General features: G+C 51.6%; 54 protein-coding genes (2 of these 54 running past the window's edge). 28 read left to right on the forward strand and 26 right to left on the reverse strand.

All coding sequences use genetic code 11. The features are described from left to right. Both hldE and ACFOE0_RS03530 read left to right on the forward strand, forming a co-directional pair. Positions 1-1350, forward strand: the 3' portion of a protein-coding gene (gene hldE, locus ACFOE0_RS03525; protein WP_248935428.1) for a bifunctional D-glycero-beta-D-manno-heptose-7-phosphate kinase/D-glycero-beta-D-manno-heptose 1-phosphate adenylyltransferase HldE. The gene continues 81 nt to the left of window position 1, outside the view; 1350 of the gene's 1431 nt are visible here — the last part of the coding sequence; its start codon lies beyond the left edge, outside the window; the stop codon is at positions 1348-1350. Continuing rightward, positions 1350-2237 (forward strand): hypothetical protein, encoded by an 888-nt coding sequence (locus ACFOE0_RS03530; protein WP_248935427.1) that lies wholly within the window; start codon positions 1350-1352, stop codon positions 2235-2237. The genes hldE and ACFOE0_RS03530 overlap by 1 nt, the downstream gene beginning before the upstream one ends. On the opposite strand, the gene ACFOE0_RS03535 is transcribed toward ACFOE0_RS03530, so the two are convergent. The 4 genes from ACFOE0_RS03535 to ACFOE0_RS03550 all read right to left on the reverse strand — a co-directional run bounded on the left by ACFOE0_RS03535 (position 2208) and on the right by ACFOE0_RS03550 (position 5900). Continuing rightward, complete coding sequence (locus ACFOE0_RS03535) at positions 2208-2477, reverse strand: hypothetical protein (protein WP_248935426.1); 270 nt, start codon at positions 2475-2477, stop codon at positions 2208-2210. The genes ACFOE0_RS03530 and ACFOE0_RS03535 overlap by 30 nt on opposite strands. 538 nt (positions 2478-3015) lie before the next feature. Further along, entirely contained in the window at positions 3016-4398 is a 1383-nt protein-coding gene (locus tag ACFOE0_RS03540) for an NAD(P)(+) transhydrogenase (Re/Si-specific) subunit beta (RefSeq protein WP_115136211.1), read from the reverse strand. A gap of 6 nt (positions 4399-4404) precedes the next feature. After that, positions 4405-4680 carry a proton-translocating transhydrogenase family protein gene (locus ACFOE0_RS03545; protein WP_205407303.1) on the reverse strand — a complete coding sequence of 92 codons (276 nt, stop codon included), beginning with the start codon at positions 4678-4680 and terminating at the stop codon, positions 4405-4407. A gap of 8 nt (positions 4681-4688) precedes the next feature. After that, on the reverse strand, positions 4689-5900 hold the full coding sequence (locus ACFOE0_RS03550; protein WP_248935424.1) for a Re/Si-specific NAD(P)(+) transhydrogenase subunit alpha: 1212 nt from the start codon (positions 5898-5900) through the stop codon (positions 4689-4691). Positions 5901-6174: 274 nt separating this feature from the next. Between ACFOE0_RS03550 and ACFOE0_RS03555 the strand changes: the two genes are divergently transcribed. The 6 genes from ACFOE0_RS03555 (at position 6175) to ACFOE0_RS03580 (ending at position 14983) form a co-directional block, all read left to right on the forward strand. Next, a complete protein-coding gene (locus tag ACFOE0_RS03555; protein WP_248935423.1) occupies positions 6175-7956 on the forward strand; it encodes an assimilatory sulfite reductase (NADPH) flavoprotein subunit in 1782 nt (593 codons plus the stop codon). A gap of 71 nt (positions 7957-8027) precedes the next feature. Then, positions 8028-9719 (forward strand): assimilatory sulfite reductase (NADPH) hemoprotein subunit, encoded by a 1692-nt coding sequence (cysI, locus tag ACFOE0_RS03560; RefSeq protein ID WP_248935422.1) that lies wholly within the window; start codon positions 8028-8030, stop codon positions 9717-9719. Beyond that, entirely contained in the window at positions 9712-10476 is a 765-nt protein-coding gene (locus tag ACFOE0_RS03565) for a phosphoadenylyl-sulfate reductase (RefSeq protein ID WP_248935421.1), read from the forward strand. Before cysI ends, ACFOE0_RS03565 begins: the two co-directional genes overlap by 8 nt. Before the next feature lie 854 nt (positions 10477-11330). Then, positions 11331-12929: an AMP-binding protein gene (locus ACFOE0_RS03570; protein ID WP_248935420.1), complete on the forward strand. Its 1599-nt coding sequence runs from the start codon at positions 11331-11333 to the stop codon at positions 12927-12929. A 488-nt stretch (positions 12930-13417) separates the two neighbouring features. After that, entirely contained in the window at positions 13418-14653 is a 1236-nt protein-coding gene (locus tag ACFOE0_RS03575; protein WP_248935419.1) for a GGDEF domain-containing protein, read from the forward strand. 105 nt (positions 14654-14758) lie between these two features. Next, a complete protein-coding gene (locus ACFOE0_RS03580) occupies positions 14759-14983 on the forward strand; it encodes a hypothetical protein (protein WP_248935418.1) in 225 nt (74 codons plus the stop codon). A gap of 71 nt (positions 14984-15054) precedes the next feature. Here ACFOE0_RS03580 and ACFOE0_RS03585 read toward each other — a convergent pair whose 3' ends face one another. After that, the gene (locus ACFOE0_RS03585) at positions 15055-17124 is read right to left on the reverse strand and encodes a bifunctional 2',3'-cyclic-nucleotide 2'-phosphodiesterase/3'-nucleotidase (protein ID WP_283106386.1); all 2070 of its coding nucleotides are present in this window, start codon (positions 17122-17124) and stop codon (positions 15055-15057) included. Between the two features lie 81 nt (positions 17125-17205). Further along, entirely contained in the window at positions 17206-17835 is a 630-nt protein-coding gene (locus ACFOE0_RS03590; protein ID WP_248935417.1) for a hypothetical protein, read from the reverse strand. A gap of 268 nt (positions 17836-18103) precedes the next feature. Between ACFOE0_RS03590 and ACFOE0_RS03595 the strand changes: the two genes are divergently transcribed. From ACFOE0_RS03595 to ACFOE0_RS03610, 4 genes are read left to right on the forward strand one after another with little or no spacing between them, the layout of a single operon-like run. Next, complete coding sequence (locus tag ACFOE0_RS03595) at positions 18104-18487, forward strand: BlaI/MecI/CopY family transcriptional regulator (RefSeq protein WP_248935416.1); 384 nt, start codon at positions 18104-18106, stop codon at positions 18485-18487. Continuing rightward, positions 18484-19686, forward strand: a complete 1203-nt coding sequence (locus tag ACFOE0_RS03600) for a M56 family metallopeptidase (protein WP_248935415.1) — start codon at positions 18484-18486, stop codon at positions 19684-19686. Before ACFOE0_RS03595 ends, ACFOE0_RS03600 begins: the two co-directional genes overlap by 4 nt. Before the next feature lie 6 nt (positions 19687-19692). Next, positions 19693-20349 (forward strand): hypothetical protein, encoded by a 657-nt coding sequence (locus ACFOE0_RS03605; RefSeq protein WP_248935414.1) that lies wholly within the window; start codon positions 19693-19695, stop codon positions 20347-20349. Positions 20350-20365: 16 nt separating this feature from the next. Then, positions 20366-20971 (forward strand): class I SAM-dependent methyltransferase, encoded by a 606-nt coding sequence (locus ACFOE0_RS03610; RefSeq protein ID WP_248935413.1) that lies wholly within the window; start codon positions 20366-20368, stop codon positions 20969-20971. Positions 20972-21077: 106 nt separating this feature from the next. On the opposite strand, the gene ACFOE0_RS03615 is transcribed toward ACFOE0_RS03610, so the two are convergent. The 5 genes from ACFOE0_RS03615 to ACFOE0_RS03635 form a co-directional block, all read right to left on the reverse strand. Then, the gene (locus ACFOE0_RS03615) at positions 21078-21635 is read right to left on the reverse strand and encodes a type II secretion system protein (protein WP_283106385.1); all 558 of its coding nucleotides are present in this window, start codon (positions 21633-21635) and stop codon (positions 21078-21080) included. A 65-nt stretch (positions 21636-21700) separates the two neighbouring features. After that, positions 21701-23521 carry an ABC transporter transmembrane domain-containing protein gene (locus ACFOE0_RS03620; protein ID WP_380711412.1) on the reverse strand — a complete coding sequence of 607 codons (1821 nt, stop codon included), beginning with the start codon at positions 23519-23521 and terminating at the stop codon, positions 21701-21703. Positions 23522-23643: 122 nt separating this feature from the next. Beyond that, a complete protein-coding gene (gene hutZ / locus ACFOE0_RS03625) occupies positions 23644-24207 on the reverse strand; it encodes a heme utilization protein HutZ (protein WP_248935412.1) in 564 nt (187 codons plus the stop codon). 32 nt (positions 24208-24239) lie between these two features. Next, complete coding sequence (gene hutX, locus ACFOE0_RS03630) at positions 24240-24752, reverse strand: heme utilization cystosolic carrier protein HutX (RefSeq protein ID WP_248935411.1); 513 nt, start codon at positions 24750-24752, stop codon at positions 24240-24242. 23 nt (positions 24753-24775) lie between these two features. Beyond that, positions 24776-26812: a TonB-dependent hemoglobin/transferrin/lactoferrin family receptor gene (locus ACFOE0_RS03635; protein ID WP_248935554.1), complete on the reverse strand. Its 2037-nt coding sequence runs from the start codon at positions 26810-26812 to the stop codon at positions 24776-24778. A 318-nt stretch (positions 26813-27130) separates the two neighbouring features. On the opposite strand from ACFOE0_RS03635, the gene ACFOE0_RS03640 reads away from it, so the two are divergent. The 6 genes from ACFOE0_RS03640 to ACFOE0_RS03665 are packed head-to-tail and all read left to right on the forward strand — an operon-like array spanning position 27131 to position 31799. Next, a complete protein-coding gene (locus ACFOE0_RS03640) occupies positions 27131-27856 on the forward strand; it encodes an energy transducer TonB (RefSeq protein WP_248935410.1) in 726 nt (241 codons plus the stop codon). A 29-nt stretch (positions 27857-27885) separates the two neighbouring features. Beyond that, entirely contained in the window at positions 27886-28578 is a 693-nt protein-coding gene (locus tag ACFOE0_RS03645) for a MotA/TolQ/ExbB proton channel family protein (RefSeq protein WP_248935409.1), read from the forward strand. Further along, complete coding sequence (locus ACFOE0_RS03650) at positions 28578-28991, forward strand: ExbD/TolR family protein (RefSeq protein ID WP_248935408.1); 414 nt, start codon at positions 28578-28580, stop codon at positions 28989-28991. The genes ACFOE0_RS03645 and ACFOE0_RS03650 overlap by 1 nt, the downstream gene beginning before the upstream one ends. Before the next feature lie 29 nt (positions 28992-29020). Then, positions 29021-29899 carry a heme/hemin ABC transporter substrate-binding protein gene (locus tag ACFOE0_RS03655; protein WP_248935407.1) on the forward strand — a complete coding sequence of 293 codons (879 nt, stop codon included), beginning with the start codon at positions 29021-29023 and terminating at the stop codon, positions 29897-29899. 60 nt (positions 29900-29959) lie between these two features. Continuing rightward, positions 29960-31006 carry a FecCD family ABC transporter permease gene (locus tag ACFOE0_RS03660; protein WP_248935406.1) on the forward strand — a complete coding sequence of 349 codons (1047 nt, stop codon included), beginning with the start codon at positions 29960-29962 and terminating at the stop codon, positions 31004-31006. Between the two features lie 22 nt (positions 31007-31028). Further along, positions 31029-31799, forward strand: coding sequence for a heme ABC transporter ATP-binding protein (locus tag ACFOE0_RS03665; RefSeq protein ID WP_248935405.1), 771 nt, complete (start codon positions 31029-31031; stop codon positions 31797-31799). Positions 31800-31810: 11 nt separating this feature from the next. Here the strand turns inward: ACFOE0_RS03665 and ACFOE0_RS03670 are convergent, their stop codons facing one another. Continuing rightward, positions 31811-32422 carry a pilus assembly FimT family protein gene (locus ACFOE0_RS03670; protein ID WP_283106384.1) on the reverse strand — a complete coding sequence of 204 codons (612 nt, stop codon included), beginning with the start codon at positions 32420-32422 and terminating at the stop codon, positions 31811-31813. A 161-nt stretch (positions 32423-32583) separates the two neighbouring features. Between ACFOE0_RS03670 and ung the strand changes: the two genes are divergently transcribed. Then, positions 32584-33252, forward strand: a complete 669-nt coding sequence (ung, locus tag ACFOE0_RS03675) for a uracil-DNA glycosylase (RefSeq protein ID WP_248935404.1) — start codon at positions 32584-32586, stop codon at positions 33250-33252. 57 nt (positions 33253-33309) lie between these two features. Here the strand turns inward: ung and ACFOE0_RS03680 are convergent, their stop codons facing one another. Both ACFOE0_RS03680 and ispB read right to left on the reverse strand, forming a co-directional pair. After that, positions 33310-33864: a type II secretion system protein gene (locus ACFOE0_RS03680; protein ID WP_380711694.1), complete on the reverse strand. Its 555-nt coding sequence runs from the start codon at positions 33862-33864 to the stop codon at positions 33310-33312. 137 nt (positions 33865-34001) lie between these two features. After that, positions 34002-34973 carry an octaprenyl diphosphate synthase gene (ispB, locus tag ACFOE0_RS03685; RefSeq protein ID WP_248935403.1) on the reverse strand — a complete coding sequence of 324 codons (972 nt, stop codon included), beginning with the start codon at positions 34971-34973 and terminating at the stop codon, positions 34002-34004. A gap of 278 nt (positions 34974-35251) precedes the next feature. Here ispB and rplU point away from each other — a divergent pair, with 278 nt between their 5' ends. From rplU to ACFOE0_RS03710, 5 genes are all read left to right on the forward strand, one after another. Next, entirely contained in the window at positions 35252-35563 is a 312-nt protein-coding gene (rplU, locus tag ACFOE0_RS03690) for a 50S ribosomal protein L21 (protein WP_115136185.1), read from the forward strand. A gap of 15 nt (positions 35564-35578) precedes the next feature. Beyond that, positions 35579-35833 (forward strand): 50S ribosomal protein L27, encoded by a 255-nt coding sequence (gene rpmA, locus ACFOE0_RS03695; protein ID WP_115136184.1) that lies wholly within the window; start codon positions 35579-35581, stop codon positions 35831-35833. 159 nt (positions 35834-35992) lie between these two features. Then, positions 35993-37159, forward strand: coding sequence for an Obg family GTPase CgtA (gene cgtA, locus ACFOE0_RS03700; RefSeq protein ID WP_248935402.1), 1167 nt, complete (start codon positions 35993-35995; stop codon positions 37157-37159). A 122-nt stretch (positions 37160-37281) separates the two neighbouring features. Beyond that, positions 37282-37764: a type 3 dihydrofolate reductase gene (gene folA / locus ACFOE0_RS03705; RefSeq protein ID WP_248935401.1), complete on the forward strand. Its 483-nt coding sequence runs from the start codon at positions 37282-37284 to the stop codon at positions 37762-37764. A gap of 151 nt (positions 37765-37915) precedes the next feature. After that, positions 37916-38299 (forward strand): DUF3718 domain-containing protein, encoded by a 384-nt coding sequence (locus ACFOE0_RS03710; RefSeq protein ID WP_248935400.1) that lies wholly within the window; start codon positions 37916-37918, stop codon positions 38297-38299. 78 nt (positions 38300-38377) lie between these two features. On the opposite strand, the gene ACFOE0_RS03715 is transcribed toward ACFOE0_RS03710, so the two are convergent. The 7 genes from ACFOE0_RS03715 to lptD form a co-directional block, all read right to left on the reverse strand. Then, positions 38378-40402, reverse strand: a complete 2025-nt coding sequence (locus ACFOE0_RS03715; RefSeq protein ID WP_248935399.1) for a methyl-accepting chemotaxis protein — start codon at positions 40400-40402, stop codon at positions 38378-38380. Between the two features lie 205 nt (positions 40403-40607). Continuing rightward, positions 40608-41432 (reverse strand): symmetrical bis(5'-nucleosyl)-tetraphosphatase, encoded by an 825-nt coding sequence (locus ACFOE0_RS03720; RefSeq protein ID WP_248935398.1) that lies wholly within the window; start codon positions 41430-41432, stop codon positions 40608-40610. A gap of 15 nt (positions 41433-41447) precedes the next feature. Further along, on the reverse strand, positions 41448-41828 hold the full coding sequence (gene apaG / locus ACFOE0_RS03725; RefSeq protein ID WP_115136178.1) for a Co2+/Mg2+ efflux protein ApaG: 381 nt from the start codon (positions 41826-41828) through the stop codon (positions 41448-41450). A 46-nt stretch (positions 41829-41874) separates the two neighbouring features. After that, positions 41875-42681, reverse strand: a complete 807-nt coding sequence (gene rsmA / locus ACFOE0_RS03730; RefSeq protein WP_248935397.1) for a 16S rRNA (adenine(1518)-N(6)/adenine(1519)-N(6))-dimethyltransferase RsmA — start codon at positions 42679-42681, stop codon at positions 41875-41877. A gap of 11 nt (positions 42682-42692) precedes the next feature. Then, positions 42693-43676: a 4-hydroxythreonine-4-phosphate dehydrogenase PdxA gene (gene pdxA / locus ACFOE0_RS03735; RefSeq protein ID WP_248935551.1), complete on the reverse strand. Its 984-nt coding sequence runs from the start codon at positions 43674-43676 to the stop codon at positions 42693-42695. A gap of 4 nt (positions 43677-43680) precedes the next feature. Continuing rightward, the gene (gene surA / locus ACFOE0_RS03740; protein ID WP_248935396.1) at positions 43681-44979 is read right to left on the reverse strand and encodes a peptidylprolyl isomerase SurA; all 1299 of its coding nucleotides are present in this window, start codon (positions 44977-44979) and stop codon (positions 43681-43683) included. Between the two features lie 139 nt (positions 44980-45118). Then, entirely contained in the window at positions 45119-47431 is a 2313-nt protein-coding gene (gene lptD / locus ACFOE0_RS03745; protein ID WP_248935550.1) for an LPS assembly protein LptD, read from the reverse strand. Positions 47432-47551: 120 nt separating this feature from the next. On the opposite strand from lptD, the gene ACFOE0_RS03750 reads away from it, so the two are divergent. The 3 genes from ACFOE0_RS03750 to djlA are packed head-to-tail and all read left to right on the forward strand — an operon-like array spanning position 47552 to position 50086. Continuing rightward, the gene (locus ACFOE0_RS03750; RefSeq protein WP_248935395.1) at positions 47552-48598 is read left to right on the forward strand and encodes an aminoglycoside phosphotransferase family protein; all 1047 of its coding nucleotides are present in this window, start codon (positions 47552-47554) and stop codon (positions 48596-48598) included. A gap of 3 nt (positions 48599-48601) precedes the next feature. After that, entirely contained in the window at positions 48602-49276 is a 675-nt protein-coding gene (gene murU / locus ACFOE0_RS03755; protein ID WP_248935394.1) for an N-acetylmuramate alpha-1-phosphate uridylyltransferase MurU, read from the forward strand. 30 nt (positions 49277-49306) lie between these two features. Then, positions 49307-50086: a co-chaperone DjlA gene (djlA, locus tag ACFOE0_RS03760; RefSeq protein ID WP_248935393.1), complete on the forward strand. Its 780-nt coding sequence runs from the start codon at positions 49307-49309 to the stop codon at positions 50084-50086. A 310-nt stretch (positions 50087-50396) separates the two neighbouring features. Here the strand turns inward: djlA and ACFOE0_RS03765 are convergent, their stop codons facing one another. The 4 genes from ACFOE0_RS03765 to ACFOE0_RS03780 all read right to left on the reverse strand — a co-directional run bounded on the left by ACFOE0_RS03765 (position 50397) and on the right by ACFOE0_RS03780 (position 56529). Next, complete coding sequence (locus ACFOE0_RS03765; RefSeq protein ID WP_115136172.1) at positions 50397-50753, reverse strand: DUF4870 family protein; 357 nt, start codon at positions 50751-50753, stop codon at positions 50397-50399. Positions 50754-50853: 100 nt separating this feature from the next. Continuing rightward, a complete protein-coding gene (locus tag ACFOE0_RS03770) occupies positions 50854-52335 on the reverse strand; it encodes an FMN-binding glutamate synthase family protein (protein ID WP_248935391.1) in 1482 nt (493 codons plus the stop codon). Positions 52336-52623: 288 nt separating this feature from the next. Beyond that, positions 52624-53667 carry a GMP reductase gene (locus ACFOE0_RS03775; RefSeq protein WP_248935390.1) on the reverse strand — a complete coding sequence of 348 codons (1044 nt, stop codon included), beginning with the start codon at positions 53665-53667 and terminating at the stop codon, positions 52624-52626. Between the two features lie 570 nt (positions 53668-54237). Continuing rightward, positions 54238-56529 (reverse strand): penicillin acylase family protein, encoded by a 2292-nt coding sequence (locus ACFOE0_RS03780; protein WP_248935389.1) that lies wholly within the window; start codon positions 56527-56529, stop codon positions 54238-54240. 122 nt (positions 56530-56651) lie between these two features. Here ACFOE0_RS03780 and nudB point away from each other — a divergent pair, with 122 nt between their 5' ends. Further along, positions 56652-57104 (forward strand): dihydroneopterin triphosphate diphosphatase, encoded by a 453-nt coding sequence (gene nudB / locus ACFOE0_RS03785; protein WP_248935388.1) that lies wholly within the window; start codon positions 56652-56654, stop codon positions 57102-57104. Between the two features lie 62 nt (positions 57105-57166). On the opposite strand, the gene ACFOE0_RS03790 is transcribed toward nudB, so the two are convergent. Further along, on the reverse strand, positions 57167-57671 hold the end of the coding sequence (locus ACFOE0_RS03790) for a DEAD/DEAH box helicase (protein ID WP_248935387.1). It continues 719 nt past the right edge of the window; the window shows 505 of its 1224 coding nt (coding positions 720-1224); its start codon lies off the right edge, out of view; it ends in the stop codon at positions 57167-57169.

Genomic DNA, 57671 nt, shown 5'->3' on the forward strand with positions numbered 1-57671 from the left:
CCAACCGGACGAATTTCCCCTGAAGCCCCGGTGCCTGTGGTGCAGATCAATCAGATTGAAGACAGACCCGGCGGTGCGGCCAACGTGGCGCTGAATATTGCCACTCTGGGTGGCCAGGTTCAGCTTGCAGGTCTGGTAGGGCAGGATGATACGGCTCAGGCGCTGACCCGTGGCATTGAAGCGCTGGGCGTGTCTCCACGCTGGCATGCAGTGGATGATAAGCCAACCATTACCAAGCTGAGAGTCTTGTCCCGTAATCAGCAGCTTATCCGTCTGGATTTTGAAGAAGCCTTCGCCCGTGCTGACAGTGACGCTTTGCTTGAGCAGAGTGAAGCCCTGCTCGACAGTGTTGATGTAGTCGTGCTGTCCGATTATGCCAAAGGTGCCATTGCTGACCCACGTGCCTTTATCGCCGGCGCCAATGCCAAAAACGTGAAAGTGTTGGTGGACCCAAAAGGTTCAGACTTCAGCCGTTATCATGGCGCTTTCCTGCTGACGCCAAACATGAGCGAGTTTGAGGCGGTTGTCGGTAAGGTAGAGTCTGAAGCTGATTTGGTTGCCAGGGGCCATGAACTGCTTGAGAAACACCAACTGGGCGCACTGCTGGTGACCCGCTCTGAAAAGGGGATGACGCTGATTACCCGTGATATGCCTGAGCTGCATATTCCTACTGTTGCCCGTGAGGTCTACGATGTGACAGGTGCTGGTGACACAGTGATTTCTGCATTGGCGACTGCTATCGCAGCAGGTGCATCATTGCCACAGGCTTGCGCGATAGCCAACACTGCAGCCGGTGTAGTCGTGGGCAAGCTCGGTACCTCTACCGTGTCCCGTATTGAGCTGATCGAAGCCCTGAACCTGACTCAGGGTGAGTCAGGTTTCGGTGTCGTCAGTGAAGATCAGCTGGTTTATGCACTGGAGCAGGCCAAACTGCGTGGTGAGAAGGTGGTGATGACCAATGGCTGTTTCGACATTTTGCATGCCGGTCATGTCAGTTACCTGAAAGAGGCACGTAAGCTGGGCGATCGCCTGATAGTTGCGGTGAACGATGATGAGTCTGTGCGTCGTCTTAAAGGCGATGGCCGTCCGGTAAACCCTGTGGATCGCAGAATGGCTGTACTGGCCGGTCTTGCTGCCGTGGATTGGGTAGTGCCGTTTGCCGAAGATACACCGCAGCGGGTGATCTCGCGTCTGCTGCCCGACCTGCTGGTGAAAGGCGGTGACTACCGGGTAGAAGAGATTGCCGGTGGCGCTGAAGTTATGGCCGCAGGTGGCGAGGTTAAAGTGCTTAACTTTGAAGATGGCATCTCCACCACCGCCATTATTCAAAACATTATGTCCCGGCAGTAATGCTAAGTGCCGGGCTGCTGATCTCCAGTCTTTGGGTTAATCTGCAGGGGCAGGCAATTGACCCGCAAGTCGACACACCGGTGGCGCTGGTGTGTCAGGCATCAGCTCTCGCGCCCTGTTTGACCCTGCTGCCTCCCGCGGTTTACACGAGTTTGCCCAATGCCGACAGACTGTTGGCTTCCCTTGGGCATCGCGGGGCAATGGCAGTTCCAATCCAGTCCGGCTCTCTGGCCGGTCTGGTGCTGATGGCTCCGGAGCGACTTCCTGCTCAGATCCAAACCATAGTTGGTGGTCAGTCCCACAGGCTTGAATTACCCCGCCAGCAGCAATTAACGCTCTGGCATGAGCTTGGGCATCTGCATATCTCATCACTTCCCGGGTCAACGTCCTATTCGGCCTGGCAGCATGAAGTACTGGCCGACCTGTATCTGCTTTGGCTTGCTGCCCGGAACGAAGGTGATCTTCAGGGAGGTTGGCAGCAGTACCACAGAAGAAACCTACAACTGCTTAATGATATCGGGCATTTGAGTCATTGGAGCGTGCCAGTGCTCTTCACCGCCTTGCAAACCTTCACTCTGCAGCAGTTGTTGGCCATGTCCGATTTTAATGACCTGATAGCTCAACTGGCATTGTTTCCGGGTGGTAGTGGCTGGCCAGAACCGGATGACCTTAAAGAGTACGCCAGTTTGACCAAACGCCTGTTTGGCACGGGTTCGGTGCAGGCTTTACCGGGCTATTTGTACTGGAGAAGGGAGCGGTTGGGGGACTGGGTGGCGCCAAGCTTACAGGTATTAATGGGAGAGCAGGGCGCTGCGCAGCTCATGAAAGAGCACGCCCTGGGGTCTGAAAATGCAGCTTCAGTGGGTGCGCAACGTAACGTCTGGTGAGAAGTTAATCTCTCCGTCTGCGTCTATGGTCGCCAGTTGCTCGTTCAACCTGGCGATAGCGACAGCCTCGGTTGAAAAACTGTTTCTGACGAACAAAAGCTCGTACCCAAGTTTCACCAGACCATAGAAAGCGAATCTCTGTACCGCATTCAGTCGCTCCCAGTGATCTACCGGCTCTGAGGCCATAGATCGACGGTCTTCAACGTTCAATTGATGGCAGTTAGCTGCTACCGATTGCATATTCCCTCCTGAAAGGGTGGCCCTGTGCGGGAGAGCCACATTTTGTTGCCACTAAGCTACTATGAGCTGAAGTAAATGATTTTGCTGATTTTATTATTATTTTAGTTGTTATATTTATGTGAATATATAAGCAGTGGATCACATAATGTTCAAGTGAAATCGCGTCATATTTGATATGAAAAAGCTATGAGTGAACTGAACCTCCTGTAAACACGGAGGTTTAGGCAATAGGGTCTGTTGACCTTTGAAGATGGTTTTTGCAGCTTTTTGTCGTTGTTTTATACAAAGCAACGCGATTGAAGTGTAGTTGTTCTACATAAATGAGCGTTAATGCAGTAGAAAGCGACGACAAACGCTGCCCGAAGGGCTCGGCTATACGCGCTTTACTCTTTGTTGCAAGATATTTGCTTAGGCCCACTAGGCGGCACACCTTGCGTCGCGATTAAAGCGCGTCTATCTCGAGCAAAATTCAACCATGAAAGGTCAATAGACCCTAAAGCCGGCGATGCCGGCTTTAATTTTTGCTCATGGTTTGGCGTCAATCTGCTTCTTTCAGATTTTGTGTCAGCTCTACAATGGCTTTTTTGCCATCGCCGAACAACATAAGGGAGTTGTCCATAGCAAACAATGGGTTAGGCAGACCGGCAAAGCCTGGACTGAGTGAGCGCTTAACCACCACCACAGTACGGGCCTTATCCACGTTCAGAATTGGCATGCCGTAAATTGGGCTGCCTTTGTCTTCGCGGGCCATAGGGTTGGTTACGTCGTTGGCGCCGATCACAATAGCCACATCAGTCTGTTCAAACTGAGGGTTGATCTCGTCCATCTCCACCAGTTGCTCATATGGGACTTCAGCTTCAGCCAGCAGCACGTTCATATGGCCTGGCATACGACCGGCGACCGGGTGAATTGCGTACTTCACATCTGTGCCGCGACCTTCCAGTATGCTGGCCAAGTCACGTACAGCGTGCTGGGCCTGAGCCATTGCCAGACCATAACCTGGCACAATCACTACCCGCTCAGCAGTTTCCAGCAGCATGGCGACCTCTTCAGGAGAGGAGGACTTCACCTTACCGGCATAGACTTCATCAGCATCCACTGTCTCACCGCCTTCGGCCATCACACCGAAGAGTACGTTGAACAGAGAGCGATTCATCGCCTTACACATAATCTGAGTCAGAATAATGCCTGACGCGCCGACCAGAGAGCCGGAAACAATCAGCACTGTGTTGCCTGTGATAAAGCCTGTGGTTGCCGCTGCAATACCTGAGTAGGAGTTCAGCAGGGCAATAACGACCGGCATATCTGCGCCACCAATTGGCACTACCAGGAAGATACCCAGCGCCAGAGCTACCGCAACCAGAATATAAACATTGGTCAGGTTGTGAGGCTCGGCCACCAACATGCCGCCAAGTACCAGCGCAGCGACCAGCAGTACGGCATTAATCACCTTGTTGCCCGGAACCCGGATAGGATTACCTGAGATGAGCTCCTGCAGCTTACCGAAGGCGATAAACGAGCCTGACAAAGTCACACCACCAATCAACACTGTCGCGGCGATAGATACCAGCGCCACTGTGTGGGTTGCAGACTCAGGGTCAATAAAGTTGGCCAGGGCGATAAAGAGTGATGCACCACCACCGAAACCGTTCAGCAGCGCGACCATTTGCGGCATGGCTGTGACCTGGATCTTTACGGCCATAATGCCGCCAATCACAGAGCCCACCAGAATACCGGCGATAATCCACTCATAGCTGAGGATGTTTTTGTCAAACAGGGTTACCACCACCGCAATAAACATACCCAGAGCAGACAACTGGTTGCCACGCACCGCAGTGCGAGGCTTGGTCATGCCTTTTATCCCCAAAATAAACAGACTGGCTGCAATCAAATAAGCCAGATAGATAATTGTTGTACTCATGTCGGCTTATTTCCTCTTGAACATGGCGAGCATGCGGTTGGTAACCAGATAGCCGCCTACCACGTTAATGGTTGCCAGCACGACGGCGATAAAGCCCAGCAGATTCACCCACCATCCGGCGCCGCTGCCGGCGGCCAACAGAGCCCCCACCAGAGAGATACCGGAAATCGCGTTGGAGCCAGACATCAGAGGTGTATGCAGAGTTGGTGGAACTTTGGTAATCAGCTCAACCCCGAGGAATACCGCGACCACAAACAGGGTCAGCAGAAGTAGCAGTGATATTGATTCCATTATTCTGTCTCCGTCCCAGCGTTGGTTTCAGTTGATGCCGCTTCGGCTTCAGGTTTGGCAAGCTCTGGCATACCGGCCAGTTCTCTCAATCTGGCGTTAACCAGCGCGCCACCGTGACTCACGACAGTGTCTTTTACTATTTCATCTTCAAAATCCAGCTGCAGTTGACCCTGGTCATCCAACAGCAACTTCAGCAGATTCTCCAGGTTGGTGCCATACATCTGGCTGGCATGGGTAGCAGCCGTACCGGCGATATTTTTCGGGCCCAGAATGGTCACACCATTGTGAACTACCTCTTCACCAGCCTGGGTCAGCTCACAGTTGCCGCCGGTTTCAGCAGCCAGATCCACAATCACGGAACCAGGCTTCATGGCTTCCACCATAGCTTTAGTCACCAGCACAGGCGCTTTACGACCCGGGATAGCCGCTGTGGTAATCACCACATCCTGCTGCGCCAGCACATTGGCCATTGCCTGCTGTTGACGGCGGATAAAGTCATCACTCTGCTCTGTGGCGTAACCGCCTTTGGTCTCTGTGTTCTCGGCTTCGATATCCAGTTCCACAGGCTTGGCACCAACAGACAGGATCTGTTCGCGGGCCGCCGGGCGAATATCATAGGCTTCCACTACAGCCCCCAGACGCTTGGCGGTGGCACAGGCTTGCAGACCGGCAACGCCAACCCCCATCACAAAGGCGCGGCAGGGCTTAAGCGTACCTGCTGCTGTCATCATCATGGGGAACAGGCGGGGAGCATACTGCGCCGCCTGAATCACGGCTTTATAACCTGCGATAGTGGCCATGGAGGAGAGCACGTCCATGCTCTGAGCCCGGGTGATACGGGGGATCAGCTCAAGCGCAACTGCTGTCATACCAGATTCGGCTGCGTCAGCCAGGGTCTGGTATTGCACCAGGGGATCCATCATACCGATAACCAGCTGACCCTCTCGGGTATGGGCCCTTAGCTCATCCAGTTGTTCGTCTTTGGCATTCACCACAGTGATGATATCGGCATCACGAAGCAGGGCTGCGCGATCTGTGATCAGGGTCGCACCTGCATCCACATACTCTTGATCCGGATATCCGGCGGCAACACCGGCACCGGCTTCCACAAGCACCTGTATTGGTTTTTTCATCAATCGGGAAATATTGGCCGGAGTTAATGCAACTCGGGTCTCCTGATTGGTGGTTTCTTTTGGCAGACCTATCTTCAACGGGATAACCTCGCTTCTCAGAATTCGGGATATTGGTCACGGAAAGGTTCAGTATTGTGGCAAGCCTTTCTTTTTCCACAAGCATTACCCAACAACCTTGGCAGAAATTCACCCACGAAGAATGATTTGTTTGCACTAGGTCACAAATTTTGTAGCGCAAAAAAGCATCAATGCATATACCAAACAGTAATAAAAGATTAAATTTTATTCTTTTTGCTTATCTTTAACGGGGCTAAGCTGACGCCTACATAAAGTCACAGGGCCGCAATCAACCATGTCGTTAAAGGAACTATCTCAATTCAGCGCTTTGCTGTCTGCCCCCCAATTGGACCAATTAACCCGGCTAACGGCCGATATGTCACCTCTGCAATTGGCCTGGGTCAGTGGTTATCTGGCAGCTTCGGCTTCCGAGCCGGGACAAAGTCAGGCTCAATCCGGTGAGCAGGCCCAGCAGCTGACAGTGCTCTACGGCAGCCAAACCGGCAACAGCCGTGGTGTGGCAGAAGCGCTGGCGCAGCGAGCAGCCGAGGCCGGATGGCAGGTCAATCTGACCTCTATGGGAGATCTGAAGCCAAAGCAGATTAAGGATGAATCATTACTGGCATTGGTGGTGTCTACCCATGGTGAAGGTGAAGCACCGGATGATGCTATTGAATTGCATCAGTTTTTGGCCTCGAAGCGAGCGCCCAAACTAGATGGACTGAAATATTCAGTGCTGGCACTGGGAGATTCCAGCTATGAGTTCTTCTGCCAGACGGGCAAGGACTTTGATGAGCGGCTGGCTAACCTTGGGGCCGAAGCTTTGCTGCCCCGGGTGGACTGTGATGTGGATTTTGAAGATGCCGCCGAGCAGTGGCAAGTTCAGCTGCTGGAAGCACTGGCACCTCATCAGCAGGCAAGGGCTCAAACACATACCTCTGCCGTTGTGGGGGGATTCTCGGTAAGCGACTACAGCAAGCAGAAGCCCTACAGTGCTGAACTGCTGGTGAGCCAGAAGATTACCGGCCGCGATTCCGACAAAGATATCCGTCATGTGGAGATAGATCTGGGTGAGTCAGGTTTGAACTACCAACCCGGTGATGCCCTTGGCGTTTGGTTCAGTAATCATGGCGCCTTGGTGGAAGAGCTTGTATCGCTACTCAAACTTGATGGCGATGCACAGGTCAGTATTAAAGATCAGACACTAAGCCTGCAACAGGCACTACTGGAAAAGCGCGAGTTGACTCAGCTCAGTCCTGCGCAGGTGCAAGCTTGGGCAGAGTTAAGCGGCGATGCGGAGCTGCAGGCGATCGCTTCCGACAAGGATGCGCTGCGAGGTTTTATTCATCGGCATCAGCTTGCTGACCTGGCAAAACGCTGGCCTGTGTCTGTAGAGCCACAACAGCTGGTGGATCTGCTCAGACCTATTACGCCAAGACTCTACTCCATTGCCTCCAGCCAGGCCGAAGTGGATGAAGAGGTTCATCTTACTGTGGCTTTGGTGGCTGACGAGCATTATGGCGATACCCGTTTTGGTGGCGCCTCCCATTTTCTGGCTGCGGCTGAAGAGGGGCAAACAGTCAGGGTTTATGTGGAGCCCAATAAGCATTTCCGTCTGCCGGACAACCCGGAAACCCCTGTAGTCATGATAGGTCCGGGCACGGGGGTAGCACCGTTTCGAGCCTTTATGCAGCAGCGTGAAGCCGATGGCATCAATGGCAACGCCTGGCTGTTTTTCGGTAACCCACATTTCGAGCAGGACTTCCTGTACCAAACCGAGTGGCAGCAGTATCTCAAATCCGGAGTGCTGGAGCGTTTGGATGTGGCTTTCTCCAGAGATCAGGCTCACAAGGTGTATGTGCAGCACAGAATAAAAGAGCAGGGTGAGGCGTTGTGGCAGTGGCTTGAGCGTGGGGCGCACCTCTATATCTGTGGCGATGCGGACCGTATGGCAAAGGATGTCCATCAGGCATTGCTGGATGTCATCGCTGACCATGGCGGTAAAACCCGGGAGCAGGCTGAAGCCTATCTTGAGAGTCTGAGAGCCGACAGGCGTTACCAGAAAGACGTGTATTAAGCAGGATTAAAGGTATACAGCACTGGGCTGTATCTACCTGAGTAACAGATAAAAGTGCAGGGGCATCAGCCATGAGTGAGCAGAAGTTAGCAATCAATGAATACCTGAAAACCGACAGTGACTACTTGCGAGGCACCATTAAAGAGGGACTGGACAGTCAGGTAACAGGTGCCTTCAGTGATGGTGATCAGCAGTTGATCAAGTTTCACGGTTTTTATCAGCAGGATGACAGGGATCTGCGTAACGAGCGTAAGGCGCAGAAGCTGGAGCCACTTTACTCCTTTATGCTCAGAGCCCGGGTTCCAGGTGGTGTGTGTACCCCGGAGCAGTGGCTGGGGGTGGATAAGATTGCCACCGAGCTGACCAGCTCCAACTCGATTCGTTTGACCACACGGCAGACGTTTCAGTACCACGGTATTCCCAAGCGTAATCTGAAAACCATTATTCAAGGGCTGGACAGAGAAGCGCTGGACTCGATTGCTGCCTGTGGTGATGTGAACCGCAACGTGATGTGTAATCCAAACCCGGTGGAGTCCAGGCTTCATGCCCAGGCGTTTGAATGGGCCAAGAAGCTGTCGGATCATCTGCTGCCCCACACACAGGCTTATGCTGAAATCTGGTTGGATAAAGAGAAGCTGCTGACTACGGAAGATGAAGTGGAGCCCGTCTACGGCAAAACCTATCTGCCCCGTAAGTTCAAAATGGCTGTGGCTGTGCCGCCGGATAACGATGTGGATGTGTACACCAATGATTTGGGCTTTATTGCTGTGGCTGATAATGGCGAGCTGGTGGGCTTTAACCTGGTGGCCGGTGGCGGTATGGGGTCCACCCATGGCGAGGTGGAAACCTTCCCCCGTTTAGCGGATGACTTTGGCTTTATTAAACCAGAAGACACCATGAAGTTTGCCGAGGCAGTAATGACAGTGCAGCGGGACTGGGGAAACAGGGTTAACCGTAAACGTTCCCGCCTTAAGTACACCATAGTCGATCATGGTTTCGACGCCTTTAAGGCCGAGGTAGAAAAGCGTGCCGGGGTTAAATTTGAAGCGCCAAGGGACGTAACCATAGGTGACAGAGGCGACAGATACGGCTGGGTAAAAGGTGTCGATGAGAAATGGCATCTGACCCTGTTTATTGAAGGTGGCCGGATTATCGATTATCCGGGCAAGCCATTGCAAACAGGTATGCGTGAGTTGGCGAAAATCCATAAAGGGGATTTTCGTATGACATCAAACCAGAACATTATCATTGCCGGTGTGGCCGAGGCGGATAAATCACAGATAGAGCAGATTGCTGCCAATCACGGCCTGCTGGTGGATGTCAGTCCCAGTCGGGGACACTCCATCGCCTGTGTGGCTTTGCCTACCTGCCCCCTCGCGATGGCCGAAGCTGAGCGTTATTTCCCTGAGTTTATGGACAAAGTAGATGCGCTGCAGGCCAGACATGGTATTGCCGAACAAGCTATCGTGGTGCGTATGACAGGATGCCCCAATGGCTGTGCCAGACCTTTTGCCGCAGAAATAGGTTTAGTTGGTAAGGCTCCCGGTCGATATAACCTGTATCTGGGCGCTAACTTTGAAGGCACCCGATTGAATAAACTCTACCGGGAGAACATTCAGGAAGCAGAAATTCTGGCAGAGTTGGATGCCCTGTTTGAAGGGTATGCCGGCCATCGTCTTACTGATGAAACTTTTGGTAATTACTGTGTCCGTTCTGAGGTGATTAAACCTGTTATTGATGCAGCGAGGGATTTCCATGGCTGATTCCAATCACTATCCTGCCAGCCCTTATTCGAAGGCGCAGCTGGAGGAAGTCTTGCGGGGGGGCGAACACTCAGGGGTATTGACTGAAGTGAATGCCTGGCTGGAAGCTTTGACCCCGGTGCAAAGAGTGGCATGGGCGTTGGATTACTTGCCCGGAAACCAGGTGTTGTCTTCCAGCTTTGGTATTCAGGGCGCGCTGATGTTGCATCTGGTCACCCGGGTGCGCCCCGATATCCCTGTGGTGCTGACTGACACTGGATATCTGTTTGCTGAAACCTATCAATTTATTGAGCAGTTAACCCAGAGGCTGAACCTGAATCTCAAGGTATATCGCTCGTCACTGACTCCGGCATGGCAGGAGGCCAAGTTTGGCAAGCTGTGGGAGCAGGGATTGGATGGTCTGGAGCGTTATAACCGCATCAATAAGCTCGAGCCCATGCAAAGGGCGCTGGAAGAACTTGAAGTAAGCACCTGGTTTGCAGGTCTGCGTCGCAGCCAGTCTTCTACCCGGGAGTCACTGCCTGTTCTGGGCGTGCAGGCGGGACGTTTTAAGTTCTTGCCTGTGATTGACTGGAGCAACAAACAGGTTCATGAGTATCTGGTAGAAAATGATCTGCCCTATCACCCGCTGTGGGATCAGGGATATGTATCGGTTGGTGATACTCACTCAAGCAAGCCGCTGGAGCTGGGAATGACCGAAGAGCAGACCCGGTTCAATGGCTTAAAGCGGGAGTGTGGTCTGCACTTTGATATCTAATATGATGATGGCGACAGAGCAGATTTAATCCTGTGAGCCTGTAGGAAGATGCTGATTATCGGGAGCTTCTGATTAATCTCCCGATATCTAGCTCTATATGAATAGGTAAAAAGTCTATTTTGGTGGCAAATATGCTCAGGTTTCCCTTCTTTCGGAGCCCCTTATTTGCTTGTGGATAAGATCTAAAGTTCATCATTATACCTATTAGGTGGTGCTGAACCCTTGATGTAGTGGAGTTTTGGCTAGGGTTTGGTGAGTGGTGTTCATACTTTTGTACATTTTTACTAACAAGGTTATGCACAGATTTTAACTTTGTTATATAGTCAAGTCTCCCGTAGATGGTTTTTTGAACAAAAGCCGGGCAATCAGGTGAGTGTTCTCGCTGGCGCATGGCCCAAGGAGGCTTCCGACCTGTTTTAGGTTACCGTTTTGGTTCCAACAGGTTCTCCTCCGGATTCAAGGACGAATCCTGCAGATGTTCAAATTAACCAAAGGCTGCATTTTGCAGCTTCTTGATTGGTTGACTTGCTGGCGCATGTTGAACTAATCAGTGTAGCTCCCCCGGACAGTGCTCGTCACCACTGTCCGGGGAGGCGCAAAAGATCCCTTCTATATATTCCTATCTATAAGTTTTTAATGGTTTTAATCAGGTTTTTGGTTATTGACCAGGGCTCGCCATTACTAATACTCTGAGTACCTCCATCACGATACCAGTTTGCGTGGAAGTCGAGCGACCCAGCGAAAATACGCAGTGCTGAATTTGTCCGGAAAAGGCAAAGAGGAAACTGTGCGTTGAACTCCCGCTGTGTCAGGGCTTTTGCGCAGATTGATGATAATAGCAACGGAAGGTAAAGATGGTATTTGATACAGAGTCAACACTGGACACAGGGCGTTATCAAACTCTGCCGCAACTGATTGAAACTGCTGTGGCTAAATTTGGTGATAAGCCTGCCTACGCCTGCCTGGGTAAAAGCCTGACGTTCAACGAGATAGATACCTATTCCAAAGAGTTTGCCGGATATCTGCAACAGTCGGGACTTCAGGTGGGAGACAGGGTCGCGATTCAACTGCCCAACCTGACTCAATTTGTGATTGCTGCCTATGGGGTATTGCGCGCAGGTATGGTGCTGGTTAATACCAATCCACTTTATACCGAGCGTGAGCTTATCCATCAGTTTAATGACAGTGGCGCCAAGGCGTTGGTGGTGCTGTCGGATCTGTTGCCGATTCTGGCGAAAGTGGTCAATGAGACTCAGCTTGAACTGGTGATCTCTACCCATGCCATGGACTTAATTGATCCTCAGCCTCAACCCAGTACGGGCCTGAAAAATGTGGCATTTGTTGAAGCTCTGAGGATAGGGCGTGAACATGGCTACCAGCCGGTGTCGGTAGGCAGTGATGCGTTGGCAGCATTGCAATATACAGGGGGAACGACCGGTCTCTCCAAAGGTGCCATGCTGAGCCATGCCAACCTGATTGCCAATGCCTTGCAGTGTAAATCACGTCTTGGCAATAAACTGGTGGAAGGGGAAGAGGTGTTTGTTGCTCCTTTGCCAATCTACCATATCTATGCCTTCCTGGTGAATTTGGTGCTCTACTTTGAGTGTGGTGGCTGCTCTGTGCTGATCCCCAACCCAAGAGATATTCCTGGCATGATCAAAACTCTGTCTGAATATCCCTTTACCGGATTTGCCGGGCTGAACACCCTGTTTATAGGTCTCTGCTACCAGGAGAGTTTCCAGCAGCTGGATTTCAGTCATCTTAAAGTGACCATCTCTGGCGGCACGGCATTAACCGAGGCGGCTTCAGATCTCTGGCGTGACACAACGGGTTGTACCATCAGCGAAGGTTATGGTTTGTCTGAGACCTCTCCGGTAGTGTCCCTTAATTGCCCTGGCAAGGAGATGTTGGGCACCATAGGTAAACCTGTACTGGCAACAGAAGTCAGAATTATTGATGACGAAGATAATGAATTGCCCGTCGGCCAGGTGGGCGAGTTGGCGGTTCGGGGCCCTCAGGTGATGTCTGGCTATTGGCAAAAACCTGATGAAACTCAGGCTGTGTTTACTGCTGACGGATTCTTCAAAACCGGTGACATCGCCATGGCGCTGGAAAACGGAATGCACACTATTGTGGATCGCAAGAAAGACATGGTGAATGTGTCCGGCTTTAACGTGTACCCCAATGAAGTGGAAAACGTGCTCGCCAATTATGAAGCCGTAATGGAGTGTGCTGTCATCGGTGTGGCAGATGAACGAACCGGTGAAGCGGTGAAGGCTGTGATTGTATTGACTCAGGATGCCACCGCCGGAGAGCAAACCCGACAGGCAATCGAAGAACATTGCCGTTCGCAGTTAACAGCTTATAAGGTTCCAAAATATATAGAGTTTGTTGAGCAACTGCCGAAGAGTACCGTGGGCAAAATTTTGCGCAGAGAGCTGAGAAACCAATAGCCTGTAACAATAAAACAGCGGGTCATCCCGCTGTTTTTCTATCTGCTGTTTTGGTTTGCCGAGACTTGGGTCGCTTTATGATACCAACTTCATTAATAGTCTGATCAATTCAGAGCGTGTCAGGGATTCTGATTCAAGGCGCATTGATTGACTAAGGGTGGCTCCCTTTAAGAGCAATGCAACACAGAAGCAGGATGCCTGACAAGCTCACGCAGTGCGGGTTTCAATGCACATGATACTGCGTTGAGTCGTCTTGACATAGAACCACTATGACTTCGCCGACTCGCAAGCCACAAGGATGTGGTGAATGTGATTAACGCAGGAGCGGTTAATGACCTTGTCTCAAGCGCATTGAACTCCCGCTGAAACAGATCAACTATTAAATGAAATTGGTATGATTGCATACGCTTTATACTTATCATTCATATGTTTGTGACGAGGCTGCTGATGATTAACCGGCTGTCTCAGTTTTTCTGTTGTAAGGGGCTATGAATCTAACTGGACTGATAAAGTCGGCTGGAGGCCGCATTTTGCTGCAGCTGATGGCTGCAATAATCCTGATTATCACTCTGAATCCGCTCAGAGAGGTCACGGCTCCCTATCCCGAGCTGGTGCTGTTATTTCCCTATTTGCTGCTTGGTACTGTGCTGCTGCTCAGCCAGTTGTTCAATCAACTCAGAACCGGCTTTCTGGCGGTGTTGATGCTGCTGGCTTATGCCATCATCCAATTAAGGTTGCAGCAGCCTCTGCCGGAAGCCAATACCCGCTTTGCCTATCAGTTATTGGCGCTGATGATGCCACTGAACCTGCTGCTGGTTTTGGCCTGGCCTGCGCGCAGACTATTGTCGCCCAGTGGATTTGGTTTTCTGCTGTTTATCGGCCTGCAGTTGGTGGCTGGTTACTGGCTGACAGGCACTATCCAGCCAGAGCCGTTGTTGTCATGGCGGGAAACCTATTTGATGACGCCGGGAGAACTAACCCCTCTGCCGATACTGTTGCTGCTGCTGGGGCTGGTGGCCATCTGTGGCGCTGCGCTGGTGATGAGTTATCGCAATACCGGGGCCGATATGGCCGCACTCACTTGCCTGATAGCCACTGAGTTGACCCTGGTCTATTTTCAGGAGTCGATGATCTCTTCACTGGCTTTTTCTCTGTGTGGTGTTCTGCTGATTATCAATCTTATCTACCGCAGTCATGAGTTGGCTTTTATCGATTCTCTGACCCAAATACCCGGACGAAGGGCGCTTGAAAATGAGATGAAGCACCTGGGCCGCCACTATGCACTGGCGATGATGGACGTAGATCATTTTAAGAAGTTTAACGACACCTATGGCCATAAGATGGGAGATGACGTGCTGCGGCTGATGGGTAAGTTGATGCAGGACTATGCGGGTAAAGCCAGGGTTTATCGCTATGGCGGTGAAGAATTTACCATGCTGTTTAAGGGGCAGGATGCCAGAGCCTGTGAGGATCACCTGAACGAGTTTCGTGAGGCGGTGGCTGACTATCCATTGGCGATTCGGGATGAAGACAGGGACAAGGATGACCAGAAAGGTAAGCAGCGCCGGGGCACCAAATCCAAAGTAAAAACTGTCAACGTCACCATCAGTATTGGCGTGGCAGATTATCAAGACGGCAAGACCCCTCAGGAAGTGATGAAGGTGGCAGATGAGTTGCTTTATAAGGCCAAAAAGGCCGGTCGTAACTGTGTGGTGACCAGTTAAGTTTGAGTATTTCTCTAAGTATCTGATTTAACGGATTGGCGGTTCAGTTTTTGTACAGGATGTTCGGGGTACTGTGTATTCACGGAAACACAGTAAGGAGTCGCCATGAAGAAAAATCTGATTTGCCTGAACACCTGGACCATTATCGGGGCGCTGTTTGCCGCCATTCTGGGTGTGCTTTATGGTGTGGGTGAAGTGGATGGCCTGACAGCTTCACTGGTGTTTTTGCTGGGCAGCTGGACCTATATGCTGGTAGACCTGCGCAGCAAAGAGCATATTGCCGAGGCTAACTCTTGTGAACACTGTGGTGACGGAGCCGGAGCTCATTAGCCCGATCCCCTTGAACTGAAAATGAAGCCCGACAGTCATTATCGACCGTCGGGCTTTTTACTTTTGGCTATTTATTGGGGACCAGGGTTTTCCTGGCTCATATCCAGTTGATAGACAGCGAACCCAAGCTCATCCACACCGGTTTTTACCATAGGACGCTTTTGCTGTCCGGCCACAAAGCGGTCGGCTCTATCACTGTTTTGGGTTTGCACCAACACTTTTAACTTCGGATTGCTGACATTCACCAGCCCCCAGTTATGGTCGGCACTTGGGTTTACTGTGCCATGGGTTGAGGTTTGCTGTTGGATATATGCCGCCAGCACTTCACGGTTGGTATCCGGCAGTTCCATCACTACATATTCGGGACCAGTACCGGCAAACTGGCCGCCATAGGCGCGATAATTATTGGTCGCCACGATAAAGGACTGCGCGGCGAACGCTTCACCTGTGAGTGTATTACCATTGTCATCGGTATAACTCAGGGCTGTTATGCGGCTGGCATTCGGGTTTACAAGTTGGCAGTTTCGGTCGAATCTGGCGGGTTGGGTAATATCGATGCGGTATTGGATGCCGTCAATCACGTCGAAGTTAAAGGTGGGGTGGGTCCAGTTAATCAATGTCTGAGGTGAAGTACTTTGTGGGTCAATCTGATTGAATTGATTGGCACTGCACTCCAGCCAGTCTTTCAGCTCGGCGCCTGAGACTTTTACCGCCACCATGGTATTGGGATAGAGGTAGAGGTCTGCAGCATGGCGGAACTTCAGCTCACCGCTATCAACTTCAACGTATTGAGCCGCGTCGGCAGGGGTTTTATGGCGTCCACCGGCTTTGAATGGGGCGGCGGCTGATACAACCGGTATCCCCTCATAATGGTGGCGCTCATTGTCCGGCAAGTCGGCTATAGCCTGTTTGACTCTGGCTATTTGAGCGTCGGCGACTATCTGGACTGTAGGGTCATCCTGGATCAGTGACAGAAAGCTATACATATTGGCGCTGGCTTTACCAATAGGGGCATCAACAAAATCCAGGGTGCCCTGGTGTTCATGGGCAATACTGCCATGAATATTTGCGTCTGCCGTCACTAATGGCGCCTTTTTTCCACTGTCGAAAATGGGTCTTGCCTGGGCGCTCGAATCGGTCACCTGCCATTGGCCATTGCTCAAGGTCAATGTGAGGTCAACTATCCCCAAATTATCTCCCCAGCGGCCTGGCATCACAGAAGGCACGCCGTTAAGCAGGCCTTTTTTGATGTCGGTATCAGGCAGCGAGCTGTAATCCGGATGGGGGAATACGGCATGGCTGTGACCAAACATAATGGCATCGATACCTTTCACCTGAGTCAGGGCATAGCTGGCATTTTCAGCATCCGGGTCGTGAGGGGCGGCAGCAGAGCCAATACCAGAGTGAGGGATAGCAACAATAATGTCCGCACCAGCTTGTTTCATCAGTGGCACATAGGTATTGGCAGACTCCACTATGCCTTTGGCGTAGACCTTTCCGTGCAAATGGGCTCTGTCCCATTGTTCGATTTGCGGCGGCACAAAGCCGATGTAGCCGATATTAAGCGTGTGAGTCTGGCCTTGAGTATCCACTACCCGGGTAGGTTTTATCAGCCAGGGATCAAACAGAGGTTGGTCTTTGCTGATGCCGGGCAGGCAGTTATCAACAGCACAATAGACGTTGGCACTGATGTAGGGGAAATTGGCGCCTGCAACAGCCTGGCTGAGAAACTCCAGGCCATAGTTGAACTCATGGTTACCTATATTTCCCACGGCATAGTTAAGGGTGTTCATCGCCTTGTATGCCGGGTGCAACTGCCACTCTTGCAGGCTGAGTGACGCCATGTAGTCGCCCATAGGGCTTCCCTGCAGCAGATCGCCATTGTCCACCAGAACATGGTTTGCAGCTTCATCCCGGGCGGCATGGATAAGGGATGCGGCTCTGGCCAGGCCTATGGTGGGGTCTTCAACACCTTTGAAGTAGTCGAAGTCCATCAGGTTCATATGCAGATCTGAGGTTTCCAGTACCCTCAGCTCTACCACAGGATCTTGTTTGGCGGGGGGAGTGGTACACCCTGCCATTAAAATCACCCCTGCCAGTACCCCAGCGGAGGCGGCTAATTTCCCTGTTACTGCTTTCATACTGCGTTATCCCTGCTGTCAATCTGAGCGCATTATATGCAGCTGAGACAACAGATTGAAGGCCGCTTGATTATTGAGCTGTTACGTCAGGTTTCCGTTTTGATTTGATGTTGAAGGAATCTCGCTTTGTTCGTCTCTGGGTCTGCTTAGAATGACCAACTCAAAGTACTTGTAGCGGGTCGCGAGAGATTTCTTTAAAACCAGATAGCTGATCCAGAAGTTGATAGGCCAAACGCCGATAGTGAATATCCATTGCAGAGAGCTTTCCGGTAAGCCAACCAGCGCAAGAACAAAGAGAAAGACAAAGGTGAATGGAACACCTGCTACAACTCCAATCGCTATGGTCCAGAGGGTGTAATGCAACCATACCCTTAAGGCAACATGGGAAGGATAGGCTGACTTAAAAAAGCCGGAGTCCATAAACTCTTCATTAAATGCCTTGGGCTTGGACATGCGCATTGCAATCTCTTGCTGGAGCTCATTTGCTCTGTCAGGAAAGGCATCTTTGTCAATGCTACGAAGTGCCTGATTCAGCTCCTCCACTGAATAATTAGAGTAATCTGGCCTCTGCATTCCAACTCGTTCCGGGTCTCGTGCAGCCAACTCTTGCTCAATCAGTTCGGCGCGTTCTGGAAAAGCCTGCTTATCAATAGCGTCCAGAGCTTCCTGCAGATCAGTAATAGAGTATTCAGCGTAGTTTGGGTGTTCCATCCCTGTGGCTTCCGTAAATAAAACATAGGAGCAACGATGGCACAGTGAATATCCAGTGACAATAAGTTACAGCTGACATCCTTGTTGCTACTCGTTCTCATAGCTTTGGCCCCCCCCACTACCACTTCTCATCCTTTCGGATGAATTTTGAACTGCCCCCTTGTTCTCACTGACTACAAATGTAATTTTAAGTTTGGATTACATTTGTAGGCAAAGCCCTGTTTGCGCACAAGAGTTGCTGCCGACCAATAGCTGAACGAGGGACAGGATGAACGAGATAAGCAATGCAGAGCTGGTGGTGCTGAACCTGCTGTGGCAGCGGGGCGCATTAACCTCTGCTCAAGCGGTTGAGGCGCTGCAGCAAACGGATGCAGGCAAAGACTGGCATGAAAAGACCATCAAGACACTGCTGAGCCGTCTGGTAAAAAAACAGGCCATAGGGTTTGAAAAGCAGGGACGGGGTTACTGCTATTTCCCGCTGCTTGAGCAGGAAAGTTATCAGCGTCAGGCCAGTCATTCTTTTATCGACAGGCTGTTCAGCGGCAGGCTGGCTCCCCTGGTGGCTGGCTTTGCCAAAGATAAAAGCCTGACGGCGGAAGATGCCGCTGAGCTGCAAAAACTGCTGGATGAGTGGAAGGATAACAACGCATGATGGCTTTTCTGAGCGCTCAGTTTATTGGCCTGACCCTGATCTGTGCTCTGTTGCTTGTCTCAAGTCAGCAAAGAGCCAAAGGCGGCGCTGATATGGCTTATCTCTACTGGTGGCTGGTGCCATTGCAGTTGTTGACCGGTTTATTGGTTGCCTTGTGGCCTGCCTGGTTTGCCGCCGCAGAAAGCTCTTTGCTGGCTGACAAAATCAGCTACTACAGTGTCAAAGCGATTGCCTCTCAAGACCATGCCTCATCCTGGTTTTGGCCTTCCCTGCTGTTTATCTGGCTTGGTGGGGCGGCGTTGATGTGGGCCGCAGCCTTGTTGCAATGGCTTAAAGTCAGAGCCTTGTTGGCTCATGGTCAGCCGATTGAGCTTATCTCCAGTCCCTTACCTGCCTGGCTGGTGGACAGTGACTCTGCCATGCTGGCGGGTGTGCGCAATCCTGTGCTTCTGCTGCCACGAACCTTTCCGACACTCTCAGCTTTTGAGCAGCAAAGCATTATCAGGCATGAACTGGTGCACTGGCACCGCCGGGATATTCCCGCCAACCTGATGGCCTGGAGCCTGCTTAGCCTTTGCTGGTTTAACCCCATATGTCATCTGGCATACCGCAGATTCCGGCAGGAGCAGGAGCTCGCCTGTGATGCCAGCGTTTGCCGAAATATGAATAAAGATCAACGCATTGCCTATGGCCGTTTGTTGTTGGCTCAGGCTCAATCCAGACCGCTGGCCATGTTGGCTACCCAAAGCGGTAACAAACACACACTCAAGGAGAGAATTATGCAGCTTAAACATCACAATATGGCGGGCAGAAGTCTGGTTGTGGCTATGGTACTGGTGGGGGCAATGGGCTTGGTTGCACTTTTCAGCAGCCAACAACTGATTGCGGGTGAGAGCAAGCGGGGGGATCACCCTTATCCGAAAGTACGCATTGAACCCACCTATCCAGCCAAGGCGGTTGAAAATAAGCTGGAGGGTTATGTGCAGCTGTCATTTGATATCACGCCTGCGGGCAAGGTTAACAATATTAAGGTGCTCAAATCATTGCCTGAGGGGGTATTTGACCAATCGGCGGCAGAGGCATTGGCGCAATGGCAATATGAGGCCAGTAGCCAGGGTGCGTCAGGCAGTAAGGTTCAGCTGGATTATCTGTTAGCGCCTGCCGATGAAGTGGAGCGTATTTCGGTTACAGCCAGGTAAGAGCTGATGAAGCTTTGCTTTATCCCGGTTGTTCTGGGGTTACTCAATGGCTGCGCGGCACCTGTGGTGTACCTGCAGCCCGGCGATAGCCCTGAACTGGCTGAAGATGTCATACAAAAACTGGAAACCAAAGGGCTGGATGTTCAGCTGCTGGAATCTCCTTTGCCCTACAGTATTGCTGCCGCTGAGCTGCTGATCCATCCATTGTTGACTGGTGGTGATTTGCTTGAGTTGGTGAAAGACAGTTTGCGGGAAGAGGGGCTTGCAGATATCCAGGTAAAAGACTTCAGCCAGTCCAATCATTTTTATTCCTCAGGTCACCTTGGCATTTACTTGCCCAGAGAGCAGATCAGTTTGCCTGTGGTGATGCAGACCCGGGAGTGCGGCGATATTCGTGCGACGCTTGAACGCTTAAGCGATACCAAGGTAGTGCTTGAGGTGGTGGCTGAGCCGGAAGATATGCAGGTGGAGGGCACCTATGTGATGAAGGGAGATCAGGGCACAGTGACCCTGAATCACGTCAACTATGACTTCACCCTGATGGCAATTGAAGTAGATACCTTTTTTGGGCTGCGCCCTGCTGATGTCATTAGGTTGGAGTCGAATAAACTTAAGCCTCAGGCATTCGACCAGTGCGAATTTATCACCGTGTACGGCGGTTAGCACATAGGAGAAAGTTATGGCTTCGGCTGAAATACAGCAATATCTGGATGCCACTGAGAACCGGCCTGTTCGAGAGGAGCTTCGCCTTGCGGTGAGTTTGGTCGAAGGGGAAAAGATCGCCATAGATTGTGGATGCGGCGCTGGCAGTGATATCGACTTTCTACGCAGTCAGGGATTTCAGGTTTATGCTTTTGACATTGAGCGTGAGGCTATCGCCAGGTGCAACGCCAGATTCTCTGGCGACACCCGAGTCTCAGTATCTGTTGCGGGGTTTCAGGACTTTGTTTATCCATCCGCATCATTGGTCGTGGCAGACGCCAGTCTGTTTTTCTGTCCTCCTAAACACTTTGCTCAGGTGTGGGAAAAGATATGCCAATGTCTGCCTCCGGGCGGTGTATTTGCAGGGTCCTTTCTTGGCGCTGAAGACACCATGACTGGAACTGACTTTGACAGACAGGCTTATTGGCCGGATATATTGGTGACAGACGAGACTGAGATCCGGCAGTGGTTCGAGCAATTCGATATCGTCAGTTTTAAAGAAAATCGAGCCAGTGGTGAGGCTCCTGATGGCAAGCCGCATCAGTGGCATATCTATTCTGTGGTTGCTAAAAAGTTACCTTAGCGTCTATGAAAGCATTCGGACTGGTTGGAAGTGCCCACTTCTGCTTCCGGTTTATCATCAGCTATCTGTAGATGTCGTTAGCTGTCGATATTGGGTGGTAATTAGGTCAAAAGTTACCGGGAGTACTACTTGAAAGCAGCGCAGTGCATGACGTTGCATCCGCACAGGCTTTAACTTTCCCATTAACTGCGCTGTATCGAATTTTCAGGTTTTCGTTTTCTTTATCGGTAAAGACGCAATCCCCTCCGGCAGGTGGAAAAGCTGCTGTATTGTAGGTGTCCAGGAAGGTCACTGAGTCATCCAATAACTTAGGTATACCGCCATTACAGCCTCCTGCATTGGCTATGCCGCCATTGAGTGTGCAACCATTTTCACATTCGGGATAACCGGATACTCCCCAGAAACCGATACGCACGCCGTTGTAATCAAGGTAACCACCATTGCCAACACTGGCCGGATCTGCACTGGATTTGCGTACCTCCCATGTGGCATGAGCCAGCTTGATGGATGAGGACAGGGCGCCAGTAAATCCCTGGTGAGTTGCGGCTCTGGCGTCATCCTGAAGGTTGATAAACTTAGGTGCTGCAGTCACTGCCAGTACACCAAGAATGATGATTACGACAACAAGTTCGATGAGGGTAAAACCCGTTGAATAGCGCTTCATAGTTATTTCTGTATTTAAATATTATGATAAATACTATAAATGCGGTTTTTCGCATGTCAAATTGTTTAACCTGTGTCCTTTTGAGTTAACAGCTGCAGTTTGGCTAGCTCGCTGTAGAGTTCGTTTGATGTCAGCAGCTCTTCATGAGTCCCACTTGCCACCAGTTTTCCCTTGTCCAACACCAAAATACGATCGGCATTGACCACAGTCGCCAATCTATGTGCAATCACAAGTGTGGTTTTGCCCTGCATCAAAGTATCCAAAGCCTGTTTAACCAGTACTTCGCTGCGGGCATCCAATGCACTGGTGGCTTCATCGAGCAAAAGTACAGGTCTGTCAGCCAGAATCGCTCTGGCAATGGCAATACGTTGTTTTTGGCCGCCGGACAGCCGCACGCCACGTTCACCCAGATAGGTGTCATATCCATCAGGGAATTCGCAAATGAACTCATGAGCCCGGGCAGCTTCACAAGCGGCTATCACTTCGTCCTGAGTGGCATCGGGTCTGCCATAACGCACATTCTCAAGTACACTAGTGGCAAAGATAACTGACTCCTGAGGAACCAGGGCGAACTGGGCCCGCAATTGGTCCAGGCTCAAGGTATCTATCGCCAGATTATCCAGAGTGATGGCTCCTTCAGGCGTCGGATAGAAGCGCTGCAACAGGGCAAACAGTGTGCTTTTTCCGGCACCGCTGGCACCTACCAGGGCGACTCGCTCACCGGCATTGATGGTGAAGCTGAGATTATGCAGTACAGTCTCCTCATGGCCCGGGTAGCCAAAGCTGAGATTGTTCAACTGCACTCTGCCGTTAACCTGGTCGGGCAGGGCGATGGGGGATTCAGGTTCGGTAATATCGCTGCAGCTATGGGCCAGTTCCATCAGTCGTTCACTTGCACCTGCGGCTCGCTGCACTTCACTGAATACTTCGCTGATAGTGCCCACTGCACCTGCTACCAATACCGCATAGAACATAAAGGCTGACAGCTCTCCGCCGGTAATGCTGCCAGACAGTACCGCAAGACCACCTGCCCAGGTGATGGCGAGAATGGCAAAAAATGACAGACTTAAAATGGTGCTGATTAACACGGCACGATAAAAGATTCTGTCTTTGGCGGCGGCCAGAATGGCTTCAACATGTCCGGTGAAGTGTTGATTATCCCTTGCTTCGTGGCCATAGGACTGAACTGTGTGGATCTCGTGGATGCTCTCATCAACATAGGCGCCCAAATCGGCGATTTTGTCCTGGCTGCGCTTGGCCAGTTGCCGTACCTTCTTACCGAGAAACAGGGCGGGAGCCAACACCACCGGCAGAGCAACCAGCACCAGCAGTGTCAGCTTCCAGCTGGTAATTGCCATCATAATCAAGCCGCCCAGCACCATGACACTGGATCGCAGCGCCATAGAGAAGCTGGATCCCACCACGTTCTCCAATAAGGTGGTATCTGAGGTAAAGCGACTGATCACTTCGCCGGTGCGCGCTTTGGCATAAAAAGAGGGGGACAGGGTCAGCAGCGCCCGGTATACGGTCAGGCGGATATCGGCACTGACACGTTCGCCCAGCCAGCTCATCAGATAAAATCGCCCAAATATGGCGATAGAGCTGATAGTGACAATCAGTGCCAGCCACAGGATAACCTGATTGAAATTGCTGTCCCCGGTTTCGCCAAAGCCCTGGTCTATCAGCAAGCGAACGCCCTGACCGATAGCCAGCCACGCCAGCGACCCGAGCAGCAGAAAGCACAGAGCCGCTATCACTCTTCCTTTATAGGGGGAAAGAAACCCGACAATCCAGCGGTATACTTCACCTTTGGGCCGGTGAGGGAGGGACTTATCCGGGTCTGATGGAGCGGATTGGCCTGACGTGCTCGCTGCAATATCTGTCACTGAAACTTCCTTATTCTGCTGCGGCTGCTGAATGATTTATGCCAGACTCTATCACATCCGTGCCGGAATTCAGGGATGAAAAAGGGCCTGCTTGGCAGGCCCTTGTTTTTGATATGAGCTTGTCAGGCAGAGACTTTATCTGTCACTTCAGGATCTTTGGCTTCGCCATGGTGGCCATCAGTCATCCAGCTGACATCCAGCAGCTCGGCGCCAGACAGTTTAAACGCCTGACCAAAGCCTTTGACATAGAGCCCCTGCTCGGGGCGCAGGCGATAGAGATTAAAGTCGCCCAGGGCCGCCAGGTTGGTAACCATCTCGCCATGCTTTTGTTGCAATGCCAACACTCCCTCTTTGAAGGCGTCGGTATCTCGCTCAAGGCGCTGTGCTGTGGTGTCAAACGTCAGACGTTTGCGGGCAAACACAGTTTTGGCTTCAGACTCATCCTCTACCAACATGACAGATACCTGCTCACTCATCTTGAGGTTCTGGCCATGACGGGCGAGATCGCTCACCAGAATATAAAAGCCGTTCTCAGACAGGGCATAGGGCGAGTAGCTGGCGTTGGGCTGCCCCTCAGAGTTGCGGGTTGCCAGTTGCAGGGTTTTACGGCTGTGCTTGAACTCATTGATTTCAGGCAGCAATTTTTCTGCCAGACGCTGGGCCTTGTCGGCCTGATGATCACTCATGATTTTCTCCGGTTTCCCAGTATGTCACTGCTTCAGGCGGTTTCAGCCAGGCGTTGTTTCAGTAATTCGAAACGTTCCACCTGATTGGTAAGCAGTTCTCCCTGCTTGTTCCGACCTAAATACACTTTAAAGATGGTGTTGCCTTCGGCATCAAAGAAACAGATGCAGTGGCTCATGCGTCCCCGCAGCGGGCGACTGACCAGAGCGATATGCTGATAGCTTTCAAGCAGCAGATGGCCATGCAGGCCTTCGCCTTTGGTATAGAGGTTGTAGTAGCCATGCCCGGGCTTGCCTTTGGGGAACGCCCCTTTGAACTCAAATACATTGCCGGCAAGCTGCACTATAGTGGTCAGTGCTCCCCAATCCGGTAGTTCCTCCAGCAACTCCTGAGCCAGCGCTTTATCCATCCAGTTGACCTGTTCTGAACCCAGCGCCATCAACACGCACGCTTCGCTGACATTCAAAGACTTGGCCAGTTGCGCCGGTGAGCTTTGAGGTGACTCAGAGATAGCGGTTTGGATTCGGGTAAGGATTTCATTTTTCATCTGTCTATTCCTGCGGGTCTGGATCAGAACATGTATCTGGCGTTGAGCTTGATATTACGACCCTGCTGATACAGGGTTTGCCAGGCTTGCTGATAGTACTCATCGGTAATGTTGTCGACGCCGGCATCAATACGCAGGCCTGTCAGCGCGCCACTGCTTGGCTCCCACGCCAGGTACAGGTCCCACAGGGTGTAGCTGTCATATTGCTCAGCGGCGGTGAAATCAGCTGGGACATCTTTCTGCTCAGCGACATAGGTCAGGCGGGTCCCGGCTTTGAAGTCGCCGTCAAACCAGCCCTGAGACAGGTCCAGTACAAATTTATCTGCCGGGATGCCTTCCAGGAAACTGTCATCTGCCTTGTCTTTACCTTCGGTCTGGCCATAACTCAACGATACCCAGGTTTGCTTGATTCGATAGTTGGTGACCAGCTCGAAACCTTGCAAACGGGCATCCTGAACATTGCTCCAGGTTGTAGTTTGCTCCAGACCCGGAACGCCCATCAGAGGATCGATTACCTGCTGCACAATGAAGTCATCAACGTCGTTGCGGAACAGGTTAAGACTGATATTCAGCTCATCGTCACCGGCCAGGTCAGCGAAGGATAAGTAGGCTTTCAGTTCTTTGTTTCGGGCGGTTTCACTCTTCAAGTCCGGATTGGGTTTAAAGGTGTTGCACAGGCCGCCAGGCAGGAATCCCGGGATCGGGGGAATGCAATAGTGGCTGCCGGTGGAGAACATCTCTTCCATCCCCGGCGCACGGAATGCCTGGTCATAACGGGCACTCAGAGTCAGCCAGTCAGTGGTGTCCCATACCAGTGCCACAGATGGCGAAAACTCGCTGTCGTCCACATCACGGTTAACCTGCTCGCTCTTGCTGTCGTAGCTGTCGTAACGTACTGCCGGGGTCAGCAACAGGGACTCCCCAAGAGGGATCCCGGCTTGAACAAAGCCACCCCATACGGTGGACTCGGCATTGATGTTGGCAGGACGCTGACCGGCTTGACCTGAGTCATCACGTACCGTATCCAGCTCATCTTTGTAACCATCAAGACCGTAGGTGAGGGACATAAAGTCAAACTCAGAGGTGTTCTTCACACTGATGCCAAAGGTGCGGTATTCAGTGTCATCTTTCTGGTTTCTGGTGACTCTGTCTTCCTTGTAGCTGGAGTCATTCAGGTATACCAGAGCATTCATATCCAGTAATGGGTTATCTGTCTTAAGTGTGTAATCCAGCCCGAAATAGGTGTCTTTGGTATTACGCTTAACCAGGGGCACTGATCTGCCGACATTGGTTGCCGGGTTACTGGGGACCAGCTCCCGGATTTCATTGAGACGGGCGTTGAATTCAAGGCGGTGATTGTCGTTTTCCTGCCAGCCCAGTTTGAACATCCCACTGGTGCCATTGCCACCGCTGTTCTCCAGCGTCAGGTCATCACCTGTCTTGATATTGTTGCTGTCGAAGTAACTGGCGTTAATCAGCCAATCTATCTGATCTTGCTGGCCATAAACCGCGCCGCTGGTCTTTTGGCGATCGCCGTTAAATTCAAATCCCTGCTTCAGGTAGCCGCCAAAGTCATCTTGGGGCTCAAGAAAGTCGCGGGCATTTCGGGTTACCTGAGCCACCACACCACCAATGGCTCCACTGCCCCAAAGGCTGCTGGCCGGTCCCCGAATGACTTCCACAGACTGAAGCATTTCCGGATCCATAAAATATACGCCACGGTGTCCAGATGTGGTGTTCTGGCGCGCCCCATCAATGGTTTGCAGGACACGGGTACCACTCAGGCCTCGAATTTCCACTCCCTGGCTGCTGACTCTTGGGCCATTGGTGGTTGTGATATTGGGGCTGGAGGAAAGGGCTTCAGGGACAGATTGAGGTTGAGTCAGTGCCAGTTCTTCTTCATCGATAACACTGATGGAACGACTGCTTTGGGATGCAGCTTCTTCAACCCGGGTCGCACTGACCAGGACTTCTTCCAATTCATAGGGATCATTCTGTGCTGACACGCAAGTGCTGCCCAGGGCCAACAGCAAAGCTGTGGCCAATGGAGTGGGTGACATCTTCAAACTATCCATGACTGTCTTTTTTACCTGATTGTGATGTGAAACAAACCCTTATCAGAGCCCAATGATCACGGTGTGTTTGCCGGTAATTTGGTTGGGCATTGAGTGACTTGGGTCACCTTGTTTTGATAATTATTATGCTTGCACAATATCAAATGATAGATCAAACGATAATTATTATTATTTGCATATAGCTTTTTCATGAGGTAAATTTTTATTGTTTTGTCGGCTGTTCAGGGAAGACTTCAGCAGGTGCTGAAGCGGACTCATGCTGGCGGGGATTCAATAGTCAAAGTGATTTTAACGGGGGATGATGTGGTTTCTTGGCGATACTTGGTTTCACTGCCTGCTGCCATTCTGCTGTTATTCGGAGGGTTAACCCTTAAGGTCAGTGACCAAAGAGCACTGGCATTCGAAATGCCCCACAATCAAGGCCCACTGACCCTCAGTCTTGCTGCGCCCCTGTCTTCATCTTCCCCGGAACCGGAAAAGCCAGTCCGCGAGAAACCAGAAAAGCCCAAAGCTAAACATCAACCAGAACATCAACCAGAGACCAAGCCTCTGCAGGAAAGCAGGCCAACAGCCGAAACTCAAACGACAGTGACAACAAGCCCTGCTGTCAAACCAGCTCCCAGGCCAGCAGTTGAGAGCCAGCCTTTGGCACAGCCCAGGACAGAGCAAGCCAGAACCGATGAGAACGTCGAACCGGCTGTTGAGGAGCTTGATTCGACAAGCATAGAGTCCCATGCATCAGCCCCCAGTGCACCCGTGTGGGTGGATAAGCCCAAATTTATGAAACGCCCCAAAGCTCCCTCTTACCCAAGATTGGCTAGGCGCAGAGGTATGGAAGGCGTGGTGATGATCGAGGTGCTGTTTAACCGCTTTGGTGAGCAGCTTTCGCTTGAGATGGTTGAAAGCAGCGGTTTCGGTGCTTTGGATGACGCGGCACTGACCGCTGTGCGTGGCTGGCAGTTTGCTGCGCCGTCAGATGAAGGCGACCAATTTATCGTCAGGGTGCCCGTCAGGTTCGCCCTCAATTAAGCAGCAGGATAAACAAAACAGGAAAATGCATGCAGGACCTTATCAGTAATCTGGAGCAACAACTTGGGCCACTGACCTGGCCGCTGGTGGCGGCAGCAGTGCTCAGTGGCATGATACTGCTGGAGCGGGTGGCGTACGTTATTTGGTACGAGGTTCGGGGGATTTCAGCGTTTCAGCGTCGCTTGTTGGTGGCGTTTCGCCAGCGATTGGCTGAGCCGGTTAACGATAAGTCGCTTGGTAAGCTGGACGCTCAACTCAAGCAGTCCAAGGGAGTATTTGCCAAAGGGTGCAGGCTGCTGCTGGATGGCAAAGCGCTTTGCCGGGCTGACAGAGAGGAGATGGCGCAACTTTGGCTGGCGCAACTCCAAAGTAAACAGAAAACCGGCCTGAAGCTATTGCATCTGATCGGTGTAGTCAGCCCACTTATTGGTCTGTTGGGCACTGTGCTTGGGCTGATTCAGATGTTTGATGGTATCAGCCAAACCCAGGGGCCCGTAACGCCCGCTATGTTAAGTGCTGGTTTGGCATTGGCGATGAATACCACTGCTGCAGGCTTGCTTATCGCCCTGCCGGCACTGCTGGGGAGTAAGCTGGTAGATATCTGGTCCAGTTCCCGCTGTACCCGACTGGCTCATGGTCTGACCCAGCTTAACCTTTGGCTCGATGGTGTCAGTGCTCTGCCACAACAGCGCCAGGAGTTTGCAAAGTTGGAGGTGGCCTGATGATCCATCTTCCTCAGGCTGAGCAGGAGCTTGATGTCGGCGTGGATATGACTGCGCTGATAGACATCATCTTCATTATGTTGGTGTTCTTTATGCTGACTGCCAACGTGCGTCTGCAGGCGTTACCTGTGGATGTACCAACTCACGGCGGTGAGAGTACTCAAACGATTACCCGGACCGACAGCATCAGTATCAATGTCATGACGGATTCACCCTACTGGGCACTGGATGGTGAGCGTCTGCATGACTTCAAAGTATTCGAGCAGCAATTGCTTGAAAGAGTTAAATCCAATCCCAGCGCCACTCTTATCGTGGCCGCAGACAAACAGGCAGACGTGCAGCACCTGATGCGATTGCTGGCTCTGCTGCAAGCCCAGTCAATTTCCCAAACTCAGATTTTAATGGAGCCCTGAAAACAATGACTCATACAAGGACAGGTATCTTGGACAAACTCATACTCAAGTGTGGCGCGCTTAAGTTCAGCGCTGCACTGGTTGCGGCATTGGCGCTGGGAGCTTCGCCCACATGGGCGGAAGATACTCAAAGAATTATCAGTGCAGGTCCGGGGGTAACAGAGTTAATTGTGGCTTTGGATAAAGCTGAAGAATTGGTGGCAGTAGATTCCAGCAGTGCTTTGCCTCAGGACAGCAAGGCAAAAAAGCTCGGTTACCACAGAGCACTGTCGGCTGAAGGCATGCTGGCGGAGTCGCCGTCGGTTCTGATCGGTACCCCGGTAACCGGGCCTAAAAGTGCTGTTGAACTGGTTGAAGATGCAGGCGTTAGGGTGGTGATTCTGCCCGATGCACAGGACGGTGAAGGCCTTTTATCCAATGTTGATACGCTGGCTGATCTCCTGGGTGCTGGTTCACGGGGAGAAGTGCTGAAAACCTCTTTGGCTGCGTCATTGGATGAGCTTACCAACGCCAGAGAGGCGTTGAAAGGCCAACAGGTCTCTATGCTTTTTCTGCTTGTGCAGCCGGGCAGGGCGACCAGGGTAGGTGGAAATGACACCGCGGTGAACATGGTGATTGAGCTGGCAGGTGGTGTGAATGCTGCCGATTTTGGCGGTTACAAGACGCTGTCGGAGGAAGGCATCCTGGCTCTTGATCCCGACATGATACTGGTGAGCTTTCGCGACCCTGAACAAGCGAACAACCCAAAGGCCGCTGTACTGGCAGCTTTGCCTCTACTTGAGCACCTGCCTGCAATGGCACAGGACAGGGTATTCCATATTCCCGGGACAGCTCTGATGGGGGGGCTTGGTATATCGGCTATTGCTGCGGCTCAGGATCTGAGCCAGTCCATGTCGCAGTTACCTTAAATCCGTTACCAAACGCCATCATGCTGCCTCAGTGCAGAAAGAGATGCAGAAAGAGAAGTTATGTCGTTTCATTCTTCAATTAACAGCTATTCCTCGCTGCGAAATCTGGGGTTACTTGCGCTGCTGCTGACCTGTGGCCTGTCCATCAGTACTGGCCCTTTAACCATCGGCTTTATCAACAGCCTGAAGGGCCTGGTGATAGGTTTGGTGAACACAGTCACCGCATGGGATCCCGGCACACTGGCACCTCACGAACAGTTGATTATCAATAATGTGCGATTACCCAGAACCTTGCTGGCGTTGTGTGTGGGGGCAACGCTCGCTCAGTGCGGCGCTGTCATGCAGGGACTGTTTCGTAACCCTCTGGCTGATCCCGGGATTATTGGTGTGTCTGCGGGAGCAGCGTTTGGTGCGGCAATTTTTATTGTGTTGTTTGCCGGTGCGCCAGAATACGCGGTAGCCATAGGTGCTTTCCTTGGAGGGCTGGCAACCACCTTACTGGTATACAGGGTCGCGACAAGCAGCAGCGGTACTTCAGTGGTGATGCTGTTGCTGGCGGGTGTTGCAGTAGCGGCATTGTTTGGCGCTGGTATCGGGGTACTGACCTATATCGCCAATGATATGGCGCTGAGGGACTTGAGCCTTTGGCAGATGGGCTCAATTGCCGGGGCAAAATGGCATTTTGTGTGGTTGTCAGCGGCCGCTTTGGTTGTGATCTCATGGCAGTTCCATCGCAGTGCCAAAGCCCTGAATGCGCTCTTGCTTGGCGAAGCCGAAGCAAGGCATCTGGGGGTGGATGTGGAGCGACTTAAATACAGGATGATTTTTCTGTGCGCTCTAGGCGTTGGGATTGCGGTTGCCGGTACCGGAATAATAGGCTTTATCGGTCTGGTGGTGCCCCATATAGTGCGCATGATGGTGGGGCCGGACCACAGATTATTGTTGCCCCTGAGCGCCTTGCTCGGTGCGGTATTGCTGTTGATTGCTGATGTGGGTGCCCGGACTCTGATGCCACCTTCTGAAGTTCCTGTTGGTTTGCTGACAGCCCTGCTTGGTGCACCCTTCTTTATCTATTTGCTGTTAAAGCAACGTCAGCGACTGTTTTAAGCCGGCTTGGGAGGAGAATCTTATGGAAAGCGTATTATCTCTGTCAGGCCTGAATCTGAGCCGCGGCGGTAAGCAGATATTGTCTGATATCGATCTTGAGCTGACACAGGGAAAATTTACCGCGCTGTTGGGTCCCAATGGCGCGGGTAAATCCAGTTTGCTCAAATGTCTGAGCCAGGATCATAAGCCCGATATCGGCAGTATTGGCTTTCGTGGTAAACCCTTGAGCGACTGGTCTCAGGTTAAGCTGGCCAGAGAGCTTGCGGTACTGCCCCTGCATTCCGGACTGGGTTTTGCGTTTAAGGCTAAAGATGTGGTGGCCATGGGGCTCTATCCGCTGACTCTGAGCCAGCAGCAGGGAGATGCACTGGTTACCCATTGGCTGGAGCGATTGGATATCATGCATCTACGGGATAGCCTTTACCCTGAGCTGTCCGGTGGTGAAAAACAAAGGCTGCATCTGGCCCGGGTTTTGGTGCAGCTGGCTCAAAGTGAACAACCGCCGGTGCTCTTGTTGGATGAACCTACCTCAGCCCTGGATCTGGCACAGCAGCACAGGGTGTTGTCGCTGCTGAAGGAGCTGGCAAGGGAGCAGGAGTACACTATCGTCAGCGTGCTGCATGATTTGAATCAGGCCTGCCAGTATTGTGATGAGCTGGTGGTGTTGAGTCAGGGCAGAGTAGCGGCGAGTGGTACGCCGCGCACCTGTATGAATGAAGACCTCATTGACCATGTCTGGCGTTATCGCCCTGAGCGCTTGTATCGCAGCAGCGAGACCCCGCTGTATTTCTGACAGTTCAGTATTTATGAGCTCAGATCTGTGTCTGTGCTGACCTGACCGGTAATGGCGTTATAGCTGATAGAGAGCTTAGGCTCTCTGCGCAGGTCATAGCGGCACTGTTGACTGGCCTCAGTTGAGCCTGTCTGGCGAGTATAGTGGGCGATATAGTCTGTCACCTCATCCTGTTCCGCCTCTGAGACACTGGGCTCTTCGTTGGCAAACAGTGTATGCCAGAGAGAGACGCAATCGGCAGCATTGTCCAGCTGAACGATAGTGGTGTCTTCATACATATAGTTCTGTACCGGCCAGCCATATTTGTTGAAGTCCAGATGGCCGGGTTTTTCATAGGGATAGGCAGGATTGTTGTTCTGGGTACCAACAAATACAGGCAGATCTTCAGCTTCCCCATCGCCATCTTTAACCAGATAGACAGCTCTGGCCAGGTTTACCCCTGCCTTGAATGCGCCCGCCGTGCCCTGAACCGAGGCGATATTGGCATCATCCTGCAGGTTGAGCATTTTCGGGGCGGCGACAACCGCCAAAATCCCAAGAATAATGATGACTACCACCAGTTCAATCAGGGTAAATCCCTGTGCGCGGATATGAATGTGGCGGTAAATATGGGTTTTCTTCATTGAGTGAGGCCTGATCTCTTGAAAAAGCGCGACAAGATAGCACGCTGCAAAAAGTCGTTCCAGAACACTGATCACGTCTGTGTAAAAACTCACCTCCTGCTTGCCACCGACAGGCGGGGGTTTTAATCTTGTCGCCGAATTATATTACCCAGGAAGTTGTTATGAGTTTGCCCGCCGGCTGGCCGGATTTTATTAAGTCCCAGGAATCACAGGATTACTTTAAAGCCTTGCAAGCCTTTGTTGATGCTGAGCGCGCATCAGGAAAAGCTGTCTTTCCTCCTGCAGAGGAGGTCTACAGCGCTTTCGAATTAACGCCTCTGGATAAGGTTAAGGTGGTTATTCTTGGCCAGGATCCATACCACGGTCCGGGACAGGCCCACGGCCTGTGTTTTTCGGTTAAGCCGGGAATAAAGACGCCGCCGTCTCTGGTCAACATGTATAAAGAGCTGGCGACTGATATTCCTGGTTTCACAATTCCTGACCATGGCTATCTGGAGTCGTGGGCAAAGCAGGGGGTTTTGATGCTTAATACCGTATTGACGGTTGAGCAGGGTAAGGCCCATTCCCATGCAAAATCGGGCTGGGAAACTTTTACTACAGAGGCGATGAGGTTGCTGAATGAACAAACTCAGCCAATTATCTTTGTGCTCTGGGGCAGTCATGCCATCAAGAAAGGGAGGGTAATTACTGCATCACATCATCATGTGATTTCGGGTCCTCACCCTTCGCCTTTGTCCGCTTATCGCGGATTCTTCGGTTGCGGACACTTCTCCAGGGTGAATCAGCTGTTGAGTGACAGAGGTGAGTCTCCAATTGATTGGCAGGTGTAGTTGTTCTTCTCTTGCCTATAAAAAACGCCGCATCTCGAATGCGGCGTTTTTGTTGAATCAGTTGGGAATAGTGGTCGTGACCTCACCTGTGTTGGCGTTGTAATAGATCTTGTAGCCGGGATCTTCACCGAGAACATAATCGCACTGGGCCGGTGAGATATAGCTTGCCCTGTAATCCGCATCAGGGTCGACGCCAGCCCGGGAGACAGTAGGCTCACCATAGGCAAACAGTATCTGCCAGACAGAGACACAGTCTTCAACATTATCCAGGTTGGGGAAGGCTTCCTGAGGGCCCAGATAATGTTGGGCAGGCCAACCATTGGCGTTGATATCTATGGTACCCGAGCGATCAGGTGCATCGTGGTATAGAGGAAAGTCTTCCAATGGGCCTGAGGCACCTTTGGCTATCCAGCCCGCATGGGCGAGATTCACTGCAGATTTAAACGCGCCGCCGGTAGCCTTGACGGTGGAGGCCAGAGCATCAGATTGCAGATTGATAAATTTGGGAGCAGCGGTGACAGCTAAAATTCCCAGGATGATAATAACCACCACAAGCTCAATCAGTGTAAAGCCATGGACTGAGCGGTTGATTTGTAAGTCTTTCAGCTTAATTTCCTACCACTTTGTAATTATCTTTGTGGAAGCTTATCAGTTGTCAATTGCCAAGAGAAGGTGGTGGCTGAGATAGATGGCCATTCTTTATAACGAAAAATGCCGCACTATGGCGGCATTTTGCAGGAGTTTGGCTATTAGTGATTGCGGGCAACAGCCAACTTGGCCAAAGAGATAAGCGCCGTTTTAAAGTCGGTATCAGGCAAAGGAGCCAGGGCGGCGATAGCTTTATCAGACTCTTCCACCGCACGCTGATGGGTATAGTCCAGCGCGCCACAGTGGTTCAGTGCATGGATAATAGCGTCGATATCATTGGTGCCATCACCTTGTTCGATGGCATTACGAATCATCGCCTTCTCTTGATCATTACCGTGGGCAATCGCATAAATCAGCGGCAGGGTTGGCTTACCTTCGGCAAGGTCATCACCAATATTCTTACCCAGCTCTTCGGCATCGGCGGTGTAGTCGAGCAGGTCATCAGTCAATTGGAAAGCTGTGCCCAGATACTTACCGTATTCACCCAGCGCCGCTTCCCATGAACTCTCCGCGCCGGCTACCACGGCAGCTAGTTTGGTGGCTGCTTCGAAAAGCTTGGCAGTCTTACAGTAAATAACCCGCATATAGCTTTCTTCTGTGGTATTGGGATCGTTGCAGTTCATCAACTGCAGTACTTCCCCTTCTGCCAGTACGTTGGTGGCATCAGCCAGTACTGTCAGTACCTTCATATTTTCCAGTTCGGTCATCATCTGGAAAGAACGGGTATAAAGGAAGTCACCTACCAGCACGCTGGCGCTGTTGCCAAACATGGCGTTGGCAGTTTCACGGCCGCGGCGCATGGTGGACTCGTCAACCACATCGTCGTGCAGCAAGGAGGCTGTGTGAATGAACTCCACAATAGCTGCAAGCTTAAGATGAGCTTCGCCTTCATATTGGATAGAGCGGGCTGCCAGTACAGTCAGCAGAGGGCGCAATCGCTTGCCGCCACCATTAATAATGTAGAACCCCAACTGATTAATAAGGGCAACATCAGATTCGAGTTGCTTGTAGATCAGCTGATTGACCGCTTGCATGTCGGCGTCCGCCAATTGGCGGATGGCATTTAAATCCATATAAAGACTCTGGTTTACTGAAGGGCCACGGAATGCTGCCCGAATTTCGGCGAAAGTGCTATGATATCGCAGATTTTACCGAAATTAATCCCCCAGGCCAGCACCTGCTGAGGCTTTGTGCTGCTGGATGCGATCTTTTTTTAATCTTTGAGTAAAAAGGGTTGCCTGAGGTGCGTTCTTCGCGTAAACTCCGCGCCCATTGTCAATAAAGTTTTTATGGCGACTGCCCCCTGCCTGTATGGCTGGCCAGTACGTCAAATGTTTGGAGTAAAATAGCTATGTACGCTGTTTTTCAAAGTGGTGGTAAGCAGCACCGTGTGTCTGTAGGCCACACTCTGCGTCTGGAAAAAATTGAAGTAGCTACCGGTGAAACCATCGAGTTCGATCAGGTTCTGTTGGTTGCTGATGGCGAAAACGTGAAAGTTGGTGCTCCACTGGTTGAAGCTGGCAAAGTTGTTGCCGAAGTAATCAGCCATGGTCGCGGCGAGAAAGTAACTATCCAGAAGTTCAACCGTCGTAAGCACCACGAAAAGAAGATGGGCCACCGTCAGTGGTTCACCGAAGTTAAAATCACTGCTATCAACGCTTAATTAGGAGTCTAACTCATGGCACACAAAAAAGCTGGCGGTTCTACTCGTAACGGCCGCGATTCAGAAAGCAAACGTCTTGGTGTTAAGCGCTTTGGCGGCGAGTCTGTTCTGGCTGGTAACATTATCGTTCGTCAGCGTGGCACCAAGTTCCACGCAGGTGTAAACGTAGGTGTTGGTCGTGACCACACTCTGTTTGCTCTGACTGACGGTAAAGTTAAGTTCGAAGTTAAAGGTCCTAACAACCGTAAGTTCGTTAGCATCGAAGATTAATCTTCGACCTTAAATCGAATCCTGAAGCCCCGCCATTGGTGGGGCTTTTGTTTTGTCTGGTTACTGTATTCTGCCATTGTAGGGTACAGACTGTGATTGTTTGGCGTAGCTTGGGTTCAGCGGTATAATTTCCCACAATTCTTGGCGCCAGGAGTAAGTATGAAGTTTGTCGATGAGGCAGTGATCCGCGTCGAAGCGGGTGATGGTGGCAGTGGTTGTGTCAGTTTCCGTCGCGAAAAGTATGTGCCGGACGGTGGTCCAGATGGCGGTGACGGTGGTGACGGCGGTAACGTATTTCTGCAGGCCGATGAAAACCTTAACACTCTGATCGATTATCGTTTTGAACGATTCCATATGGCTGAGCGTGGTGAAAATGGCCGCGGCCGTGACTGTACCGGTAAAGGCGGTGTAGATCTGGTGCTGAAAGTGCCTGTGGGTACCCGTGCGACCGATGAAGAGACTGAGGAAGTGTTGGGCGACCTGACCACCCATGGTCAAAAGCTGCTGGTTGCCAAAGGTGGTTTCCACGGTCTGGGTAACACTCGCTTTAAGTCCAGTACCAACCGTGCCCCACGTCAAAAGACTCTGGGTACCCCGGGTGAAGTACGCAGCCTGCGCCTTGAGCTGATGCTGCTGGCTGACGTCGGTCTGTTGGGTATGCCGAATGCCGGTAAGTCTACCTTTATCCGTGCTGTATCCCGTGCCAAGCCAAAAGTCGCTGATTATCCGTTTACCACTCTGGTTCCAAATCTGGGTGTGGTAAACCCTCGTCCAGGTCAGAGCTTTGTTATTGCCGATATTCCCGGTCTGATCGAAGGCGCAGCTGATGGTGCTGGTCTGGGTATTCGCTTCCTCAAGCACCTTGAGCGTTGCCGTATTCTGCTGCACATTCTGGATATTGAACCGATTGATGGCAGTGATCCAGTTGAAGCTGCACGCGCTATCGTGGGTGAACTTGAAAAGTATTCTCCAAAGCTGGCTGGTAAGCCACGTTGGTTGGTATTCAACAAGACTGACCTGATGCTGGAAGAAGAAGTTCAGGAAAAAGTCGACCGCATCGTTGCAGAGCTGGGATGGGAAGGTGAGGTATACACCATGTCTGCCTATGCCCGTGAAGGCACTCAAAAGCTGTCAGAAAAGCTTATGGACTTTATCAAGAGCCTGCCGCCTGAAGATGAAGATCAGGATCCAGATGCAGACGTTGAATTCAAGTGGGATAACTACCACCAGTCCAGCATGGAAGATGCAAACCAGGACTATGATGACGACTGGGACGATGATTTCGACGATGATGATTACGACGTTGAAGTCGTATACGAACGTTGATAATCGTTTGAGTATTAAAGGGCAATGTCACTGACATTGCCCTTTTTGTTTACTTTGGCGGTGCAAAAAACTGAGGGAATTTGCTAACCTGCGCCCACGCTTTCCCCCATCAAGGAACTGAAATGAAGATAGCCATGATTGCCGCTATGGCTCACAACCGTGTTATCGGCAAAGACAATCAGATGCCATGGCATCTGCCGGACGACCTGAAACACTTCAAGGCGGTCACCATGGGTAAACCTGTGGTGATGGGTCGTAAAACGTTTGAGTCCATTGGGCGTCCTTTACCGGGCCGGCAGAATATCGTTATCAGCCGCAATCCGGAGCTGCAGATTGAAGGCGTCACCTGTGTGACCTCCTTTGAGGCTGCGAAACAGGCCGCAGGCCAATGCGATGAGTTGATGGTGATAGGGGGCGGACAACTTTATGGGGAGCTGTTACCTGTGGCCGATATTCTCTATCTCACTGAGATAGCGCTCGATGTTGATGGCGACACTCATTTCCCCCAATGGAACCCGAATGAGTGGGATGAAACAGAGCTGGGAAAAGGCGCCAGTGACAAAGGGTTAGGCTATCGCTTTGTAAAATTGATAAGAAAGTGTTAATTTTTGGCGCGATTCGCCGATAAAGCTCTGTACAGTTGTGGCATCGTCATGGGAGGCGGGTGTCTGTACACGGCATTTATCCGTGAATTAACACGACAAATAAGCCGGGCATGCCCGGTTTATTTATATAACAAGAAACAAGGAGAATCAGATGCGTATATTGCCTGTGGCAGTGGCAGCTCTGTTGGTGGCCGGGGGAATGGCCAAAGAGGCAGCCGCCAGCGATATGTTGGTGGCTAATATCTGCGAATATGTGAAGTCAGACGACAGAAACCTGCTGCGTAAAAAGCTGAAAGAAAGCCGGATGAAGTTACGGCAGGTCTATGATGGCATTAAGTGCGATGGTCATAGCCTGGTGCGTTTCGCCATGGTTTCCGGTGCCAACGAGTCGGGAGAGTTTATTGTATCTCGCCTGCCATCTTCCAAACTGAAAAAGCCTGAAGCAGATGGCATGACAGTGGGTGCCTGGGCAGAGTCCCAGGGGCACGGTGCCAGCCCTATTGCAGCTGCGGTAAAAGAACGTATCGGTGGCTGATTCTCCTATTGGTAGATACAAAAATACCGGACTTGATGTCCGGTATTTTTATGCCTGGGTTTTGGAGAGTATCCTGGATTAGACCCTGAACTCCCTGACTGAACTTTGCAGTTCTTCTGCCAGTTTGGCCACTTCAGCACTTGAGATGGCTGTCTGCTCTGCACCGGTTGCACTCTCTTCTGAGATAGCCGCAATGTGGTCCAGTTTAACGGACACATCCTGACTGAGCTGGCTCTGTTCGTTGGCGGCATGGGTAATTTGATTACCCGCATCAAATGCCCTGTGGACTGAGTCGCTGATGGCGGTCAGAGCTTCATTGGCTTGCTCTGTTTTCTCAACACAGGCCTGAGCCTGGGCACGGCCATTTTCCATCACTGCCACAGCTTCCTGAGTGCCTTTCTGCAGAATTTCAATCATCTGATGGATCTCCTGAGTGGAGTCCTGAGTGCGTGATGCCAGGCTACGCACCTCATCTGCTACCACGGCGAAGCCACGCCCCTGTTCACCGGCTCTGGCAGCCTCAATGGCGGCATTCAAAGCCAACAGGTTGGTCTGATCGGCGATACCCCGGATAACATCCAGGATGGTGCTGATAGACGCGCTGTCCGCATGAACCTTATTGATGACCTGTCCGGCTTTGGCAACCTCATCAGCCAGGTGCTGAATAATCTGCTTGTTTTCGTCGGCGATGGTTTGCATGTGCTGAGCTTCGGCATCCGCTTTTTCGACCTGTTCAAGGGCGGACGTTGCACTTTGCGCCACATCATGGGAACGGGCATTCAGCTCTGTGGTAGCCTGAGCAATAAGGTTAACCTGACTTCTCTGCTCCTGAATTCCCGCCTCTGTCTGGGTGGTGATGGCTGAGGTTTCCTCTGCCGCCGCAGCCAGCTGAGTAGAACGGTCAAGAATTCCCTGGATAAGGCCGCGCAGACTGTCTATCAGACGATTACAGTTTCGAGCCAGCTCACTGAATTCATCATGACCTGAATCGTCGAGCTTATGGGTAAGATTACCGCCGGCCAGTACATCCAGAGCATGATTTACCTTGGACAGAGAGCGGCGCAATGGGCCAATGACTGCCATGCTCACAACGACTGCGACCACAACGGCAATCAGCATTAGCATCAGTGTCTGGACACTTCCCCGTTCGATAGAGCTGATCGCTTCGGCGCTGAGGTTGTCAGTGGAAGTTTCAATTTCCGCGCTGATGGTGGTCATCAGCGCTTCTATATTGGCAGCTTCGGTTTCAATTTGTCTGAGATCTGCAGTTGCTTGCTCCTGATTGGTTAACTGTCTGGCCTTGTCCTGAATCAAACCATCCTGATTGTTGATGGTTTGCAATACGCTTTTAAGTCCTGCGTCGATATCTGAAAGTGAAGCTGACAGTTTGCTCATGGTTTCGCCGTGACGCAGCAGATAGCTGAGCTTACTTTCAATATCACTGGTCAGATAGTTGAGGTCGTTGACGATAAGGTCGTATTTTTCCCTGTCCTTGGCGGCGACCAATTCGTACAGGGTGCTGACTACTGTGGTGAGGTTGTTGTCTACTGCGACGGCTGAGGCTGCAATGCGGCGTTCAGCATCATTGCTGCTGGTTTCAAGATCTATGATATCCAGCAGATTGGAAGTGACATCATCCAGCTCATACTCAAGGTCGTCACGACGGTTGTTCAGCTGTTCTTTCAGCTTGAGTGAGGCCTGATGATCCTGAATAAGCTTCTGAGCCCGGTCACTGAAGTCTGTGTAGCCCTGTGAAAGTCGCTGCAACTGGGCGCTGATTTTAGACTGTTGTGCCAGCAGGCGCTGTAGCTTGCTCAGCTGCTCCTCGATAGCCTGATGTTGCTGATTGCGCTGCTCTGCCTGGGCAGGAATATCAGCAGAAGCCTGACTGTGATAGAGGCTTAACAATACTCTTTGCTGGCTTGATAGATTGGCGGCAATTTGGTTGGTCGTGATCAGCGAGGGCATGCTGATCTCTTTAAGGCTGGAGGTAGTGTGCTTGAGGTTATTTTGGGTGAGCAGGGAGTCTCCTCCCAGTACAACCAGCAACAGGGTGACAATACTGAAACCACCAATGACCCTGGTCGTCATATTGATTTTCATAGGTTACTCCGGTTCTTATTCTGTTCTACCCAAATGAAAATGCATTGCGCCCTGCGGTACCGGAAATTTCGACATCCGTGACGAAATAGTCACTGACCCAATTTGGCGGCGGGCGTGACTTGACTCAGTACGAGGGAAGATTTTCACCATTGGGATAGGCTCCCAATGTGGCCGACTAATACTATCGGCCGAACTCGGAGGAAGTTTAACTTCTTTTTAACGCGTTTTGGGTAATTTTTTCACCGGTTTCAAGATGAAGAATGGTCATGTGCTCACCCCAGCAACAGCCTGTATCCAGCGCCTGGAAGCGATCTGAGTGAGTCTCTCCCATCAGTGCGGCCCAATGACCGAACACTATTTTTGTGGTTTCGGGCAGGGAAGAGGGGAAGTTGAACCAGGGAGCGAGATCCCCATGAGTTCCTGAAGAGGGGGGCATCTTACAGTCAAAGTCCAGGCGGCCGTCAGCGTGAAGAAAACGCATGCGTGTAAGCGCATTGATGCAGTAAACACGGCGTTTTAGCCCTTTGAGTTCCGGTGACCAGGTATCCACATCTGTGCCATACATTTCGGCGATAAGTGCAGTCAGGTAATCGGGCCGTTTCAGTGCCTTGCTAACAAATGCAGACTCCTTCAACAAGGTGTCCAGATCCCATTGCGGAGGAACACCTGCGTGGGTGACCACCAGATCCTGCTGAGGTAAGTGATGAACCAGTGGCTGCTCACGCAGAAAATCGATCAGATAACGGATATCTTCGGCCTGCAGCAAAGCGTCGAGTTTGTCGCTGGGTTTTGCTCTTTTCAGTCCGCCCTGGACGGCCAGTAGATGCAGATCATGATTACCCAGCACAGTATGGGCAGCGCCCTCATGTTGGGCGAAGAAGCGTAATACATCCAGAGAACCCGGTCCTCTGGCAACCAGATCACCAACGGCCCATATTTGATCTCTGGATGGATTGAATTCCACCTTGGCGAGCAGGCGCCTGAATTCGTCGTAGCAACCCTGCAGGTCGCCTACAAAATAGTGTGCCACTACAACTCCTGTAAATCAGTGCAGCAGGCCGGGCACGGCCAGTCGAAACGCAGGGATATTGGCTTTGAAAACCTGACCATCAGAGGACAGCATGTCATAGCTGCCTTCCATAACACCCAGCGGGGTTTCGAGTACTGTACCACTGGTATATTGATAGGAAGTATTGGGGTCTATAGTGGGGGTTTCACCGACGACACCACTGCCCTGAACTTCGCTGGTACGGCCATTGGCGTCAGTGATGATCCAGTGTCTGCTTTCCAGCTTGGCTGGAGCTGCACCTTCATTGAAGATAGTGATGGTATAGCTGAACAGAAACTTGTCCTGTTCCGGGTCAGATTGCTGTTCTATGTACTCGGTTTCCACTTCGATTCTGATGCTGGCTTCCAATGCGGTCATCTTTCTATCCTGGTTATGAAGTGGGCGCCCAAAGGCGCCCGGCAAATCACTTTTGCTTGTCACAAAGCAGGTTGGCCATGGCCACATACTGCTCAACACTGATCTCTTCCGGACGACGGCTGGCGTCAACACCCAGAGTTTCGAAATCACTGTCGCTCAGCAGTTGCTTGAGGTTATTTCTCAAGGTCTTGCGGCGCATGTTGAATGCAGTGGAGCACAGGTGGCGCAGTACACTGACATCCTGACATGGGAATGGCTTGGTCTCATAAGGAACCAGACGAACCACGGCAGAGTCCACTTTTGGTGGAGGTGTAAAGCAGCCAGGCGGTACTTCCAGTACAGGTACAACCTGACAGAAATACTGAGCCATTACGGTCAGTCGACCATAGGCTTTGCTGCCAGGCGCTGCCGACAGGCGCAATACCACCTCTTTTTGCAGCATAAAGTGCATGTTCTCAATCTGTTCGGCATATTCAAACAGGTGGAACATCAGTGGGGTAGAGATGTTGTAAGGCAGGTTACCGAACACTTTCAGCTTTTTACCCGGTACCAACAGCTTGGAAAAATCAAACTGCAGAGCATCGCCCTGATGGATCTCCAGCTTATCTTTCAGGGTTGGATGAACCTTGAGACGTTCAACCAGATCTTTATCCAGTTCAACTACGGTCAGCTTGTCGATTGCTTCCGCAACCGGCTCAGTCAATGCCGCCAGACCCGGGCCAATTTCGACCATGACATGGTCATTGTCCGGTGCGATGGCACCCACGATACGATTAATTACGTTGCCATCGGTCAGGAAGTTCTGACCAAAGCGTTTTCTGGCCGTATGGCCTAAATGGACTTTATTGCTCATTAACTCAGATTTCAGTTCTTTGAGGCCAGTTCAATGGCCTTATTCAGGGCACAGACAAAACTGCCTGTGTCGGCCTTTCCTGTGCCTGCCAATTCCAGTGCTGTACCATGGTCGACCGAGGTGCGGATATAGGGCAGCCCCAGCGTAATGTTGACGGCTTTGCCGAAGCCCTGCGCTTTGAGCACAGGCAAACCCTGGTCATGGTACATGGCCAGCACAACATCGGCATCCTGCAGATATTTGGGCTGGAACAAGGTATCTGCCGGCAGCGGGCCGACGATACTGATCTGCTCTTCTCTGAGCTCATTAAGGGCTGGAATCATCACATCCAGCTCTTCCCGACCCAGGTGTCCGTCTTCACCCGCATGGGGGTTAAGGCCGCAGACATAGATACGGGGATCGGCAATACCAAATTTGTTGACCAGATCATCGTGCAGAATGCGGATGATATGGTGCAGACGATCACGGGTAATTGCCTTGGCCACATAGGCCAGGGGTATATGTGTAGTCACCAGAGCAACCTGTAATCCCGGGCAGGACAACAGCATCACCACATCCTGGCAGTTAGCCTGATGGGCAAAAAACTCGGTGTGACCACTGAAAGAGATACCGGCCTGATTGATGATACCTTTATGCACAGGACCTGTGACAACGGCATCAAACTCTCCGGCAATATTCTTCTCACCTGCATAGCGCAGGGTTTCCACTACATAGGCGCTGTTTGCCTCGTCAAGCACACCGCATTTGGCTTCTGCCTCAAGACTAAAAGGCACAATCGTTAAGGTGCCAGCTTCCTGCGGCTTGGGTGCCTGACCCGGCTGGTAGGGTCTGAACTGCAGCGGTAACCCGAGCATTTTAGCTCGGGCTTTCAGTAGTTTGGGATCTGCGCATACAATCAATTCAGCGTCCCAGGCTTGCTGGGCCAACTGAACCACGAGATCCGGGCCTATCCCTGCCGGCTCTCCCGGTGTAATGGCGATGCGCTTGATATCCAATCTGTTACTCTCCGCTTTGGTCGTACACATGAATGTACGCATCACTGCGCATTTCGTCCAGCCAGTTCTGCAGCTCTTCGTTGAACTTGCGACGGAAGATCAGTTGGTGCGCGCGGTTGGTATTGAACTTGTCTGTTGCGTCGGATGTACGACGGTCTTCAAGTTGTACTATGTGCCAACCGTGACTGGAGCGGAACGGCTCACTGATTTGACCTTTTTTCAGCTCATTAAGCGTGTTGGCAAAGGCTGGAACATACAGGGTTGGCTCAGCCCAGCCCAGTTCACCGCCCTTGGCAGCACTGCCCGGATCTTCTGAATACTGACGGGCCAGGTCGGCAAAGTCAGCCTTGCCTTCGCGGATCTCTTTCATAAACTTATCCAGCATCGCCTTGGCTCTGTCTTCAGACAGAATCGGAGATGGCTTGAGCAGAATGTGACGGGATTTCACTTCATTGATTTCCTGAGTTTGCATACCGCGGATATCCATTACCTTGATGATATGGAAACCGCTGCCACTCTTGATGGGGCCAATGATATCGCCTTTCTTGGCACCATTGACCACTTCTGCAAACAAAGTAGGCATCTCATTGATGTTCATATAATCCCAAACACCACCTTCCAGTGCTTTGGGGCCGGAAGAGGCTGCGATGGCTACCTGACGGAAGTCGGCACCTTCGTTCAGTCGTTTAAGTACCGCATCTGCACGCTTCTGGGCACCTTCCAGCTCAGCGGAAGTTGGGTTGGAAGGCAGTTCAATCAGAATGTGGCCAATCTGAAACTCAACATTCTTCATGCCCTGTTCTTCGATCATTTTGACCAGCGCAGAGATCTCCTGAGGAGATATTTGGATACGACGCTGTACCTGAATGCGCTGGACTTCACCCAGGGTGATCTCTTCACGCAACTGCTCACGGTACTGGCTGAAGCTGATGCCGGATGACTCAACCGCCTGACGCAGCTGCGCAACAGTCATATTCTGCTCTTTGGCAATGTTCTCTATGGTTTGGTCGAGCTGCAGATCGCCGACATGCAGACCCATGCGATCTGCCATTTGTAGCTGCAGGCGGGTCAGAATAAGACGCTCGATAACCTGAGTGCGCAGCGCCTGCTCAGAAGGCAATGCCTGACCGGATTCGGCAGCATTACGCTTTACCTCGGAGATCATATTGTCGATTTCACTTTGCAGAATCACGCCATCGTTAATCTGCACTGCCACCGCATCCAGCTGTTGCTGGGCGGCAAAAGCCGTTTGGCTCATTACCAGGGTCAGAAAAGCTACAATCAGTCTGTTAATGGGTTTCATCCAAAAATCCTTGGCCTCATAAAATCAGGCCCTATGCCTGATTTGGTTTCGTTATTGGACTGCCGGTCCGCTAAGTGGTTCAGCAATCTATCACATTTTTATGCCCTTGAGGCGGGTTGGGCTCTCAATGGAGCCGGTTTCAGTTTCTTAGGTACAGTGGCTTGCGGTAGTTAAACAGGCCTTCGTTCAGCATGTCTGCTACGCCCAGTGGACCCGAGCCACCCAAGCCTTTTATCACAAAGTTCAGATACACACCGCTTTCAAACTGGTCACGGGGATCCGGTACTGTGGCGATATCATCGTCATAGTTGGTTTTAATACGGTAGTGATAACTCAGACGCACAGCCCAGCAGCAGGATTCATACTGAATACCTGTATAGGTTTCGATACTGCGGCTTTCATTCAGGTCATAGTACCAGTTGCCCACAAAGTAGAGGTCATCACGGATGGGCCAGGCACCACGAATACCCGCCTGGGATATGTCGACCCTGTCGTTGGTATTGGTGTTCAGCAGATCCGGAATGTAACGGTAGCTCAGCTGTACCAGCTTGTTGGCGCCGGGACGATAATCCAGAGTGAACTCAGACTTTTTATTGTCCTGCTCTTTGGTGTCGTACTGAACCGAACCACTGAAATAGAAATCTTCGTAAAGCTTGGCATCCATCTCGGCAGCCAGCACTGAGAATGACGGAGTTTCTTCCACCAGATCCGGCAGCAGGTTGACCTTATTGTCTTCCAGATAGAAGATTTGACCGATACTGAACTTCAGCTGCTCTTCGTTATGGTCGTCGAACAGGCGGCTGGTGACACCTAAAGTGACCTGATTGGCGTTGGCGATGCGGTCCAGACCGGCATATCTGCGGTCGCGGAACAAGCCGTAAAAGTCATCCTGCAGCGCGGCTGTATCGTACAGGCCAATATCTGACTGATCCTGATGTCCCACATACAGATACTGGATTTGAGGCTCCAGCGTCTGACGATAATTCTCATCAAACAGTTTGGTCTGACGTTCGAAATTAATCTGACCATAGAGGCGTGCCTGAGGAATGGTGCGGCTGACATGTTCACTCAGACCTGAGTCATTGGCAAAGTCACGCTGCCAGTAGTTGGTCTGATACAGCTTAAGTTCACTGACAAATGAGCCTGCCGGACCATAAATAGGGTAACTCAGCGACGGTTCAACATGCAGTCGGGTTGCAGTTGGAATTGTCTGGCCTGCCAGCGACAGCTCTCCTGCATCCTTGTGGGCGAAGTTGGTCACTTCTGATGCGAAAGAGAAGTCCAGATTCTGCCAGAGTGAAGGAGAGAAGTAGTTAAAGCTCACCTGAGGCATCACCTGATATGGCTCGTCGGTTTCGCCCAGAACCTTAATATCCTGCACACGAATACCTGCGTTCCAGTTGTTCTGGAAATAGGCAATCTCACCCACACGGGACAACTGGTTGTCAGTGGCCTGAGCCACGTCGGAGTTCAGGTCGTTAAAATAGTTGTTGTCTGACACATCTGTGTAGTCAGCCAATACCCGCCAGTTCTTATCGATGGCACCCTGATGATTCCAGTGGTAGAGGTAACGGTCAGGATTACCCGAAATACTTCTGTCTTTGTCCAGGTATTCCAGATTGATTTGGCCCTGCTGCGCATCCCCCGCCAGATAGCGGAATTCGTTTTTCAGGAACAGACCCCGGTTGGACATGTAATTTGGGGTAATGGTCATATCGTATTCAGGTGCGATATTCCAATACCAGGGTACAGCCACTTCCACACCATTGGTGGAGCTGGTGCTGAAGGTGGGGAACAGCAGGCCGGTTTTGCGCTTGTCTGAAACCGGCACTGTCATATAAGGCACATAGAGCACGGGAACGCCGGCGATTCTCAGTCTGGCATCCCAGATCTCACCCCATTCATCACTGGAGTCGATTTTGATCTTCTCGGCTTCCAGCAACCATGAGCTGTCACCCGGCGGGCAGGTGGTGAAATTGGTTTCGCTCAGCAGCAGATTATTGTCCGGGGTGATCTCCAACTCATTGGCATCACCATGCACCTGCTGGCCATGGAGCCAATACTGGGCGCCCTTAAGCGTGGCACTGTTATTTTGCATACGTGCCTGCAGAGACTCAGCCGTTACTGTGAAGGCACTGTCCTGAAATACCAGATTGCCATTGGCATCCAGCTGTTCATTCTCCTGGTCCAGTACCGCTTCATCAGCTTTAATCAAACGATTTCCCTGGGTCACAGTAACATCGCCGGAAAACCTGGCCTCCTTACCCATCTGAGCTTCAGAGTCCTGAGAGCTGATACGGATAACCTGGTTATTCTCATCGGTAGAGGGCTGAACTGCAGGAACCGGCACAGGCGGCTGGACAACACATTGAGATGCGCTCGGAGCGGGGGCTTCGCCTGCAATAACGAGTTGAGGTAACAGGCTCAGGGCCACAAGGTAACGGATCTGCATCTTGAACAATAAAATTTGTGATTTCTTTGTCTGGACAAAAATCGGAGGGAAAGGTTGCATCCAAGCGCTTGCAACTCAGTCAAACCAAGAAATTCATACTCTTGGCTGTTTCCGGATGTTATGGCGGGTATAATAAAGCAATTTTTCTCCAAGAGCCACGAGATGACCTTGTCTGACCCGAGATTTCTTTGTCTGCACCAATGGTTGCAGCAAGAGCTAGCCGCCGATTTTTCCATCGAACTTATCTCCGGTGATGCCAGTTTTCGCCGTTATTTTCGGGTTGTCACAGCAAAAAATACCCTGATTGCAGTGGACTCTCCTCCAGAGCTGGTTCCCATCAAGCCCTTTGTTGACATGGATCTGGCATTTGCCGATGCGGGGCTGAGCGTCCCTGCAATTATTGCAACTGATGAAGCTCAGGGATTGATGCTGCTTGAGGATCTCGGAGATACCCAACTGGGTATGCTGCTGACACGGGATAATGCTGCTGACTGGTATCAGCAAGCTCTGGATTTGCTTCCTGCGGTTTACCGGGTCACTGAGGCCGGAGCCAAAGCTTTGCCTGATTATGATGCCGCTTTTGTCCAACGTGAGCTGGATATCTTCAACGAGTGGCTCCTGCAGGCGCACCTGCAACTGGACCATGTGCCCCATGAATTACTTCAATCATGTTTTGACCTACTGATAACCAGCGCTATGGAACAGCCACAAGGCGGTATGCACAGGGACTATCACAGCCGTAATCTGATGGTGAAAGACAATCAGTTGATGGTGATAGATTTTCAGGATGCAGTCTGTGGCCCAATCAGCTATGACCCGGTTTCACTGCTGCGGGACTGCTATGTGCGTTGGGATGATGAGTTAGTCAGCGAACTGCGACAATACTATTTCAGCCTGCTCAGGCAACAGGGGATGCTGGAGGCTGAGGTCAGTGAGCAGCAGTTCAGTCGGTGGTTTGATTTGATGGGGCTGCAACGCCATATCAAGGCGGCGGGCATTTTTGCCCGACTTCACCACAGAGATGGCAAGAGTGGTTATTTGAAAGATATTCCACTGACCCTGACTTACATTGTTGATATCGCCAGACGCTATCCTGAGTTACAGGAACTGGGTGACTGGGTTGAAGCCGTAGTTGTTGCCGAACTTGATAAGAAAGGACAGTTGTAACCCATGAGAGCCATGATCCTGGCCGCAGGACGCGGTGAGCGTTTGCGACCACTCACTGATACCTGCCCAAAACCTCTGGTAAAAGCCTGTGGCAAGCCCCTGATTGAGTACCATCTGGAAAATCTGGCCCGCGCCGGATTCAGCACTGTGGTGATCAATCATGCCTGGTTGGGGCATATGTTGGAAGAGACGCTGGGGGATGGCAGTAGCTGGGGGCTGAAGATTATTTACAGCCCTGAAGGAACCGCACTGGAAACTGGCGGCGGCATCAAACAAGCACTGCCTCTATTGAGCCCAAATGGTCAGGACCCTTTTCTCGTCATCAATGGCGATATCTTCATCGATGACCTGCCATCAGATTTGGTGCTGCCGACAGGTAAACTCGCGCACCTGTTTTTGGTGAGCAACCCTGAGAATCATCCGAATGGTGACTTTGTGCTTGAGCAAGGTCTGGTTTCTGAGGATGAAGATAAACCCAGGCTGACGTTCGCCGGTATGGGCGTGTATCATCCGGCTCTTTTTGATGATTCACCGCAGGGAGCTTTCGGGACACCATTGTTGCTGAGAAAACAAATGCCATTGCAAAAGATATCGGGCACGCATTTTCAGGGATATTGGCTCGACGTAGGTACGCTTGAGCGGTTGAAGGGTCTGGAAGCCAGACTGACACATATCTAACTCTTACTCAGGATAATTACAGGAATTTCCATGCGCATTTGGGGGAAGTTTTTCGGCGTTGGCATAGGTTTTATGTTCGGCAAGTTTGCCGGCGCACTGCTGGGGTTGGCGTTGGGTCATTGGTGGGATACCCGGGCCGGTAAATTAAAAGCGATGCGCCGACATGGAAGTAATCGTCAGGCGGTATTTTTTAACTCTACCTTTGCGGTGATGGGGCATGTTGCCAAAGCATCGGGCCGGGTCACTGAGGATGATATTCGTCTGGCCAGCCTGGTAATGGATCAAATGCGTCTGGATGGACAGGCCCGTAAAGACGCCCAACAGGCATTCAGAGATGGTAAGGGTGCTGATTTTGATCTTAAAGGTTGCCTGCGGGCATTCCGGATCCTGACTCTGGGTCGCCCTGAGCTTTTGAAGATGTTTCTGGAAATTCAGATCCAGACCGCTTTGGCTGATGGCGAACTGCACCCGAGGGAGCAGCAGATCCTGCAGGTGATAGCCAAAGAGCTTGGGTTTAACGCAGCTGCATTGAATGAGTTGCTAAGCCGTTGGCAGGCTGAGTTCCGGTTTCGTCAGGGCGGCGGCTCTGCGGTGCAACCCATTGAAGAAGCCTATAAGGTGTTGGGGATTGCTGCCTCATCCAGCGATCAGGATGTTAAGCGTGCATACCGTAAACTGATGAATGAGCACCACCCCGATAAATTGGTGGCCAAAGGCTTACCACCTGAGATGATGGAGCTTGCCAAGCAAACTGCTCAGGATGTGCAAAAGGCTTACGATAGAATCAAGGTTGAGCGGGGAATGCGTTAGTCAATAGGGTCTGTTTACCTTTGGAGATGGTTTTTGCAGCTCTTTGTCGTTGTTTTATACAAAGCAACGCGATTGAAGTGTAGTTGTTCTACATAAATGAGCGTTAATGTAGTAGAAAGCGACGACAAACGCTGCCCGAAGGGCTCGGCTATACGCGCTTTACTCTTTGTTGCAAGGTATTTGCTTAGGCCCACTAGGCGGCACACTTTGCGTCGCGATTAAAGCGCGTCTATCTCGAGCAAAATTCAACCATGAAAGGTCAACAGACCCTAAATATAAAAAAGGGGAGCCACGGCTCCCCTTTTTTATTCTAGAACAACCAGGTGGTTGGATTGTCAATTGGCTGCTTCTTGTCCAGCGCCTGGAAGCCTTTAATACAGCGGACGATCAGCCAGACAAGCCAGAACATCCAGATCAGGTAACCAATCAGCACCAAAGCCAGCACTGTACCTACGAACATCATCAGCAGGCCGATCCAGAAGGTGCGGATCTGGTACTGATAGTGGGTCTGCACCCAGTCATCTGCTTCACTGCGGTTCACATAAGCCAGCACTACGCCAACAATACCTGTAACCCCAATAAACAGACCGACCAAATACAGCAGGTATACAATTTTGGCATTGCCTTCACCAGTATCACGGTTCACTTCAGTGTATTCCTGTGTCATTTCACATCCTCCTTGAGTGATAAGTTATCTGTGAAAGTATGCCTGCACAAACATCTGGCTTACAAGTGTTGCTGTTTGTTTCTCGCTTAAAACAGCAGGGCTAATGATACTGCTCATAGAGTTTGTCCATCGCCACAGACAAGCTGTTGTCACAGACTATGCGCACATGTTCCGGGCTCAGCTTACGCACGTTATCCACGCCACAGGAGTGAGCAATCAAGCCCACGCCGTAGTGCATGTACTTGTTATAGTTGGCTACCCGCTCGGCTTTGTCTTCCACATCCAACCCTTGCTGCAATTTGACGTTATGGGTGGTAATCCCGGTTGGGCAGGTGTTTTTGTTGCATTGCAGCGCCTGAATGCAGCCAAGGGCGAACATGTTGCCCCTGGCAGACACTATGGCGTCTGCGCCGGTTGCCAGCGCCCAGGCCACTTTGCCCGGGGTGATTAGTTTGCCTGAGGCAATGATTCTGATTCTGTCCTGCAGCCCATGCTTTTTACGCAGAGCGATGACCAAAGGCAGGCTTTCCTGCAGAGGCAGTCCCACATAGTCCATCAAAGGTTGTGGTGCGGCGCCGGTGCCGCCATCTGCACTGTCTATGGTGATAAAGTCCGGGCCAAGTTGCGGGTCTCTTTCACTTGTCTCCTTCAGCAGGTCGTCCAACCAGGCTGACAGTCCCACCACAAGTTTGAAGCCGCAGGGCTTACCTGTGACCTGTCTGATATGAGCAACCATATCCAGCAGATCTGTGGTTGAATTGATATCCGGATGCCGGTTTGGACTGTAGGAGTCCTGACCCACCGGAATACCGCGGATGTTGGCAATCTCTTCGGATACTTTGGCGCCGGGCAACATACCACCTTTACCAGGCTTGGCCCCCTGACTCAGTTTGAGCTCAAACATGCGTACCTGCTCATGGGCGGCGATCTGTTTCAGCTTTTCATCGCTCAGTTTGCCATCTCTGTCCCGCACGCCATACTTGGCAGTACCAATTTGAAACACTATGTCCGCGCCGCCCTGCAGATGGTAGGGGCTCAACCCACCTTCTCCTGTATTCATCCAGCATCCCGCCAGTTTTGCCCCTTTTGATAGCGCCAGCACAGCGCGGGAAGAAAGTGCGCCATAACTCATACCCGAGATATTGAATACCGAAGAGGTGGAGAACGGCTTAGGCTGAGAGGGGCCGAAGGTGATGTCACTGGGCTGAGAGGCGTCCTCCTCCAACGTGGGGAAGGGATGGTTCATAAACAAAATCGTGCCGCTGGGGTTGAGGTTGCGGGTAGAACCAAAAGCTATGGTGCGATCAACATTCTTGGCGGCTCGGTAAACCCAGCTGCGCTCTGCGCGGTTAAAGGGCATCTCCTCCCTGTCCTGGGCAAAAAAGTATTGGCGGAAAAACTCGCCCTGCTTTTCAAAAAAGTATCTGAAACGGCCGATCACCGGATAGTTGCGGCGAATTGCGTGGGTTTGCTGGTGCTTGTCTGCGAAGTACATATAGATAATCCAGACCACGACACAGCCTACTGCCAATAGAAAAAGGCTGGTCATCAGATCCAGAAAGTTGATCAACATAGTGTCCATCAAAAAGTCCCCTGTCATTGCGTCAGATAAATTCTGGTCACAGCACAAGACCGAATAGAGGAAGGTTTTGGCACGCCGAAGCGTTTCAGGAAGTTAGTTCAATAATTGATAACCTAATGGATTCAGCGGGTTTGTACACCCCGACATCCTGTATTCAGATGCTGTTCCTTTAAAAACGCAGCGCTGACAATCAAAGGAAAGATAATAAAAAAGCGCGGATTAATCCGCGCTTTTGTCAGTCCGGCTACTGTATGCCGGACTGGAATGAGTATTCAGCCGATGGCGTTATCACTCTTTACCGTATACGTTGTTTTCCTGCTCTTGCACACGGATAAAGGTAGTGCGCTTGGTCAGCTCTTTCAGCTTGGCCGCACCTACATAGGTACAGGTTGAACGTACGCCACCCAGGATATCGGCGATGGTGTATTCAACACTGCCGCGGAATGGCAGCAATACAGTTTTACCTTCAGCTGCGCGGTACTTGGCAACACCGCCAGAGTGTTTGTCCATGGCAGACTGAGAAGACATGCCGTAGAACTTCATAAACTGTTTACCGTCCTGCTCGATTATCTCACCGCCACTCTCTTCGTGACCAGCCAGCATACCACCCAGCATGACGAAATCGGCACCGCCACCGAACGCCTTGGCTACGTCACCGGCACAGGCACAACCGCCGTCACCAATGATTTGACCGCCCAGACCGTGTGCTGCATCAGCGCACTCGATAATGGCAGACAGCTGCGGGTAACCCACACCAGTCTTTACCCGGGTAGTACATACAGAGCCAGGGCCAATACCCACTTTAACTATATCTGCGCCCGCCAGGATAAGCTCTTCTACCATGTCACCCGTTACTACGTTACCCGCACTGATAACTTTGTCAGGGAACTGGGCGCGAACACGCTGAACATATTCCACCAGGTGCTCTGAGTAGCCGTTGGCGATGTCGATACAGATGAAGATTAGCTCATCAGACAGGGCCATGATGTCCAGGGTCTTCTGGAAATCAGCGTCAGAAGTACCGGTAGAGACCATCACATTGTTCAGGGTTTGCTTGTCAGCAGTGGCAACGAAGTCGCTCCAGTCCTGCACAGTGTAGTGCTTGTGAACAGCAGTCATACAGCCGTGTTTGGCCAGAGAGGCTGCCATGGCGAAAGAGCCTACAGAGTCCATGTTGGCGGCGATTACCGGTACGCCGGACCATTGACGACCGCTGTGCTTGAAGGTAAACTCGCGGGTTAATTCAACTTGAGATCGGCTTTTCAGGGTGGAGCGTTTCGGGCGAAACAGTACATCTTTAAAACCCAATTTCAGGTCTTGTTCGATACGCATTGAGAATTCCTCTAAGTTTGTAAACTCTGGCTGGTAACTTTAGTTTCAGACTTCCTGGGAAGTCGTCATCGGACTTTTGCTCTCACCTTGATCGCTATTGGCAGATAGTTATCAAAACGCTGAAGAGCAGGCACAAAAAAACCGGAGCGTTGGCAGACGCTCCGGTTTTCGGCATTATAGGCAGAGAAATTTCGCTGGCAATAGCTGGCGGATTAAATTTGCTGCGCCTCCAGCTTTTCTGTTTGTTTTTTCCTCTGCACCCTCATACTTTCTCGCCTTTAGCTTCTTCGTTACTTAATGTTTTATAACGACTTTATTGTGATTTTTGAGCATGGGTGCACCTGCTGTTTTAGAACGGGAACACTGTGTTCCTAAACTCTTGCAAGCTATTGATTTGTTAATGTTTTGTTGTGGTAATCCTGCTGTATGAGGCTTATTGGCTGGTGTAACCGGTTTAAAGCCAGAGGCTGCTGAATGTTGGCGTGCGCCCTGAGGCGAGAGACGAAAGGCGTGAACAAAGATGGCAAAAGGGGAAACCGTTTCCCCCCTTGCCAGGTATTGCTACAGGCACTACTGAGGCTGGATAGTGATGGTGTGGACGGCTGCGCCCGGTAATAAAGGCGTGCCTCTGTGGTTGGCATAATCACTAAAGCCCTTGCGATAGAACCGGGATAGCGGGTTACCCGACTGGCCTCCCGGAATTGACATAATCCCGTCTTGCTCTCGTCCCGGCTGGACGATAAAGCGCTGAGAGGCACCAAAGGTGGTGGTCTGTACTGCAGGTTCAAATCTGCCACCGAAGCCGGTCACTGAGGGCATATCCAGTAGCCAGCTTAGCTGGGGGATCTGGCGACTGAACGGATGCTGTATTTTTAATGCGTTAACTTTGCCCCAGTTAAGATCTGTCAGTCGTCCCTTGTCGCTGTATTTGGCCAGTAGTTCAGCTTTACTGTCACTGTAGATAGCCAGCATCCAACTTTGCCAATCCTGATGTTCTGCAGGTAACCAATCCTGAGGTTGCTGCTCAAGCAGCTGCCAAACAGCGGGTTCCAAATCCCGTTTCAGTCTGCGCAGGCTCATGTTTTCCCTGGCAAGCTGGGTTTGAATTGGTGCAAACACGGCATCGAACAGCTGACTGCGGAAGTGGCTGACCAGGGTATAGCCGACAGATTCACTGCAGGCACAAGCCTGCCACTGTTCAAGCTCCCGGATATCATCGGCAAACTGCTGTGGTTGGGTGTTAAGCGTGGCCAATAACAAGGCGTGCCAGCGGCTCATAAAGATGGCCCGATTGTCCAGCTGCATTGCCATAAAGTCAGCTTCATTAAAGCTGTCGCCGGCCATCAGGTTATCCCGAATCTGCACTGAACGACTGCCAATCGCGTAGCCGCCGTTACCGAATCTCTTATCGTCTGCTGCACTGACTACCCGACTGTTGGCGCTCCAGAGCCTTTGATGGTCCGGATTTTTCACCACGGGAACATCCCCGGCCTGGCTTTGCCATTGAGAAGAGGGGTAGTCAGAAGCGCTGACAGGCAGGGAAGACGGATTATCTCTGGCAGGCACAGCTCCGGTAAGACGCCACGCGGCGTCGCCCTGACGGTCGACAATCAGCATATTCTGCACAGGAATGCCTGCGCGCCGGGTGGCGAGCAGTCCTGCATCCACAGTGTTTGCGGTTTCCAGTGCCATCAGCTCCATATTGACCGCATAAGGCTGGTGTGCCACCCAGGACAGGGCGTACTGAGCGTCGCCAATTTTGGTCACGGGTCCATACTCTGAGGTGATCATCTGATGTTCATGGATACCCGAAGTGGATTTAAGTTGCTCTGTTTCAGTCGTGAGCTGAGTGTTTTTATCCAGAGCGACCCAGTCTGCGGTGTCGACATAGCCATTGGTGAAGCCCCAGGCGATATGATTATTGGTGCCCACGACTATGGCCGGGGCGCCGGGCAGACTGACTCCGGTTACCTGAATATCGTTTCCATTGGATTGATAGTTGAGTTGTGTGCGATACCAAATAACAGGAACGTTCAAACCCAGGTGCATATCATCGGAGAGCATGGCGTGACCAGACTTGGTTAATTCGCCGGTAACCGCCCAGTTATTACTGCCCACGACCTCATCCTGCTCGATAAAGGTGTGTACTGACGTTTGCATTAATGCGTTTGGCAGGGCGGGTATAGCAAGGTTATCCAGCGGCAGGGTGGAGCCATCCAGCGCGGCCTGTAAAGGATCAGTCTGGGTAATAAAGTCCACCATGGGTTGCCCCAGAGATTGCTGAATATAGGTAAGCACTTTTTCCCGCTCCACCGTGCCAGCCTGCAGATCCAGATACATTGAGTAAATGGCTAACAGACTGTCCTGCGGCCGCCATGGTTCTGGTGTGGTATTGGTAAGCAGGTACTCGAAACCTTTTACCTGTTGAGCATCCAAGGCGGTATTTACCCCAAGAGTGTATTGGCGCAGGATCTCTCGCTGCTCTGGATCAAGTTGCTCCAAAGCCATAGTGGCTCTTTTTCTGAACTGGTGAAATCTGTGCTTTTTATCAAGGGGCAGGGCGGCGTCGCCAAACAGGGCGGCAAGTTCACCGGCAGCGTTGCGACGCAGCAGATCCATCTGAAAGAATCTGTCCTGACCGTGGGCAAAGCCGAGAGCAAAAGCCGCATCAGCTCTGTCACTGGCACGAATTATCGCGTTGCCAAGGTCATCTCTGGAGAGTGTTATTGTGTCCCGGGGACCTTCGACTTGCAGTTTGCCATCCAGTGAGGGCAGGTTAGCCCACATAAGCCCATAAACTGTTGCGCCAGCCAATGCCAGTACGCCAGTCCCAAGAGCCAGGCCTTTTATTATTTTGTTCATTGCGCCTTTTCCTTTTCCACTGTCATTATTGCCGGGCAGTCCATCATTCGGCTTTGCAAAAATGTTAATGAATTTGCAAAGCAAACTAAAGTACCAGTGTGTTTTTATCGGGAGATAAGCCCTTGAGTGACAATCAATATCGTCAGCCAGTGTCTGTGTTGGTGGTGGTTTACAGCCCTGATGGCAGGTTTTTGTTGCTGGAGCGCTGTTACCCCAAGGGGGTTTGGCAATCTGTAACTGGTGGTGTGGAGTGGGGCGAAACGCCGCGACAAAGCGCCATCAGAGAGTTGTGGGAGGAAACCGGGATCTGCATTTCACAGGCTCAGCTTGAGCTTAAAGATCATTGCAGCCAAACCCGTTACACCATTATGCCCCAGTGGCAGAGCCGATATGCCCCGGATACCAAAGAGAACACAGAGCATCTGTTCAGTGTTTGCGTTCCGCAGAACATTGACGTGGTACTGGCTGAGCAGGAGCATACAAGTTACTGCTGGCTTGACGCTGCTGAGGCGATGGACAAGGTATTTTCAGCGACCAACCGCCAGGCAATAGCCGCGATTGCCGGGCTGGGTTAGTTTTGGCTGAGGATATGGCTTACAAACGCCCGGGCGCTGAATCGACCGGGCGTCAATAGGGATTAACGTCTTTTGCGGGTATTTCCGCCCAATGCACGTTTTCGCGCCCTTTGTTTCTGGGCTGCTTTGGACAGGCGTGGGCTGTCATCTTCCCGCATAAGGTCAGGTTCAAAGCCCGGATACCACTGTCTTGGCAGACGGGTATCGAGCAGGACTTCCAGCTCCTCCATGGCTCTGGCATCTTTATTGGTAAAAAAGGTGATGGCCAGTCCCTTGTTGCCGGCGCGTCCGGTGCGACCGATACGGTGCACATAGTCTTCTGCCACAAATGGCAGCTCCATATTGATCACCACAGGCAGCTCATCAATATCCAGTCCCCTGGCGGCGACATCAGTGGCTATCAAAGCCTGCAGTTCACCGCTTTTAAACTCGCTCAGTACTGTATCCCGGGCTTTTTGTGACAGGTCGCCGTGAAAGGCTTTTACCTTGAGCCCTTTGCCTGCCAAATCCTGCGCCAGTTTGTCGGCACTTTGTTTGGTACGGCTGAACACCAACACTTGAGGCCAT

Source organism: Shewanella submarina (assembly GCF_042646185.1).
Lineage (GTDB): Bacteria > Pseudomonadota > Gammaproteobacteria > Enterobacterales > Shewanellaceae > Shewanella > Shewanella corallii.

Bases quoted from the DNA above. Each gene is read 5' to 3' on its own strand.
- ACFOE0_RS03635 (WP_248935554.1), bottom strand. From the start codon at position 26,812: ATGTCACCCACTCCATTGGCCACAGCTTTGCTGTTGGCCCTGGGCAGC.
- ACFOE0_RS03535 (WP_248935426.1), bottom strand. From the start codon at position 2,477: ATGCAATCGGTAGCAGCTAACTGCCATCAATTGAACGTTGAAGACCGT.
- ACFOE0_RS03650 (WP_248935408.1), top strand. From the start codon at position 28,578: ATGATCCATCTTCCTCAGGCTGAGCAGGAGCTTGATGTCGGCGTGGAT.
- apaG (WP_115136178.1), bottom strand. From the start codon at position 41,828: ATGACCGCATTGGAAGCCAGCATCAGAATCGAAGTGGAAACCGAGTAC.
- ACFOE0_RS03750 (WP_248935395.1), top strand. From the start codon at position 47,552: ATGGCGGGTATAATAAAGCAATTTTTCTCCAAGAGCCACGAGATGACC.
- hutZ (WP_248935412.1), bottom strand. From the start codon at position 24,207: ATGAGTGATCATCAGGCCGACAAGGCCCAGCGTCTGGCAGAAAAATTG.
- ACFOE0_RS03555 (WP_248935423.1), top strand. From the start codon at position 6,175: ATGTCGTTAAAGGAACTATCTCAATTCAGCGCTTTGCTGTCTGCCCCC.
- ACFOE0_RS03585 (WP_283106386.1), bottom strand. From the start codon at position 17,124: ATGAAAGCAGTAACAGGGAAATTAGCCGCCTCCGCTGGGGTACTGGCA.
- ACFOE0_RS03605 (WP_248935414.1), top strand. From the start codon at position 19,693: ATGAAGCTTTGCTTTATCCCGGTTGTTCTGGGGTTACTCAATGGCTGC.
- ACFOE0_RS03530 (WP_248935427.1), top strand. From the start codon at position 1,350: ATGCTAAGTGCCGGGCTGCTGATCTCCAGTCTTTGGGTTAATCTGCAG.
- ACFOE0_RS03775 (WP_248935390.1), bottom strand. From the start codon at position 53,667: ATGCGTATCGAACAAGACCTGAAATTGGGTTTTAAAGATGTACTGTTT.
- lptD (WP_248935550.1), bottom strand. From the start codon at position 47,431: ATGCAGATCCGTTACCTTGTGGCCCTGAGCCTGTTACCTCAACTCGTT.
- ACFOE0_RS03590 (WP_248935417.1), bottom strand. From the start codon at position 17,835: ATGGAACACCCAAACTACGCTGAATACTCTATTACTGATCTGCAGGAA.
- ung (WP_248935404.1), top strand. From the start codon at position 32,584: ATGAGTTTGCCCGCCGGCTGGCCGGATTTTATTAAGTCCCAGGAATCA.
- ACFOE0_RS03645 (WP_248935409.1), top strand. From the start codon at position 27,886: ATGCAGGACCTTATCAGTAATCTGGAGCAACAACTTGGGCCACTGACC.
- hutX (WP_248935411.1), bottom strand. From the start codon at position 24,752: ATGAAAAATGAAATCCTTACCCGAATCCAAACCGCTATCTCTGAGTCA.
- rplU (WP_115136185.1), top strand. From the start codon at position 35,252: ATGTACGCTGTTTTTCAAAGTGGTGGTAAGCAGCACCGTGTGTCTGTA.
- ACFOE0_RS03575 (WP_248935419.1), top strand. From the start codon at position 13,418: ATGAATCTAACTGGACTGATAAAGTCGGCTGGAGGCCGCATTTTGCTG.
- folA (WP_248935401.1), top strand. From the start codon at position 37,282: ATGAAGATAGCCATGATTGCCGCTATGGCTCACAACCGTGTTATCGGC.
- ACFOE0_RS03580 (WP_248935418.1), top strand. From the start codon at position 14,759: ATGAAGAAAAATCTGATTTGCCTGAACACCTGGACCATTATCGGGGCG.
- rsmA (WP_248935397.1), bottom strand. From the start codon at position 42,681: ATGAGCAATAAAGTCCATTTAGGCCATACGGCCAGAAAACGCTTTGGT.
- djlA (WP_248935393.1), top strand. From the start codon at position 49,307: ATGCGCATTTGGGGGAAGTTTTTCGGCGTTGGCATAGGTTTTATGTTC.
- ACFOE0_RS03710 (WP_248935400.1), top strand. From the start codon at position 37,916: ATGCGTATATTGCCTGTGGCAGTGGCAGCTCTGTTGGTGGCCGGGGGA.
- cgtA (WP_248935402.1), top strand. From the start codon at position 35,993: ATGAAGTTTGTCGATGAGGCAGTGATCCGCGTCGAAGCGGGTGATGGT.
- ACFOE0_RS03660 (WP_248935406.1), top strand. From the start codon at position 29,960: ATGTCGTTTCATTCTTCAATTAACAGCTATTCCTCGCTGCGAAATCTG.
- ACFOE0_RS03780 (WP_248935389.1), bottom strand. From the start codon at position 56,529: ATGAACAAAATAATAAAAGGCCTGGCTCTTGGGACTGGCGTACTGGCA.
- ACFOE0_RS03615 (WP_283106385.1), bottom strand. From the start codon at position 21,635: ATGAAGCGCTATTCAACGGGTTTTACCCTCATCGAACTTGTTGTCGTA.
- rpmA (WP_115136184.1), top strand. From the start codon at position 35,579: ATGGCACACAAAAAAGCTGGCGGTTCTACTCGTAACGGCCGCGATTCA.
- ACFOE0_RS03715 (WP_248935399.1), bottom strand. From the start codon at position 40,402: ATGAAAATCAATATGACGACCAGGGTCATTGGTGGTTTCAGTATTGTC.
- ACFOE0_RS03670 (WP_283106384.1), bottom strand. From the start codon at position 32,422: ATGAAGAAAACCCATATTTACCGCCACATTCATATCCGCGCACAGGGA.
- cysI (WP_248935422.1), top strand. From the start codon at position 8,028: ATGAGTGAGCAGAAGTTAGCAATCAATGAATACCTGAAAACCGACAGT.
- ACFOE0_RS03595 (WP_248935416.1), top strand. From the start codon at position 18,104: ATGAACGAGATAAGCAATGCAGAGCTGGTGGTGCTGAACCTGCTGTGG.
- ACFOE0_RS03570 (WP_248935420.1), top strand. From the start codon at position 11,331: ATGGTATTTGATACAGAGTCAACACTGGACACAGGGCGTTATCAAACT.
- ACFOE0_RS03600 (WP_248935415.1), top strand. From the start codon at position 18,484: ATGATGGCTTTTCTGAGCGCTCAGTTTATTGGCCTGACCCTGATCTGT.
- murU (WP_248935394.1), top strand. From the start codon at position 48,602: ATGAGAGCCATGATCCTGGCCGCAGGACGCGGTGAGCGTTTGCGACCA.
- ACFOE0_RS03770 (WP_248935391.1), bottom strand. From the start codon at position 52,335: ATGGACACTATGTTGATCAACTTTCTGGATCTGATGACCAGCCTTTTT.
- ACFOE0_RS03540 (WP_115136211.1), bottom strand. From the start codon at position 4,398: ATGAGTACAACAATTATCTATCTGGCTTATTTGATTGCAGCCAGTCTG.
- ACFOE0_RS03565 (WP_248935421.1), top strand. From the start codon at position 9,712: ATGGCTGATTCCAATCACTATCCTGCCAGCCCTTATTCGAAGGCGCAG.
- ACFOE0_RS03610 (WP_248935413.1), top strand. From the start codon at position 20,366: ATGGCTTCGGCTGAAATACAGCAATATCTGGATGCCACTGAGAACCGG.
- ACFOE0_RS03765 (WP_115136172.1), bottom strand. From the start codon at position 50,753: ATGACACAGGAATACACTGAAGTGAACCGTGATACTGGTGAAGGCAAT.
- ACFOE0_RS03665 (WP_248935405.1), top strand. From the start codon at position 31,029: ATGGAAAGCGTATTATCTCTGTCAGGCCTGAATCTGAGCCGCGGCGGT.
- ispB (WP_248935403.1), bottom strand. From the start codon at position 34,973: ATGGATTTAAATGCCATCCGCCAATTGGCGGACGCCGACATGCAAGCG.
- surA (WP_248935396.1), bottom strand. From the start codon at position 44,979: ATGAAACCCATTAACAGACTGATTGTAGCTTTTCTGACCCTGGTAATG.